This is a genomic window from Oscillospiraceae bacterium (assembly GCA_035380125.1).
Classification (GTDB): domain Bacteria; phylum Bacillota; class Clostridia; order Oscillospirales; family JAKOTC01; genus DAOPZJ01.
The window spans coordinates 1-57,671 of the sequence record DAOSWV010000004.1 but is presented as its reverse complement, the minus strand read 5'-3'; the positions used below and the strand labels follow the sequence as shown (position 1 = coordinate 57,671).

General features: G+C 50.4%; 54 protein-coding genes and 1 other annotated feature (1 of these 55 running past the window's edge). Of the genes, 23 read left to right on the top strand and 31 right to left on the bottom strand.

Annotated features, from left to right (window positions below):
* On the top strand, nucleotides 1-24 hold the 3' end of the coding sequence (locus tag PK629_02155) for a cytochrome c biogenesis protein CcdA (protein HOP10275.1). 660 nt of this gene lie to the left of the window's left edge; only the last 24 of its 684 coding nucleotides appear in the window; its start codon lies off the left edge, out of view; its stop codon occupies nucleotides 22-24.
* Between the two features lie 15 nt (nucleotides 25-39).
* The gene (locus PK629_02150) at nucleotides 40-597 is read left to right on the top strand and encodes a TlpA disulfide reductase family protein (protein ID HOP10274.1); all 558 of its coding nucleotides are present in this window, start codon (nucleotides 40-42) and stop codon (nucleotides 595-597) included.
* A 63-nt stretch (nucleotides 598-660) separates the two neighbouring features.
* Here PK629_02150 and PK629_02145 read toward each other — a convergent pair whose 3' ends face one another.
* Genes PK629_02145 through PK629_02135 form a run of 3 tightly spaced genes read right to left on the bottom strand, consistent with a single transcriptional unit; the run spans nucleotide 661 to nucleotide 2,830 of the window.
* Complete coding sequence (locus tag PK629_02145) at nucleotides 661-1,452, bottom strand: M55 family metallopeptidase (protein ID HOP10273.1); 792 nt, start codon at nucleotides 1,450-1,452, stop codon at nucleotides 661-663.
* A complete protein-coding gene (locus tag PK629_02140; protein HOP10272.1) occupies nucleotides 1,449-2,240 on the bottom strand; it encodes a M55 family metallopeptidase in 792 nt (263 codons plus the stop codon). The genes PK629_02145 and PK629_02140 overlap by 4 nt, the downstream gene beginning before the upstream one ends.
* Nucleotides 2,237-2,830 carry a hypothetical protein gene (locus PK629_02135; GenBank protein HOP10271.1) on the bottom strand — a complete coding sequence of 198 codons (594 nt, stop codon included), beginning with the start codon at nucleotides 2,828-2,830 and terminating at the stop codon, nucleotides 2,237-2,239. The genes PK629_02140 and PK629_02135 overlap by 4 nt, the downstream gene beginning before the upstream one ends.
* A 217-nt stretch (nucleotides 2,831-3,047) precedes the next feature.
* On the opposite strand from PK629_02135, the gene PK629_02130 reads away from it, so the two are divergent.
* The gene (locus PK629_02130; protein HOP10270.1) at nucleotides 3,048-4,271 is read left to right on the top strand and encodes a DUF4405 domain-containing protein; all 1,224 of its coding nucleotides are present in this window, start codon (nucleotides 3,048-3,050) and stop codon (nucleotides 4,269-4,271) included.
* 58 nt (nucleotides 4,272-4,329) lie between these two features.
* Here the strand turns inward: PK629_02130 and PK629_02125 are convergent, their stop codons facing one another.
* Nucleotides 4,330-6,315 (bottom strand): hypothetical protein, encoded by a 1,986-nt coding sequence (locus tag PK629_02125; protein ID HOP10269.1) that lies wholly within the window; start codon nucleotides 6,313-6,315, stop codon nucleotides 4,330-4,332.
* Between the two features lie 22 nt (nucleotides 6,316-6,337).
* Nucleotides 6,338-7,732, bottom strand: a complete 1,395-nt coding sequence (locus tag PK629_02120) for a hypothetical protein (protein ID HOP10268.1) — start codon at nucleotides 7,730-7,732, stop codon at nucleotides 6,338-6,340.
* Between the two features lie 168 nt (nucleotides 7,733-7,900).
* Here PK629_02120 and glpK point away from each other — a divergent pair, with 168 nt between their 5' ends.
* The 5 genes from glpK to PK629_02095 are packed head-to-tail and all read left to right on the top strand — an operon-like array spanning nucleotide 7,901 to nucleotide 13,469.
* Nucleotides 7,901-9,391 (top strand): glycerol kinase GlpK, encoded by a 1,491-nt coding sequence (gene glpK / locus PK629_02115; protein ID HOP10267.1) that lies wholly within the window; start codon nucleotides 7,901-7,903, stop codon nucleotides 9,389-9,391.
* Nucleotides 9,392-9,418: 27 nt separating this feature from the next.
* Nucleotides 9,419-10,222 (top strand): aminoglycoside 3'-phosphotransferase, encoded by an 804-nt coding sequence (locus PK629_02110; GenBank protein HOP10266.1) that lies wholly within the window; start codon nucleotides 9,419-9,421, stop codon nucleotides 10,220-10,222.
* A gap of 17 nt (nucleotides 10,223-10,239) precedes the next feature.
* Nucleotides 10,240-11,001, top strand: coding sequence for a hypothetical protein (locus PK629_02105; GenBank protein ID HOP10265.1), 762 nt, complete (start codon nucleotides 10,240-10,242; stop codon nucleotides 10,999-11,001).
* Nucleotides 10,998-11,921: a phosphotransferase gene (locus PK629_02100; GenBank protein HOP10264.1), complete on the top strand. Its 924-nt coding sequence runs from the start codon at nucleotides 10,998-11,000 to the stop codon at nucleotides 11,919-11,921. The genes PK629_02105 and PK629_02100 overlap by 4 nt, the downstream gene beginning before the upstream one ends.
* A gap of 15 nt (nucleotides 11,922-11,936) precedes the next feature.
* A complete protein-coding gene (locus tag PK629_02095; protein ID HOP10263.1) occupies nucleotides 11,937-13,469 on the top strand; it encodes a class I SAM-dependent methyltransferase in 1,533 nt (510 codons plus the stop codon).
* Here the strand turns inward: PK629_02095 and PK629_02090 are convergent.
* Nucleotides 13,466-16,132: a family 78 glycoside hydrolase catalytic domain gene (locus PK629_02090; protein HOP10262.1), complete on the bottom strand. Its 2,667-nt coding sequence runs from the start codon at nucleotides 16,130-16,132 to the stop codon at nucleotides 13,466-13,468. The genes PK629_02095 and PK629_02090 overlap by 4 nt on opposite strands.
* 157 nt (nucleotides 16,133-16,289) lie before the next feature.
* Here PK629_02090 and PK629_02085 point away from each other — a divergent pair, with 157 nt between their 5' ends.
* The 15 genes from PK629_02085 (at nucleotide 16,290) to PK629_02015 (ending at nucleotide 26,143) form a co-directional block, all read left to right on the top strand.
* Nucleotides 16,290-17,183 (top strand): YafY family protein, encoded by an 894-nt coding sequence (locus PK629_02085; GenBank protein HOP10261.1) that lies wholly within the window; start codon nucleotides 16,290-16,292, stop codon nucleotides 17,181-17,183.
* A gap of 62 nt (nucleotides 17,184-17,245) precedes the next feature.
* A complete protein-coding gene (locus PK629_02080; protein HOP10260.1) occupies nucleotides 17,246-17,902 on the top strand; it encodes a flavin reductase in 657 nt (218 codons plus the stop codon).
* A gap of 25 nt (nucleotides 17,903-17,927) precedes the next feature.
* On the top strand, nucleotides 17,928-18,206 hold the full coding sequence (locus PK629_02075; protein HOP10259.1) for a DUF3795 domain-containing protein: 279 nt from the start codon (nucleotides 17,928-17,930) through the stop codon (nucleotides 18,204-18,206).
* Between the two features lie 4 nt (nucleotides 18,207-18,210).
* Nucleotides 18,211-18,582: a VOC family protein gene (locus tag PK629_02070; GenBank protein HOP10258.1), complete on the top strand. Its 372-nt coding sequence runs from the start codon at nucleotides 18,211-18,213 to the stop codon at nucleotides 18,580-18,582.
* Between the two features lie 16 nt (nucleotides 18,583-18,598).
* Complete coding sequence (locus tag PK629_02065) at nucleotides 18,599-18,850, top strand: hypothetical protein (protein HOP10257.1); 252 nt, start codon at nucleotides 18,599-18,601, stop codon at nucleotides 18,848-18,850.
* Complete coding sequence (locus PK629_02060) at nucleotides 18,834-19,007, top strand: hypothetical protein (protein HOP10256.1); 174 nt, start codon at nucleotides 18,834-18,836, stop codon at nucleotides 19,005-19,007. Before PK629_02065 ends, PK629_02060 begins: the two co-directional genes overlap by 17 nt.
* A 79-nt stretch (nucleotides 19,008-19,086) precedes the next feature.
* Nucleotides 19,087-19,812, top strand: coding sequence for an AraC family transcriptional regulator (locus tag PK629_02055; protein HOP10255.1), 726 nt, complete (start codon nucleotides 19,087-19,089; stop codon nucleotides 19,810-19,812).
* A gap of 212 nt (nucleotides 19,813-20,024) precedes the next feature.
* Nucleotides 20,025-20,945 carry a YafY family protein gene (locus PK629_02050; GenBank protein HOP10254.1) on the top strand — a complete coding sequence of 307 codons (921 nt, stop codon included), beginning with the start codon at nucleotides 20,025-20,027 and terminating at the stop codon, nucleotides 20,943-20,945.
* Nucleotides 20,946-21,009: 64 nt separating this feature from the next.
* Nucleotides 21,010-21,456 carry a hypothetical protein gene (locus tag PK629_02045; protein ID HOP10253.1) on the top strand — a complete coding sequence of 149 codons (447 nt, stop codon included), beginning with the start codon at nucleotides 21,010-21,012 and terminating at the stop codon, nucleotides 21,454-21,456.
* Nucleotides 21,453-22,259, top strand: coding sequence for a hypothetical protein (locus tag PK629_02040; GenBank protein ID HOP10252.1), 807 nt, complete (start codon nucleotides 21,453-21,455; stop codon nucleotides 22,257-22,259). Before PK629_02045 ends, PK629_02040 begins: the two co-directional genes overlap by 4 nt.
* A 3-nt stretch (nucleotides 22,260-22,262) precedes the next feature.
* Nucleotides 22,263-23,126 (top strand): hypothetical protein, encoded by an 864-nt coding sequence (locus PK629_02035; protein HOP10251.1) that lies wholly within the window; start codon nucleotides 22,263-22,265, stop codon nucleotides 23,124-23,126.
* 162 nt (nucleotides 23,127-23,288) lie between these two features.
* Nucleotides 23,289-24,113: an endonuclease VIII gene (locus PK629_02030; protein ID HOP10250.1), complete on the top strand. Its 825-nt coding sequence runs from the start codon at nucleotides 23,289-23,291 to the stop codon at nucleotides 24,111-24,113.
* Between the two features lie 9 nt (nucleotides 24,114-24,122).
* Nucleotides 24,123-24,827, top strand: a complete 705-nt coding sequence (locus tag PK629_02025; protein ID HOP10249.1) for a DUF6434 domain-containing protein — start codon at nucleotides 24,123-24,125, stop codon at nucleotides 24,825-24,827.
* Entirely contained in the window at nucleotides 24,824-25,591 is a 768-nt protein-coding gene (locus PK629_02020) for a GNAT family N-acetyltransferase (protein HOP10248.1), read from the top strand. The genes PK629_02025 and PK629_02020 overlap by 4 nt, the downstream gene beginning before the upstream one ends.
* A 12-nt stretch (nucleotides 25,592-25,603) precedes the next feature.
* On the top strand, nucleotides 25,604-26,143 hold the full coding sequence (locus PK629_02015; GenBank protein HOP10247.1) for a DUF6144 family protein: 540 nt from the start codon (nucleotides 25,604-25,606) through the stop codon (nucleotides 26,141-26,143).
* Here PK629_02015 and PK629_02010 read toward each other — a convergent pair.
* From PK629_02010 to PK629_01890, 25 genes are all read right to left on the bottom strand, one after another.
* Nucleotides 26,127-26,528, bottom strand: a complete 402-nt coding sequence (locus tag PK629_02010; protein HOP10246.1) for a GNAT family N-acetyltransferase — start codon at nucleotides 26,526-26,528, stop codon at nucleotides 26,127-26,129. The two genes, PK629_02015 and PK629_02010, sit on opposite strands and share 17 nt — an antisense overlap.
* A 26-nt stretch (nucleotides 26,529-26,554) precedes the next feature.
* Complete coding sequence (locus PK629_02005; GenBank protein ID HOP10245.1) at nucleotides 26,555-27,574, bottom strand: glycosyltransferase family 10; 1,020 nt, start codon at nucleotides 27,572-27,574, stop codon at nucleotides 26,555-26,557.
* Nucleotides 27,574-28,584, bottom strand: a complete 1,011-nt coding sequence (locus tag PK629_02000) for a uroporphyrinogen decarboxylase family protein (GenBank protein HOP10244.1) — start codon at nucleotides 28,582-28,584, stop codon at nucleotides 27,574-27,576. The genes PK629_02005 and PK629_02000 overlap by 1 nt, the downstream gene beginning before the upstream one ends.
* Before the next feature lie 23 nt (nucleotides 28,585-28,607).
* On the bottom strand, nucleotides 28,608-30,359 hold the full coding sequence (locus PK629_01995; protein ID HOP10243.1) for a Na/Pi cotransporter family protein: 1,752 nt from the start codon (nucleotides 30,357-30,359) through the stop codon (nucleotides 28,608-28,610).
* A 1,057-nt stretch (nucleotides 30,360-31,416) separates the two neighbouring features.
* Nucleotides 31,417-32,706, bottom strand: a complete 1,290-nt coding sequence (locus tag PK629_01990; GenBank protein ID HOP10242.1) for an aminotransferase class I/II-fold pyridoxal phosphate-dependent enzyme — start codon at nucleotides 32,704-32,706, stop codon at nucleotides 31,417-31,419.
* A gap of 32 nt (nucleotides 32,707-32,738) precedes the next feature.
* Entirely contained in the window at nucleotides 32,739-34,127 is a 1,389-nt protein-coding gene (gene asnS, locus PK629_01985; protein ID HOP10241.1) for an asparagine--tRNA ligase, read from the bottom strand.
* 48 nt (nucleotides 34,128-34,175) lie between these two features.
* Nucleotides 34,176-36,539 carry a phenylalanine--tRNA ligase subunit beta gene (gene pheT / locus PK629_01980; protein HOP10240.1) on the bottom strand — a complete coding sequence of 788 codons (2,364 nt, stop codon included), beginning with the start codon at nucleotides 36,537-36,539 and terminating at the stop codon, nucleotides 34,176-34,178.
* A 92-nt stretch (nucleotides 36,540-36,631) separates the two neighbouring features.
* Nucleotides 36,632-37,660 carry a phenylalanine--tRNA ligase subunit alpha gene (pheS, locus tag PK629_01975; protein HOP10239.1) on the bottom strand — a complete coding sequence of 343 codons (1,029 nt, stop codon included), beginning with the start codon at nucleotides 37,658-37,660 and terminating at the stop codon, nucleotides 36,632-36,634.
* Nucleotides 37,661-37,700: 40 nt separating this feature from the next.
* Nucleotides 37,701-37,917 (bottom strand) — a binding site (T-box leader).
* Between the two features lie 46 nt (nucleotides 37,918-37,963).
* The gene (locus PK629_01970; protein ID HOP10238.1) at nucleotides 37,964-39,607 is read right to left on the bottom strand and encodes an ABC transporter ATP-binding protein; all 1,644 of its coding nucleotides are present in this window, start codon (nucleotides 39,605-39,607) and stop codon (nucleotides 37,964-37,966) included.
* On the bottom strand, nucleotides 39,604-41,223 hold the full coding sequence (locus PK629_01965; GenBank protein ID HOP10237.1) for an ABC transporter ATP-binding protein: 1,620 nt from the start codon (nucleotides 41,221-41,223) through the stop codon (nucleotides 39,604-39,606). Before PK629_01965 ends, PK629_01970 begins: the two co-directional genes overlap by 4 nt.
* A gap of 233 nt (nucleotides 41,224-41,456) precedes the next feature.
* Nucleotides 41,457-42,167: an SGNH/GDSL hydrolase family protein gene (locus PK629_01960; GenBank protein ID HOP10236.1), complete on the bottom strand. Its 711-nt coding sequence runs from the start codon at nucleotides 42,165-42,167 to the stop codon at nucleotides 41,457-41,459.
* 34 nt (nucleotides 42,168-42,201) lie between these two features.
* A complete protein-coding gene (locus tag PK629_01955) occupies nucleotides 42,202-44,517 on the bottom strand; it encodes an ATP-dependent Clp protease ATP-binding subunit (GenBank protein ID HOP10235.1) in 2,316 nt (771 codons plus the stop codon).
* 15 nt (nucleotides 44,518-44,532) lie between these two features.
* Entirely contained in the window at nucleotides 44,533-45,105 is a 573-nt protein-coding gene (locus tag PK629_01950) for a CDP-alcohol phosphatidyltransferase family protein (protein ID HOP10234.1), read from the bottom strand.
* 14 nt (nucleotides 45,106-45,119) lie between these two features.
* Nucleotides 45,120-46,478 (bottom strand): CvpA family protein, encoded by a 1,359-nt coding sequence (locus PK629_01945; protein ID HOP10233.1) that lies wholly within the window; start codon nucleotides 46,476-46,478, stop codon nucleotides 45,120-45,122.
* A 108-nt stretch (nucleotides 46,479-46,586) separates the two neighbouring features.
* Entirely contained in the window at nucleotides 46,587-47,747 is a 1,161-nt protein-coding gene (locus PK629_01940) for a DUF5711 family protein (protein ID HOP10232.1), read from the bottom strand.
* Nucleotides 47,734-48,513 (bottom strand): tRNA pseudouridine(38-40) synthase TruA, encoded by a 780-nt coding sequence (truA, locus tag PK629_01935; GenBank protein HOP10231.1) that lies wholly within the window; start codon nucleotides 48,511-48,513, stop codon nucleotides 47,734-47,736. The genes PK629_01940 and truA overlap by 14 nt, the downstream gene beginning before the upstream one ends.
* A gap of 2 nt (nucleotides 48,514-48,515) precedes the next feature.
* Nucleotides 48,516-49,334 carry an energy-coupling factor transporter transmembrane component T gene (locus PK629_01930; protein ID HOP10230.1) on the bottom strand — a complete coding sequence of 273 codons (819 nt, stop codon included), beginning with the start codon at nucleotides 49,332-49,334 and terminating at the stop codon, nucleotides 48,516-48,518.
* Nucleotides 49,327-50,190, bottom strand: a complete 864-nt coding sequence (locus tag PK629_01925) for an energy-coupling factor transporter ATPase (GenBank protein HOP10229.1) — start codon at nucleotides 50,188-50,190, stop codon at nucleotides 49,327-49,329. The genes PK629_01930 and PK629_01925 overlap by 8 nt, the downstream gene beginning before the upstream one ends.
* Nucleotides 50,181-51,023, bottom strand: coding sequence for an energy-coupling factor transporter ATPase (locus PK629_01920; GenBank protein ID HOP10228.1), 843 nt, complete (start codon nucleotides 51,021-51,023; stop codon nucleotides 50,181-50,183). The genes PK629_01925 and PK629_01920 overlap by 10 nt, the downstream gene beginning before the upstream one ends.
* Entirely contained in the window at nucleotides 51,020-51,886 is an 867-nt protein-coding gene (locus PK629_01915) for a class I SAM-dependent methyltransferase (GenBank protein HOP10227.1), read from the bottom strand. The genes PK629_01920 and PK629_01915 overlap by 4 nt, the downstream gene beginning before the upstream one ends.
* Nucleotides 51,883-52,926, bottom strand: a complete 1,044-nt coding sequence (gene ruvB, locus PK629_01910; GenBank protein ID HOP10226.1) for a Holliday junction branch migration DNA helicase RuvB — start codon at nucleotides 52,924-52,926, stop codon at nucleotides 51,883-51,885. The genes PK629_01915 and ruvB overlap by 4 nt, the downstream gene beginning before the upstream one ends.
* 3 nt (nucleotides 52,927-52,929) lie before the next feature.
* Complete coding sequence (gene ruvA, locus PK629_01905; protein HOP10225.1) at nucleotides 52,930-53,529, bottom strand: Holliday junction branch migration protein RuvA; 600 nt, start codon at nucleotides 53,527-53,529, stop codon at nucleotides 52,930-52,932.
* 19 nt (nucleotides 53,530-53,548) lie between these two features.
* Nucleotides 53,549-54,052, bottom strand: coding sequence for a crossover junction endodeoxyribonuclease RuvC (ruvC, locus tag PK629_01900; GenBank protein ID HOP10224.1), 504 nt, complete (start codon nucleotides 54,050-54,052; stop codon nucleotides 53,549-53,551).
* The gene (locus PK629_01895) at nucleotides 54,049-55,752 is read right to left on the bottom strand and encodes a M3 family oligoendopeptidase (GenBank protein ID HOP10223.1); all 1,704 of its coding nucleotides are present in this window, start codon (nucleotides 55,750-55,752) and stop codon (nucleotides 54,049-54,051) included. The genes ruvC and PK629_01895 overlap by 4 nt, the downstream gene beginning before the upstream one ends.
* A 424-nt stretch (nucleotides 55,753-56,176) precedes the next feature.
* Nucleotides 56,177-57,469 carry a class II aldolase/adducin family protein gene (locus PK629_01890; GenBank protein HOP10222.1) on the bottom strand — a complete coding sequence of 431 codons (1,293 nt, stop codon included), beginning with the start codon at nucleotides 57,467-57,469 and terminating at the stop codon, nucleotides 56,177-56,179.
* Between the last annotated feature and the right edge of the window lie 202 nt (nucleotides 57,470-57,671).

Below are 57,671 nucleotides of genomic sequence, written 5' to 3'. Positions count from 1 at the left end.
ATGATGACTGTACTCAATACATAAGCTAAAGGAGTATTTATGAAACAATCCGCCAAAACGATTCTCTGGATCGCGGTAATCGCCGTTGTTCTGGTCGGCGCCATTTACGCCTACCCGAAACTCACGGAGAATTATAACGAAAATCAGGCGACTTCTCAAACTTCCTCCGCAAGTTCAAACTCCGCAGACCTCGCAACCGATTTCACGGTTTTTGACGCATCGGGAAATGAAGTGGCCCTGTCCTCCAAATTCGGAAAACCCATCGTGTTGAATTTTTGGGCCAGTTGGTGCGGACCCTGCCAAAGCGAACTGCCCGATTTTAACAAGGTCTATCAGGAATTGGGCGATCAGGTAGAATTCTTTATGGTCAATCTGGACGATCCGAGCGAGGAGGAAAACGTCAAATCCTTCCTCTCCGAAAACGGATATGTCTTTCCCGTCTATTATGACACGACTTACGAAGGCGCAATGGCCTATAATATCACCGGCATTCCGGCCAGCTATTTCATCGATGCAGATGGCAACATCGTGTTTATACAGCGCGGTATGATCAGTGAATCCGCTCTGCGAACAAGAATTGATGAGATACTTGACTAAAATGAATTCAGCAATAAAAGCCCTCGTACAGCATGGCGCACGAGGGTCTTTAACAGTCAATTCTTATAACATCAGATCCGCGAAACATTCGATCTTCGTCAAAACTTTTCTGAGCGTACGGGCATCAAACCGTTCCACATGATCCTTTTTGGCCTTTTTGTCACAAAAATCAGAGCGGTAGAGTTCTAATATGATTTCCAGCGGCATGACGGGTTTGTACGGTTTGAATTCACCCGCCGAAGCCCGTTTCATCGCCGCTTCCGCCGCGTCGTGAATGCGCTGTTCAGCCAGTTCAAGCGGCTCAAGTTTCGCTTGATTGCGCCCAATACCGTATTTGACAACGGCTGTCTCGATGTTCCCCAGCAACGCTTTCGCCTCAACACAGGCGGCTTCATCCCCGGCCGCCATACAAAACGGAATGTCATATGCGCCGGCGAACAATGCTATTTGCCCGATCTCACCTATCTTGCGGCCGTTGACATAATAGTTATACCACTGATAGGCGTTCTGGGTGTGATCCAAGAAACCGTTTAGGGTCCCGGCCATCGCATGCGCGCCGACCAGCATGAAGAGATCGATTTCGCCATTATAAACCGATTCATGTCTCTTACTGCGTTCAATGGGGAGATTTGCGCGTTTGTCAACTTCATCCCAAACAAGGCCGCCGCTGCCATGTCCGTCTGAAACCCAGATTTTATCCGCACCGCCGTCAAAACAGCCTGCAATCGCCGCATTCAAATCGGCAGTCAGCCGCCTTTTGGAATAAAGATGATCCGGAGTTCCTTCCTCGGTTACCTGTTCCGCGCGGCCAACGCCGCTGGCGCCCTCAAGATCCGTAACAATAAAAACGTTCATATCAGCAGGTCCTTATGGTGAACGATCTTTGTCACGACTTTCCTGAGCGTACGGGCATCAAGGCGTTCGATGTTATCCTGTTTGGCCTTGTCGTCACAAAAATCCGAGCGATATAACTCTAATTTCACTTCCAGCGGCAGAATCGGTTTATACGGTTTAAATTCGCCCGCCGAAGCGCGCTTCATGGCCGTTTTCGCCGCGTCGTAAATCCGCTGTTCGGCCACTTCGAGCGGTTCCAGTTTGGCCTGATTGCGTCCGATACCGTATTTGACAACGGCTGTCTCGATGTTCCCCAGCAGCGCTTTCGCCTCAACACAGGCGGCCTCATCACCGGCCAGCATCACAAACGGGACGTCATAAGCGCCGCAGAAAAGTACGAGCTGTCCGGTCTCACCCATCTTGCGGCCGTTGACATAATAGTTATACCACTGGCGCGAGTTCTGCGTGTGATCCAAAAATCCGTTCAGCGTCCCGGCCATGGCGTGTGCGCCGACCTCCATGAATAAATCCACACCGCCGGCAATCACGATTTCATCCCATTTATAACGATCCTCCGGCACAAGAGCCCGTTTGTCAAGATCCGCAAAGTGAAGCCCGCCCGGGCCGTGTCCGTCCAGAACCCAGACCTTGTCGGCGCCGCCGTCGAAACACCCGGCAATCGCCGCGTTCGTATCCGCCGTCAGCCGCTTCATGGCATAAAGGTTCCCCTCCGACCCGATTTCACTGACCTGATCCATACGGTCGACGCCGCTGGCACCTTCGAGATCAGTGATGATTAAAACCGTCATAAATACTCCTCCGTTTTCTCCAGTGTTTTTATGGTCAATTCATTTATGATTTCGGTTGTGACAAATGTCGGGGGTTCGGGCGGCAATGTGTTATAATAATCATGCAGGACGTATCCGAGCGTCTGTATGGCCAATTCGGATGAAACGGTCCCGACACCCTCCGGTGTGGTTTCTTCCAACAGCGGCCTGATCGTTTCCCGCCACCATATCCCGTTCATCACCGTGCGGTCGTAACGAAAGCACTCGTCCCAGCCCGTCAGACCCGCCGCTTTGGACCTTTCCCAGACACCATGATGTAAAAATTCATCGAATGCGGCGTCGGTGATACAGTGTACACAATATCCCAATAGTAAGTCGCTATCGTATCTCTTCCGGTTTTCACCGTAGAATCTGCCGACGTTTTCATACCAGTCACGGGGGTTTTTGGCGCGTAAATGTGCCGCCCAGCGCACTTCTTTGGGTGCAAATCCGTCGGCATTGACACTATCGGGCAGAAAGCAGCCAAAATAATACTGTCCCGTTCCTTTGATCCGCCCGTCGGTTTTTGCAATCCCATCGCCAACCAAAAGATGCATCATCGTAGACGCCATTTTTTCACCTCCGTTGCTTGTCATTATAACAGTTGAACAAGGCGTTTGCAATCGAAAACATGATATTTTCTGTTCCGGAGAAAACCAAAAAGTATTTGGCGTTTCCATAAAAAATTTTTATTTTTCGAACATATTTCTGACATTATTGTCTTTTATACTGTATACCGAGGTGATTCCTATGAAGAAAACCGCTCTTAAAATAAGTATAGACATTTTTATGATAATCATCTGGATCGTCCTGATGACATACGATCTGACCGGTTCGGTCTGGCACGAAATCCTCGGTATCGGTATGTTGATTCCGTTGTTTTTCCACTTGTTTCTCAATTGGAAATGGATTATAAACGTCAGTAAAAATATCTTTAAAACCAAGCCGAACGTCAATACCGTGCGCTGGGTTTGTGACATTCTGATGCTCATCGGGTACGTCCTCACGGCTGTCTCCGGCGTTGCAATTTCAAAAGAACTATTCTGGCAGATCAGAGCAGACAATAACGAGCTGTGGTACACCATCCACGCCTGGTCGGCCTATCTCACGCTGGCGGTTCTGGGTGTCCATGTCGGACTGCACTGGAAGATGATTCTCGGCTTTTTCCGCTCCGCATTCCACATCCAAAAGCCCACACGTCTCCGCAGAACAGTCGGCGCCGTGATTTCTCTGGCTGTGATCCTCTACGGCATTAAATCAACCGTCACTTACAGCTTACCGGCATACACCGCAGCTGACGACGCGACCGTCGATTACACGACCTCACAACTCGCCTACTCCGAATACGGCAACGAGGAGGAAAGCAGTGTCAAAATCATCAACATCGGCACAAGACCCTCCACAAGCAACACGATAACCGAAACCCCGAACGTCGGTGAAACCTTGAACGAATTTTTAGGCAGATTGTTTTGTAACGGCTGCAGCAGGCACTGCTCTCTGCTATCCCCCGGCTGTTCAACGGGGCGTTCTCTCGTGACCCAAGCGAATACCATATACTCGGAATTCACCGCTACAGCTTCTTCCGCTTCAAGCGCTTCAGCAAGTTCTGCCGCAACCAGTTCTGCCTCGACAGAATCTGTCGTTTCTTCCGCCGCAGCAAGCTCTTCCCCGGCCAGTTCAACCGTAACAAGTTCTTCCTCGCCCGGTTCTGTCGTGACAAGTTCCGCCTCAACAGAATCTGTCGTTTCTTCCGCCGCAGCAAGCACTGCTGCATCATCAGCGACAACACCTTCCGAATCTGCGGAAACCGGTGTTTCGCAGACTTCAAGCGATACTCAGGTCTGGGAATCTTCCGGCACCGAACAATCCGCATCCTCGCAGGAGCAGACTCCTTCCACCGACGATGGCGAATTCTTCGAATACAGCGGTAAAGTCTTAAGCAACCTCTCAATTTTAGGAATGTATATTGCAGGAACCTATTATGTGGTCGAATTCCTCGGGAAAAAGCATTAATCATATTAACCAAAACACGGCGCTGTTGAACAGCGCCGTGTTTTGGTTTACATCAGCTTTAAACGATCTTAATCGCGCAATATCCCGCAAACGACCCTGCGGGTATTGTAAATTCCAATCGCTCGCTTTCGCTGAATGAAAGGGAAAGCGGGCTTTTGTTTTCGGGGGTATAAAGCATAACCGATTCGGCAGAACGCAATACATTGATTTTCACCTTAACCTCACCGATTTTAGGTGCACCGGATTCAAACGCCGGAATCGGGTCTTTGTGTCCGCAGTCACCGTTCTTTTTAACGGTATCGCCGATATTGACGATGTGCAGTGTACGGCAGTGTTGATTTTCGAACAGTGAGACAAACAGCTCGGATTCACTCTCAACTTCATAAACGGTCTCATCAAGTTGTTTGCGCAGCGCTTTTCCGCCGGTTTCACGCAGCTGATCCAGCGCATAGGGCTGAACATTGCCTCGATGGGTAAAGTGATCGGCGCGTGGAACGCTCAAAATATCCTGATAGACATCCGCACATTCCGATGGGTTAATCAAGATAACCTCACCTTTGCCGAGTTTTTGCGTTTTACAAAGCGCAGGGGTTTCGCGCCTGCTGCCGTCGGTTTGATAGATGCCGAAATCGCCGACGATCAGCAGCTTCCCGCCGTTTTTGACATAAGTCTCAAGATCGGACAGGGCCTTATCCGAGAGCATCGCCGCAAATACCGCCGCAATTACTTTGTGTTGACCGAACTCTTCGCCGTTATCTTCAAAAACCATATCGGTCGCAATTCCGGACATCATTGACGCCTGCATCCACTGCAGGAATTTACGCATATACCCGTCGCACCCGTCGGCATAATCGCGGGTATTCTGTGACATTAAAAACGTCAGATCGGCAAGCTTTTTGGGGTGTTCAAACAGTTCGAGGTGGTTCTCCTCAAAATGACGCAGTTTACCTTCGTCGAGATAATCATCGAGATTTTCCCCGCCGCTCTGTGTAAACAACTGACCCCATGCCATCGAAAACGCCCAACCGAAATAGAGCGCCGAATCCGAACAGGGGTAAAACATCGACATCGCCGGGACACCGCGTTTCCGACCCATGCAGAATCGATGCACCGCTTCGGCTGCAAATGACGGCCATGACTGGGAGATGATGTGGGTGCTGCAGTTCTCTTGAAAGATACAGTCCCAAATCTCGGCGCATTTTTCAAACGGCAAAGCCGTCACGTTGGTCGAAATGACGCTCGAGATATAGTTCGGACGCAGCATTTTATAACCCAAATCCTCATAATGCTTTTTGACGGCATAAGCGAAATCGAGGGTCGATTCGTCCTTCATACGCTTCCAGGCCACAAACGCCGGATCTTTGAAGTTCCAGTAAAAATCCTTCCAACCCTCGGGCTGCGGAATGTCATATCCGGTCTTCTCTTTGAGCAGACGGCGGCAGTGTTCGCAGGTGCAGGCGTTGAACGAGGCCCAGCCGGTGCCGTCGTTGCCGAAGTACTGCACGTCGTCGGTCATGATGCCGTCAACGCCCTGTGCATATACGTCTTCAAGATATTTGAAATACAACCGCCTGTAATCGGGATTGTTGAAACAAAAACCGTACCCGTGATAGGTCGTGATACCCAGCTTTCCGCTGCGGCCCGATACCTGCCGCATACTCGACAACGGCACGCCGTCGATAACCGGATCGCCATAGGCGTCGTCCCAGAAACCGGACCAGTCCTCCGGCTTTGAATTGCGCGAGAGCAAAACTTTTTCAGCCCACATTCTGTCCTCGTCGTTCTGCGGGTTGAACGTCAGATGCGAACTGTGATGCTCGACGTATTTGATGCCGTACTTATGGCAGGCCCTGACCAGTTTTCCGATGCAGGCGTTGATCTTATCCCAGTGGCGATAAAAAGACCAACGGAAATGCGTGCAGCTGAAACCGATCAGAATCGTGATGCCGACGTCGGCATACCGCTTGACCTTGGCGTCCATATCCGCCTGTGAAAAGTTGTAAATTTCATCGGAATCATACCAAATCCATCCGTACCGTGTCATATAACCACCCTTTCACCGTGACTCATTTTAAAAATTTATCTTTGCTGTTTTGCTCTCGCTTTTGTATTGAAAAGATGACAGCTGCAAGTATTACCAGAAGTGTGAATGAAATAAAGAAATGGTACAGCCGGTTGCCGATCGCAAAGCCGAACAGGTGCAGATACTTTCCTTCGGTCCACTGGACAAAGTATTTCCCGAAAAATGCCCCCGCAAACCCCGCTAAACTGACCGCCGTAGAATAAAACGCCAGACAGGACGATTTTGATTCCTCGGGCATCCGCATAAACGGCAGATTCGACATTCCGAGCGTCAGTCCGGGGCTGACAAAATTGGTGTAAATGCAGAGTATCGGGTAAATCCATACCGTCTGTTCCGTAATCAACATATTGAACAACTGCGGAAACGCGTAGAGAATCAAGGACAGCGCCAACGCATAAAACCATCCGAGTCTTTTGATCAGTTTATTCCAGACCGGAAGCATAATCAACAGAATCGGTAGCGCAAAGATGGTCATGAAGGTGTAAAAAGTATAACTCATCTTGGCTTCTTCAAGCAGATACACCACAAAATACTGCCCTTGAATCGTGACTGTGAAGTTATATGCCACACCAATCAGTACCAGCTGCAAAAAGCCCTTGTTCTTGATCGGCGCCGAAAAAATCGAGAGAAAATCGAGTTTGGGCGGTTTGGGATAAGAGACCTCCCGGATGCGGAAAAACATATTGCATTCCAATCCGATAAAAACAAGCGCCGCACCGCGTAAAACCAAAATACCGGTCAGCGCCAGCCCCTGCGCCTCGAACCGATCCAGCAAAAACGCACAGGAAACACTTGTCACCGCGTTGAGTGTGGTATAAATCATCTGCTGCATCGAAAAGAAATCCGCACGTCGGTCGGGCGTTATGTAGGTGATGTGCCAAGCTGAAATTGCCGGGCTGTTAATCGAAATCGATACCTGCATAATGACCATTAAAACGATAAATAAGGTGATCTGCGGTTTCTGTGAAAGCGGCAGCAGCGGCACGAGCGGCAATAAAATCCCATTGATACCGTAATAGATCAGGCGGGTTGTGAAAACGAATGTCTTACGCGATTTCAGCCGTTCGATCAATGCCGGCGCAAAAATCTGGGTCACACCGCAAGCCGTCTGAATACTGACGATGGTCCCCACATAGGCATTTTTGACGCTGTCACTCTCGCCTTTGAGCAAGATCAAAATCAATCCGGTGAAAAAGACGCCGTTCATCACCACCGAAGCGAGGTTGGCGAAGGCGTTTCCCCAGAATACACGGCGCAGATCCAGTGCATACCCGTCGTAATCGTTATAGAGGGCGTTGATACGGCTCTCTTTTATACCGCCGACGTAATTATAAAGAACGCTGCCGAGATGCAAAAAGAAATTCCGAAAGAACTTCATATATGTATACACACCATTATCAGATTTGTCTGAAAAAACGTCGCGGTATAGAGGATAAGGCAATCCCGCCCTCCGTTCATAATATTATATCGAACCTCGCTTGTCAATCGTTCTTGAAAATGTTTTTTTAATCATGTATAATCATGACAAACACCCGACAGGAGAACGATTATGAGCTATATCATGGCTTTGGATTCGGGCACGACAAGCGCCCGGTGCATCCTTTTTGATCACAACGGCAATATCTGCAGTATGGCGCAAAAAGACATTCGCCAATTTTATCCCAAACCCGGTTGGGTCGAACACGATCCGATGGAGATCTGGGCCACTCAAATCGGGGCGGCGCAGGAGGCCATGCAGAAAATCGGCGTCTCGGCGCACGATATCGCGGCAATCGGTATCACCAATCAACGCGAAACCACCGTGGTATGGGATAAAACCACCGGCGAGCCGGTGTATAACGCCATCGTCTGGCAATGCAGACGCACGGCGGAGTATTGCGATGAACTCAAGGCCAAAGGGCTGGCGGAAAAATTCCGGCAAAAAACCGGACTGGTGATCGACGCGTATTTTTCCGGGACCAAGCTGCGCTGGATTTTGGAGAATGTCCCCGGTGCAAGACAACGCGCCGAACGGGGTGAACTGCTGTTCGGTACGGTCGAGAGCTGGCTGATCTGGCGGCTGACCGGCGGCAAAGTCCATGTCACCGACTATTCCAATGCTTCGAGAACCTTTTTATATAACATCAACGAGCTTTGTTGGGACAAAGAAATTCTTGCGGAACTCGATATTCCCACCTGTATGCTGCCCGAGGTCAGACCGTCGTCGTGTGTGTACGGCGAGACCCTGCCCGATTTCTTCGGCTATCCGATCAAAATCGGCGGCGCGGCGGGTGACCAGCAGGCGGCGCTGTTCGGGCAAACCTGCTTTTGCCCCGGTGAGGCCAAAAACACTTACGGGACGGGCGGATTTCTGCTGATGAACACCGGTGAAAAACCCGTATTCTCCGAACACGGGTTAATCACCACCATCGCGTGGGGCGCGGATAACAAAATCGAATACGCGCTCGAAGGATCAATCTTTATCGCCGGTGCTGCCATCCAGTGGCTGCGGGATGAGCTGCATCTGGTCTACAATGCCGCGGATACCGAATATTTCGCCTCCAAAGTGCCCGACACCGCCGGATGCTATGTCGTTCCGGCTTTTGTGGGGCTTGGGGCGCCGTATTGGGACCCGTACGCACGCGGCTGCATCGTCGGATTGACCCGCGGCGTCACCCGCGAACACATCATCCGCGCCACGCTCGAATCCATCGCCTATCAGACCGGCGACGTCATTTCCGCAATGGCGCAGGACTGCGGCCAAAAACTGCGCTCCCTGCGCGTGGACGGCGGCGCTTCGGCGAATAATTTTCTGATGCAGTTCCAAGCCGACATCACAGGCTCCCCCGTCCAACGCCCCGCCTGCATCGAGACCACCGCAATGGGGGCTGCCTATCTCGCGGGACTCGCAGTCGGCTATTGGCAGGACAAAGACGAGATCGAAAAGAACTGGCAGCGCGAGCACACTTTCGAACCCAGAATGTCTGCTGACCATCGTCAGGAACTTTTGGCAGGCTGGAAAAAAGCCGTCGACTGCTCCCGCGGCTGGGCTAAGTAAAATACCGGAGGAATTATCATCTTTAACATGGAAACACTGCCGGAGGCCATCCGGCGGCATATCGAGGGAAAACCCTATCGGGCGGACGACATCGGCTGTTCGAAGGCCAGCGTCCTGCTCTTTGACCATATGGTCTTGAAGATCGCAAAATCCGATTCGAACAAGGAGCGAAAAATTCTCACCTGGCTCGAAGGAAAACTGCCCGCGCCGCGCTTGATTGCCTTTGAACAACAGAACGGATTCAATTACCTGCTGATGTCGAAAATCCCGGGCGAGATGGCCTGCTCGGAGAAAAACATGCAAAATCCCGAACCGGCAATTCGGGCGCTTGCCGACGGTCTGAAAGCGCTTTGGGCGGTCGATACCACGGGCTGCCCGAACAGCAATACGCTTGAAGTCACGCTTGCAAGTGCCCGTTTTAATCTCGAAAACGTTTTGATTGACCCAAAGGAAATCGACGAAGACCGGATATGCACAAATGGATTTAGGGACATGAACGACTTGTTTTCTTTCCTTGACCATAACCGCCCGGATGAGGAGATTGTCTTTTCGCACAATGACTATTGCCTGCCGAATGTCTTTTTGGAAAACGGCGTATTCAGCGGCTTGGTCGATCTCGGCGACGCGGGGATCGGGGATAAATGGCAGGATATCGCTCTCTGCGTGCGTTCGCTCGAGTACAATTTAGTCAGGCTTTCGAAGCACAGCTGCAGCGAGTACGAGCGATATAAAGCCCTGCTGTTTGACGAACTCGGATTTGCCGAGGACGAAGACATCATCAAATATTACATTTTGCTCGACAACTTTTTCTATGTGTACAACCGAACTTAAAGAATTGAGGAATTTTAATGATAACGAGAAAACAGATCATAAACCATTTGACCGAAAAGCTGAAACCCCTGCCCTGGTGTTACGCATTCTGGCTTGAAGGTGCCGACGCTAACGGCACACTCGACAAATATTCCGATATCGATTTCTGGTTGGACGTCGAGGACGCAAACGAGGAAGACGCTTATCAAGCGGTCGAAAACGCGCTTTCCGAACTCTCTGAGATTGATTATAAATACATAATGAGACACGGCCATCCGAAAATCCGGCAGCGTATCTATCACCTCAAAGACAGCAGCGAATACCTGATGATCGACTTCTGCTGGCAGCTGCACAGCCGCAATCCCGATGAATGCAAATACCTCAAAGGCAGTAAGGTCGAATCAGCGAAAGCGCTTTTCGACAAGGTCGGGTTGATTCAATTTGTCGAACCCGATCTGACCTTGTATCAAAAGCAAAATGAATCTCGTATTGCTGAAGCTGAATACCGTTATACCCAACATACGCGGGTCGAAAAATACATTCGCAGAGAGCAGTTCCTTGAGGCCTGGGCCTATTACAACCGCTATGTGCTCGAGCCGCTGATTGATCTGCTGCGCGTAATTTACACACCTGCAAATACCGATTATTATTTGGTTCACATTTCGCACCATATCCCAAAAGATAAGCTGGAAAAGCTCAAATATTTCGCGCAAAATGCGACCCTCGAGGCCATGGACAAGAAAATCCCGGAGGCCGAGGCGTGGTTTGCCGAGTTGTTGAAAGAATTGGATGGGCAATGAACCAAGTTCAAATTATTAATTTTTTAAAAGAATATTATTCTATTAAAGCCGACACACTCGAACTTATCCGGGAGGCCGGAAGCAGCGCATATGTCGTCACAGAAAATAATAACAAATATTTTCTTCGTATCGTCAAGCCCGCATTCTTCGATACTGCGGTAACTGCCGCCGATATTCAATATTTCCTGCAAAAACAAGACTTCCCGGTTCCGAAGATTCATCCCGCCAAAGATGGTTCGCCCTGCGTGGAATGGCGTACATCAGATGAAAAACATCTTTTTGTGCTGTATGAATATATCGAAGGAAAAGAATCCGAACCCAATCAAGATGCAGAGGCGATCGGCGAGCTGATCGGCAAGCTGCACAAGATTATGAAAAGCTATCCCGGTCCGCTCGTAAAGCACGACAAACCGTTTTTCATCGGGCGGTACATCAATATTCTGCGCCGCAAGCAATATCCTAAAACCGACGAATTCGTCGCATACGGCGACGCGGTCTGGAACAGGGTAAGAGGTTTGCCGCGCGGCTATTGTCATGGCGACATGTATTCCGGAAACATTCATAAAGCGGCGAATGGAAAGCTCTATGTTCTGGACTTTGATACCTCGTGCGAGGCCTTTCCTGTTTATGACCCGGTGTTGATCTGCAACCGAACACATTATTTTGAATTCGACCCTGACGGATATGAAAAATCCAAAGCGGTCTTTACGCGTTTTCTGCCGTCGTATTTGAAACACAGTCCGCTCAGCCAAGCCGAGATTGACGCCTTTTTCGATTTAATCGCCGTTTATCATTTTCAGGTTCAGGCGACAGTTATCGAGATCAACGGCCTCGACTGCGTGGACGCGGCTTTTCTCGACCGGCAGTACGACTGGCTCTGCCGCTGGCGGGAGCAGTGTGAAATCAAATTGTTGAGATAAAACAGGAGGCAATCAATGTCTGTTGAACTATTTGTTAATTCCCTTTTATTTGCCGCATATACAGGTCTGGTGGCTTCCGGGTTTGATATGACGGATCCGGAGGATGCCGCCCTTCAAATTCTTTGCGAAAATATTCGCAAACTACCCATCGACACGCAGACCCGCGCTTGGTTTGCGAATGCACACGGTGAAAACAAAATAAATCCGTATTACCCAAAAGGTTCGGACATCTCCGTGGCCTGCTTTTTCATCAACCCCAATACATTTTGCTGGGATACTTTTGAAATGTTTTTGGAATTTATCAACAGCTGCGGCGGTGAAGAACGAGACGAGCAATACTGCCAATGGATATCTCAATTACCCGAGATGCTCGCCCGGGTGAGTTCTGCGCCGAGATATGAAGATTTACTTGAACAATACAATGAAATCTTACAAGAACGCACACCCGGGTTTAACGGAGAACGCGAAAAAGCGTCTCGGGCGACGGCACGTTTTTCCCGCTTACCCGCCGATATCCGTTTTGCCCCAAACCTTTTGCAATCGCCTTACTGCTGTGATTTTGTTAAAAAGGCAGATACCACCTTTGTTATCTCGACAAGCCCGAGTATAAACGGAATTTTGCATGAATTTTTGCACCCATTTGTCGCAAAGTACCGAGCGTTGATTATACAACTCATGAAAGACCGCCCCGAAGGTGTCGCCGACCCGGAGCGGATGAAGTATTACGGCTACATGTGGGATGATTCGATTGAATCGTATACCCATGCCGCTGAGGACTGCATTGTCAGAGGTTTGTCGCTGGCACTGTCTGATTTGAGTCAATCCGAACTGGAAAGCGCATACCGCAATAGTACAGACAGCGGTTTTTTATTGGTTAAACCCGCCACGGAATATGCGCTTGTCCATTTGACGGACGAGACGACCCTCAGTGAAATGATTGAGGCTATTTTGCCGAATCCGGTCGTACAACACTACAACACATTGATCGAAGAAAACAACGACCCCGTACACGATCCCGCCCTGCTGCGCACCTATATGGACAAATGGGATGGCACGCCGTTTTTAAACGCATTGGGATTATCTCCGGAGAAAACCGTACTCGAAATCGGGGTCGGAACCGGGCGGCTGGCTGTTAAAATCGCTCCGAAATGCAAATCCTTCTGCGGAATTGATCTCTCGCCCAAGACGATAGAACGCGCAAAAGAAAACCTTGCTGCATTTCAAAATATCGTTTTAATATGCGGTGACTTTCTGACGCATACATTTACGGAATACTTTGACATGATCTATTCCTCGCTGACGTTTATGCACATTGAAGATAAATCCGCTGCCATTAAAAAAGCCGCCGATCTTTTAAACTTTGGCGGGAAACTGGTGATTTCCATTGATAAAAATCAATCCGACCGTTTGGAATGCAACGGCCGGATGTTAAAGATTTATCCCGATAATCCCGAACAATTATGCGCCTTTACCAAAGCGGCGGGACTTTCGTGTTGTCAGGTAATTGAAACCGAATTTGCGTATATCATCACTGCGATTAAGGTTTAAAGTTTCCCTTCGATCCGATAACTGCCGCATACCAGTTCTAATACCGGTTGATTGTTCTCCATGTTCACTTGAACACCCTCGGCGTCTTCAACCGGAACGCCGCTCTCGGTCAGTTCCACGCTGCCTACAGGCAAGTATAATGTTGCATGACAAGAGGACGGAATGTCCAGCTCAACGGTAAATTCGCCGTTCGCAATGAACCAGCGGCAGCCGACCGGGCCGCGTACCGTCGAGACCTCGCAGCGTGCGCCCGAAAGCCCTGAAGTCAGCGCGGGTCTGGCGATGATATGCGCATACCCCGGTTCGTCTTCGTCGGCACTGATTCCGGCGATGTATTTATAGAAAAACGCTGATAAATCGCTGAACATATGGTGGTTATGCGAACCGCCGCCGTTCCAGGTCTCCCAGAGGGTGTTAGCATTTAGCTCAACCCAACGCCGCACGCTCGGGAAATCCGGCTGAAGCAGCATCTTAATGCCGACCTCACCCAATCCCGCCGCGCCGAGTGACTGCATCACCGCCTTATTACCGAGAACGCCGAAGTCGAGATGCCAGTTTTGCTCGTCGATCTGCGTTAGCAGGCGGGCATACAAGCCGGGAAGTTCCTCCGGTTCGGCAAAGCCGTGGTAAATCATTACGCCGGTGGAGGTCTGGCAATTCCCTTTGACAATATCGTTTACTGCGTCGAAAAAGGCGTTTCGGAAGGCGTTTTTAATCTCTTTTTCCCGTCTTTGATAGTGCATTCCATCGCGCTTTTTACCTAAAATCTCGGCCATCTGCGCTAACCGCTTTGCCGCCGTATGGTAATAGGCCGTATCGGTGACCTCGGTGGGACACTTGAATTTGCTCATGTTGACCGTAACGGCCTCACCCTCGAACGGCGGACACCAGTCGCCGAGTCCGTAATGGACAATGTCGCCCACTGCCATGCGCTCCATAAAGGCAAAATGTTTTTGAATGGCCTCGTAATTTTCTTCAAGAACCTGTTTGTCGCCGGTCGCAACGTAAAGATTCCACGGAACATCGACGATGGCGGAAGACCAGTCGGGACCGTTCATGCTGTTATAACCCCATCCGGCGGTCGGGGCAATGCACGGAATTGCACCGTCGATGCGCTGTGCGCGTCGGATGTCACCCAGCCATTTGCCCAAAAACGATTTGACACCGAAATTAATCGTCAGCTGTTCGGACGAAAGCGAACCGTCCCCCGTCCAAGCGCTTTTTTCACGGTGGGTGTCGCTTGAGAAAATCCCCATCATGCATGACGTAGACGACCAGCGGCACATGTGCTGCACTTTGTTGAGCACTTCGTCGGAACAGCTGAAAACACTGTCTCCCGCCACATCATTATGCAGTGTCAGCGCCGTCACATCGGAGAGTTGGGGTGTATAATCGATGCCTGAAATTTCGATATATTGGAATCCGTGATAAGTGAAAATCGGATGCCAAATCTCCTCGTCATCAGTCCTCTTAATGTATTTGTCGGTCTGGAAGCAGTAATTCTTGATAAAAACGTCGAGTTCTTTATGGGTCAGACGTCGTTCGGGCGTCAGCAAATCGGAATAGCGAATCGTAATCTCCGTACCCGCCTTGCCCCTGAAGACAAACGCACCGATCCCGCCTTGGTTCTGCCCGACGTCAAAGACCCAGCCGTCGGGTGTCTGCCATAGATCAACCGCAGTAAACCGGTCACAGATGCGGATCGGTTCCATCTCCATAGCCTTTAAAACGCCGCCGGGACTTCTCATCAGCCGTGACGGATGCCAGTTCGAATCGTCAAAATCCGTGGTATTCCAGCCGGGTTGTTCGGCGCGAGCGTCATAATGTTCCCCGTGGCGGATGCCGTTAAAATAAATCGGTCCCTTGTCCGATTTCCAGCTCCCGTCGGTCGAAATTACGGTTTTTGTGTCGTCCGAATAGGTGATATGCAATTCCGCTATCATCCGGGGCCAACCGCGCCAGGGCGCGTGGCTGGAATTCCACGGGTCATCGGTGAAGCAGTTGTAAAAACCATTTCCCAAAACCGCCGCAAGGGCATTGTCGCCGGTTTTCAACTGTTTGGTCACGTCGAAAACACGATACAAAGAGGTGATGTCGTATTGGGTGGGCGGTGTTGAGAGAAAATCGTCCCCCACTTTATCGCCGTTCAGGTATGCCTCGAAATATCCGAGACCGCAGATGACCAGCCGCGCCGTTTTAATCGGCTTTTTGACCGAAAAAACCTTTCGCAGATAGGGTGCGGCCAATGCATCCTGCTCTTTTTGCACAGATTTAGGTGCTTTATCAATAAAATCGGCGGTAATCCACTTGGCTTTCCAGGGCGAATCCAGTTTTCCGGTTTCAAAAAAAGCGATGTCAGACCAGATTTCTCTGCGACCCTTCCCCCAACTGCCAACCCGCCAATAATATCGTGTGAGCGGCTTCAATTTTTCGCCCGTATACGTGATATACAGGGATTCTCCTGAGTGAATCCAATCCGTGTCCCACAACCCGCCCCTGCCGTTTTCGATCTCGTTATAATCAGCAGACAGAACGATTCGATAATGTGTCTGGCTTTCCCCACGCAGGGTTGAACGCACCTTCCATGAAAAGCGGGGCGGTGTATCAAAACCGACATGATCCTTTAAATCGTTAACTGTTAAATCGTATATTTTAAGTGACATAAAAACCTCCGAACGAGTTTTTAACATTGTACCAATAATTACACTTTAAGACAACCTTGTTTCAACTTTTTTATAGTTTAAAAAATCAAAAAGTTCTGATATAATGGAAAACATGAAATTCCTGTAAATCCTATTTTGAAATATGAGGACAACCTTCATGAAAATCGACCGTCTCATCGGCATATTGGCCGTCTTACAGCAACAGAAAAAAGTCACCGCGCCGTATTTGGCGGAGAAATTCGAGGTCTCGCGGCGCACGATCAACCGCGACATCGAGCACATTTGCCAAGCTGGGATTCCGCTTGTGACAACGCAGGGGCAAAACGGCGGCATTTCGCTGATGGACGGCTTTAACCTCGATACCACCGTCTTTACCGAGGAAGAGCTGCAATCCATTTTTGTCGGATTGAAAACCCTAGACAGCGTATCGAATAATCCCAAATCGGCGCTTTTGGCGCAAAAATTCAATGCGCCCACTTCCGATTCCATGCGTATCGACCTCTCGTCATTTTATAAGGAGAGCTTTTCGGCAAAAATCGAATTGTTGAGAACCGCCATCAAAGAACACCGATTGATTCAATTCCACTATTACTACGCCAAAGGCGAGGAAGATAAGCTTATCGAACCGTACCAGATCGCCTATCAATGGGCTGACTGGTATGTATTCGGTTGGTGCACCGAGCGAAAGGATTTTCGCCTGTATAAGCTCCGGCGGCTTTGGGAACTCCAACTTGGCGAAGAGACATTCATCCCGCGCGAAATCCCGGAAGAAAAAAAGCAATTCGGAACCAATTTCACCGATGATTATTTTATCACCGCAATTTTCGATCCATCTTTGAAATATCGGCTGGTCGAAGAACGGGGGACGGATTCATTTACCGTTTTACCGGACGGACTCTTGAAAATGCGATGGGGCTTTACAGACCCCGACGCCGCCGCACTATGGTTTTTGGGCTTCGGTGATCTGGTTGAAATTGTCGACCCGCCCGAAATGCGGGACAAGTTAAAAGCAACAGTAAAAAGGATTTATAAAAAATATTCCGAATCATGACACACTTCTGTCGTGTTCGATGGATTATCCTCTCACTATAACGAATGGGAGGTAAAACGATCATGAAAATCGAAATCGGAGAAAAGAGACCTGAAAATTTTAAGGAGTACTGGCCGGGACAGTATGACATTTTCAGCCACTTCGAGTATGCATGCGGGATTCCGAGCGTGCTGTATGCCATCACAACCCGCAAAGAAAATGGCAAACCAAATGTTAATTTCAACGGCTGGAGCAGTTTTTCGAGCGAAGGAAAAGGGTTTTACGCTGTCATGCCGAGTATGCTGCACCACACCCACACCTATAAAAATATTCTGCTTACCGGCGAATTCATTATCAACTTCATCGGCAAAGATTATTACGATGCCTGCATCGCCACCATCAATGACAACGATGATGATTCCGACGAGATCGCGGCTGGCGGCTTCACCGAAGAAAAGGCTGTAACAATGGATTGTCCGCGGCTCAAAGAGGCGTTTTTATCGCTCGAATGCAGATTTGAAAAAGAAGTCAAGCTCTGTGACGACAGTATGACTTCCGTAATCATCGGAAAAGTCATTCATATCGCAGTGGATGAAAACTACGCCGCAGGTTTGGATGAAAAATACGGAGAAAACGGTTTTATGCTCTACATCCACGCGCCGAAAAACCTGAAAACCGGTGCGGGCAAGCCCAGTGCAGTGTCAGTTTGCAAGATCACACGGGTGAATGAGGATGGTTAATGATACAGAGAGGAGAAATATTAAAATGAACGAACATAAAATCGATTCGCGGTGCGGGCTGCATTGCACCGACTGCGGATTTAAAGAATCTCACGGTTGCGGCGGTTGTATTGAGACCAAGGGAAACCCGTTTCACGGAAAATGCCCCGTGGCTGTCTGCTGTCAGGATAATGGTTATGACCACTGCGGGCAGTGCCCCGACATCTCCTGCGAACTTCTGACGCAATATTCCTGCGACCCCGTACACGGCGACACACCCCACGGCGCGCGCATCGAACAATGCAAACGTTGGGCGAAAGGATAAAGCCATGAATTTATGTTTTTTTATTCTCAAGGTGACCGATATCGAGATGATGAAGGCATGGTATCGTGATATCGTCGGATTAAAACTGGTTTCCGAATCTGAAGGGTATAAAGAATTCGTCACCGAAAGCGGGTTTTCGTTTAACCTCTGCAAAAGAAATGCGGACGAAATTCCGCCGGAAAAATCGATCAATCAAATGATGAACATCGGTTTTGACTTCCCGACTTTTCAAGAGCTGGACGCCGCATACGATCGTCTGATCCAAGCCGGAGCAATACCCATGTCCCCACCGGTCACCGCCCCGTGGGGAGACCGGATCGCCTGGCTTGCCGACCCCGAGGGAAATATCCTCTGTTTGAACGCGATGAAAGAATGACATCGGAGGAATGACTATGCTGATTCCGCACCTGCACTTTAACGGCACATGCAAACAGGCCATTGCCTTATACGAAACCGCATTCGGTACAAAAGCCGAGAGCGTAGTTTACAGTCACCAATATGATCCCTCTCAACCCGTGAGCGACCGAATCGCCCATGCCGTGATGAAAATCCACGGGCAAACGGTGTTTTTAAACGACCGTTTCGGCAACAAAAGACCGAACCACCGACTGCGCCGTCCATCTGATTGTGATGTTCGAGAGTAAAGATGCTTTATTATCGTGTTACGACATTTTGAAAGCGGACAGCATCACGGTTGACCCGATGCAGGAGCTGGCCTACAGCCTGCTCGTCGTTCAGTTCATCGATCGTTTCGGGGTGCTTTGGGGCTTTATGGTCGAGGGAGAACGGGATATAAAATAACGCGGCTTAACCTGACAGTAAAAAGTCGGGTAAACGGCTCTCATTTGCATTACAATTTTCACGGAAAGGGGGCAGAACCATGGAAACACCTGCGGTACTCAAACAACTCAACGGGGCGATGGATTATCTGGAAGCGCATCTTAGCGATGAAATCAATTTAAACGACTTGACACGCGTCGCCTGTGTCGCACCGGACAGTTTTTTGCGTTTTTTCAGCTACATGACCGGGATGTCGCTGAGGAATTATATCCGCCGCAGAAAACTGACCCGCGCGGCGTACGAATTGCAAAATTCGAACGTAAAAGTGATCGACGTCGCCGTTCAATACGGCTACAACAACGCCGACGCGTTTTCAAGGGCGTTTTTCAGGCAGCACGGGATCACGCCGACGCAGGCCAGAGATCCGAGCCGGCCGCTGAAAGTGTTTCCGCCGGCCTCCTTTCACATTGTGATGAACGGAGCAAAGGAAATGGAATTCAAAATCATTCAAACCGACGAAATTAAACTGCGGGGCCTTTCGAAGCAATTCCATGGAGCTGCTGCCGACCGGTTCGAGCAGGAGCACATTATGTGGGCTGATCACCACGAGGATGTACAAAACAAGATCAATACGAACATTCCGGGCACATGGTACGGCATCTGGGATGCGGGAAAATACTCAATCGCAAGAGCGGAACAGGATGTCACCGGTAAAAACCTTGACGAAATCACGGTTCCCGCCGGAACTTACGCGGTTTTCAACACCGGATTCGGCGGTTTTGCGGGCAATGAGCTGCCTAAACTGCGCTTTTCAACGCATGGCTAGCTGACTCGAGTTATATTCAAACAGCTGATTACGAAGTCGAGGTCTATCATCTGTTCCCGAAAACCGAAAAGCAGAAACGCCATTATGAGCTTTGGATGCCGGTAAAAAAGAAATAATCTTCTTTCCCGTTCATTAAGAGCGGGAAAATTTTATTTGAAACCTGACATTGCATTGTCAAGAATTGATGCTATAATGTTTTCAGAGGTGAGAACATGAAACTGGAACGCTTGGTGGAAATCATCACGATTCTGCTCAATAAGAAAACCGTAACCGCTTCGGAACTCGCCGACCGCTTCGGCGTCTCGGTACGCACAATCTACCGCGATGTCGACGCGCTCTCGGCGGCGGGCATTCCGGTTTGCACCACGCAAGGGCAAAACGGCGGCATTTCGGTCATGGAAGGTTACGCGCTCAATAAAACGTTACTCTCCGATTCCGATAAAGACAGCATCTTATTCGCGCTGCATTCGCTGCAGGCGGCAAAATATCCGGAGATTGACGCAGTGCTCGAAAAACTCGGAGGTATTTTTAAAAACAGCGCCGCCGACTGGATCTCGGTGGATTTTTCACCTTGGGGTTCCAATCCGAACGCCCATCATAAATTCACCGATCTCAAGACCGCGATTTTAAAATGCCATGTCGTTGAGATCGACTATCTCAATGCTCAAAATCAAAAATCCACCCGTTATATCGAGCCGCTCCGGCTTGATTTCAAATATCAGGCGTGGTATCTGTGGGGCTGGTGCCGAAACCGAGAGGATTACCGAATGTTTCGCATTTCGCGTGTCAAGCGGGTGCATATCACCGACGAGACCTTTGACCGCTTCCGCAAGCGAGAACCGAAACCGCAGAAAGGCAGCGACGGCGAGACCGGTTATAAACCCAACATCCATTGCGTACTTCAGTTCACCGAAGATGCTTTATACCGCCTTTACGACGATTATGACGACGAGTGGATTCACGATAACAGCGACGGCACTTATACCCTTGAATTCGATTTTCCCGAAGACGCCTGGGTCTATGGTTACATTCTTTCTTTTGGAACCGCCGTTAAAGTGCTCTCCCCGCCCCGTTTACAGCAGATCATCAAAGAAAAAAGCAAAATGATTTCCGAATATTATTCTGATAGTTGACAATCAGTTGTCAGGTTTGTTTGATTAGAATGGTACCATCACTCATCATGAAAGGGTTTTGAAGATGGAACCGAAACTAATTAAAAAGAAGAAAATGACCCTCGCGGGAATGTGGGGAGACGGACGGATGACCGCCGGGTTGTGGCAGGACTTCGAGGAAAAAGCCGAAAAGGCCGGATTTGAAGCCGCCGACAACTGCGGGTGGGAGATTCGCACAGACGGAGAAACCGGACGCGATTGTTTTGTCGGGTTTTCAGCCGAAGAGCAAACCAAAAGCGGTTTTGACACCATCGAACTGCCCGCCTCGGAATATGCGGTTTTCGATGTGATCGTGGCCAACGGTTACACCAGCGAAAACGCCAATATAGAATCATGGCTCAGGATTCACAAAGACAAATATGCGCAAACAAACCTCAACGGCAAAAAATTCGTCTTGGAATGTTATAACGGGCGTTTTCAGCAGGGCATCGTCGAGGTCTGGATTCCGTTGATGAAGGTTGATAAAACATGACAACCTACGAACTCATGGTCAAAACCAACCACTACCTGATCAAAGGAGGCGAACTGACAGGCGCGCAGAAAGCGAACGTCGTCCGTCAGTTGTCGGCTGCGAAAAGCACGCCCGAACAAGCGACGCGCTTTTATGCCGGGGTGCGTTTCCCGGGAAATACCGACGCGAACGGGCGCAGAATGTACCCGGTGTTTTTTATCCCACCCTACAACGGCGGCAAAAAGTACAAGACCATACTCAACCAGACACCCAAAACCCATATCTTATCGGCGAATCTCTATGAACTTGAGATCCTGCGGCTTTTGCATCTGTTTGTGCATAACGACCCGGAGATCAAGTACATGGTCGAAAAGACGCTTGTGCGTCTCAAAACCACCTGCTTCGGCAACGAGGACGACGGCGTCGGCGAGTGCTTTGACACCAATCTGATCGTGATCCGCTTTCTTGCGGCCGTCTCCCCGAATGAGACGCAGTGGATCAAAGACCGGATCGCGGTTTTCAATCGCCATTACGAAGATAAAAAGCGCCCGTGGTTTTGCAAATGGTATTTTTGGCTCTGTCTGTCGGAGCTGCCGTTTGAGATTGTAAAACCAGAAGTCGATCAATACAAGTGCGAGATGGCAAATTGGCTCGAACACAAGAGCTGCGTGATGAACAGCGAACATGATAAAACCATCCACCCGGTGCTGCTGTGCATCCTACGCAACAATCTGGCGCGATGCCCCGAATACGCACACATCAAAGACCGTCAGCCCTTTGTGAATGACAAAGACGGTAGGTTGTATTTTAATACGGAGGTTTAATTTATGTTTGATGAAAAGGTCATCAACTGGCTGCTTGAAGACGACAATCCCGCCGTCGCATACCGCACAAAAACGGAACTGCTCGGGCAATCCGCTTCGAAATCGGCAGTATTAGATTGGATTAAAAACTTTATTCCGACTGATTGGCACACTGTTTCCGGCTTATGGTATGTTTATTACATCACCGCATTTGCCGAGTGCGGCTTGACATCACAAGACATTGAGCGTGAACAGATCGAAAAGGCCTTTTCGGTTTTGCAACATCAGTTTGACTGCGGTTGCGGCGACTTTATGCTGCTGCGCGCCCTTGTGAAGCTGGGTTTTGCAGATGAACCCGTTGTTGCAGACATTATAAATAACTTTAAGGTTCATATGTTGCCCGACGGCGGTTTTTTATGCCTGCACAGATTGAGTAAATTGAACTATACACCGAAAAGCTGCTATAAAGCTAATCTGCATGCGCTGTTTTTCCTTGCAGAGTGCCGTAAAAAAGGTATTCGTATCGAGGGTTCCGAGCGCTTGATCGATTACTTCCTCAACAGAGACCTTTTTTATAGGAGTGACGAACACCGTCTTGTATTGGACAGCCGCGAGGGTTGGCGCACCATTGATACGTTTTATCCCTTCGAGGTCATGCGGGTCGGACTTCAAAATGTGCTGGAGGCCTTTTGTGCTTTAGGATATGGCGATGATGAGCGATTAAATGAAGCATGGGATTTATTAAAAACGCAGCAGGACGAGACCGGAAAATTTATTTTAAAGGGCACGCTGACAAAATCGTACCTGCCCAAAGAACACGTCGGAAAACCGAGTAAATGGGTCACGTTTTATGCGTTATTAGCACAAAAGGAAGCGGGATGTTTGTAGAAAATGGTCTTGACCATTCCGAAAGCGGCGATGTTTGAAAGTGTTTACTGTCGTCATTTCATAACGATTGTAAACGGAACAGTCAAGACAGTTCCCTACACGATTCATTACTAATTTCCAATTCCTGTTTTCTAAACACTATTTTGAAAGGCGGCTAACTTTATGATCGAACTGCCGGAGGCCTATGTGCTTGCAAACCAGCTCAACCAAGCTTTTTTAGGGAAAACCATTGTCAGCGCAGCGGCAAACACCTCGCCACACAGTTTCGCCTGGTATTCCGGAGACCCTGCACTTTATAACGAAAAACTCGCCGGAAAGAAAATCACCGGAACAGCCGCTTACGGCGGGCGGCCCGAAATGTACGCGGACGATATGGTCATCTCATTTTCCGACGGCGTTCGGGCACTCCGTTTGACCGCGGAAGAAAAACGCCCCGATAAGCATCAACTTCTGCTTGAATTTGACGACGGTTCCGCTCTGTGCTGCACCGTTCAAATGTACGGCGGCATGATGGCATTTCCAAACGAGCCGAACAATGATTTTTACTACAATGTTGCCAAGGAAAAACCGTCCCCGTTTTCGGAAGCATTCGACATGGCCTATTTTGACGGGTTATTTGAGGGAATTAAAACATCCCTCAGCGTCAAAGCGCTGCTCGCCACCGAGCAGCGCATCCCCGGCCTCGGAAACGGCGTGCTGCAGGATATTCTGTTCAATGCCCGCATCCACCCCAAACGCAAAGCCCAATCCCTGTCCGATGATGAACGGGATGTGCTATACAACGCGGTGGTATCCACGCTGAAGGAAATGCGGGACGGCGGCGGTCGCGATACCGAACGCGATCTGTTCGGCAAACCGGGCGGCTACAACACCATCCTTTCAAACAAGACAGTTGCGTACCCCTGTCGCGTCTGCGGAAGCGGGTTGAAGCGCGAGGCCTATATGGGCGGCAACATCTATTACTGCCCGGGATGTCAAAAAATATAGGGGGATATTATGCCTGTTAGACTCACGGAAAACACCGTTATCGATGAATCGTTCATTTCACCGGACAGATACCGCGCTTTTTTCAGAAAGGCCATTGAGGGTTTTTCACCGGAAATATATTGCGGTACTTTTCAATATTGGCTGAAACAAAACAACGGGAAAACAATCAAGGAAGCAATTGAATCTTATTATCTGATGAAAACGCCAAAAATTATGGAGGACAGGCTAAAAGAGGAAAGATTTCATTTGATTTCCGAAGCTGATAAATCCTTCATTCTGGCATTCAACAGAGAAATTACGGAGTTGGGATATGATTTCGGCGGGAATATCGGTTGGGGAGCCTGTTGGGGTTTGTATATGATTATCTACTCTAAGGTCGGCGCAAAATCAAAGCAGGTTGCCGCCCGGATATTTATCCGCGAAAATCGCATTATTCTGCGCTTGTTTTTCAATAATGTCGATAAACACACGCAATACATCGAAAACGCACCGGAGCATATTAAAAGTGTTTTCATCGGCACACACGGAGATTGCAGTTGTAACCCCAAAAAAGAGAATTGCAGAATGAGAAAAACCTATATCCTCGACGGTAAAACGATTGAGAAGTGTTCCGGCGTCGTTTTTGAGTTTCATCAACCTGATCTGGCGAAGCTGCCGGATTATATGGGGTTGCTCAGAGAATTTTACGAAAAGAAAGCGAATGCGGCGATATGACGAATCATGAAATCCTGAAACACATCGACGACGGCGCGAACTTTTACCTGTGTCTGTTTGGAAACGCCGAACATATGGAGACGATTGACACCGGTTATTATACTTTTGTCGCACCGAAACCGAGTCAGCCCGGCATTACGTTTGTCTTTGATATCCGCCTGGAACATCTGCCGGTTGAGACACAGCGGGAAAAAGCTGCCGAGATCAGAGCGCTCAAAATGCCGATCTGGCTGGATTTACTGGCCTCCGATGAACTGTACAAATTAATCAATGGCAGAGAAAAAGTTCACAAGCAAACGATAGACGACAACGACGAGGTCTATATGGCGCTGCTGTCAAAGGAACAACTGCCATCTTCGAAGATTTCGGATGACATCAAGATCGTCAAGGTTCGGACGGCAGAGGAATTTGCGCAATGGGCCGATCTGACCAACCGGCTTCTCAACGGCGGTTATCCCGATATGCACCCGATTTTTCATTATCCGCTCTGCCAAAAGGGTTTGATGCGCTGCTATATTCTTTATAAACAAGAAAAACCTGCCGCTGTTGCCGCAATCATGGACAACAAGGGCGTAGATTCGCTCGAATTCGTGGCTACCGTTCCCGAACTGCGCCGCATGGGACTGGCAAAAACGGTATGCACACAAGCGATTTCCGATGCGTTTCAAAATAACGCCCAAATCATCACCGTGCGTGCTATCAATGCCGCTGCGCGGGATTTATATGCTTCTCTCAATTTCAAAATTTACAATTCTTATATCTGAGGTGGATTTAAAATGACCGGTATGCAGGGAATTAAAATACAAAACGCCATTGAAAAACGGCTTGGTAAGACGGCGGCTAAAGACTTTGCAGCCAAGTTTCCGTTATCCAAATCCGCCGATTATCTCCGAAAGTTTAAGTGGGCGAAGGATGTCTGTGACTATTTAAACAGTACATATACACCGGAGGAAGTCAAAGCCGTCCGATTTGCCTGCTCTTGCACACCGCCGGAGGACAAAATCGAAAAGATCAAACGACTTTATGAAAATGCAAAAGACCTCGACGCTTTCGCCGAGGCCTTTGAAAACGAATATCACGGAACCAATCTGCTGTGGCACGAGGGCGAGACCCTCTTTTTCGGCTACCCGGCCTGTTACTGCTCCTGTGTTAAGCGGGTCAACAAAATGCTGCCTAAAACCTGGTGCCTGTGCACGGTGGGTTATACAAAAAAGATATTTGACACAGTGCTTGGCTGCGAAACCGAAGTCGAACTGATTGAGAGCATCAAGACCGGCAGCAGCCGCTGCGTGATGAAAATCACCCGTCCTCTTTGAGCGCCATGCCTTCGGCAAATTTATAAAAGCCCCGTTTTTCATAAAACGGTACAAGCTCATCCTCACAAAAAAACTGAATATGCAGATTGTTCTCTTGGCAATGTGCTGCCAGCATCTCAATGATACGGGTGGCAATACCCCGATGCCGGTATTCGCTGCGCACACCCAATCCGCATAGATAAGCGTTGATAACACCGTCTGAGATAACTCTCCCCGTGGCAACCAACTGATGATCGGCATAGGCATATACGGAATAATAAGAATTCTGCATCGCCTGTAAAAGCTGCTGTGCGTTCAAAGACAAAAATTCATTCCAGCCAAGATGGCCGTAGAGTTCGAATAATTCTTCTTTTTCGGGCAATTCCGTGCGATAGCTGATTTCCATACCGTCTCCTTCCTTTTCGGACCGATTCAACGATACTGTGAAATCAAACGCAATCTTTTTAATATCTTTTTAAAGAATGCCTTGGTTTTATGGATCGGTGTCGCCGTTCGGGCGGCGATTTCCAATCGCGTCTCTTTAAACCATGCAAACCCGTATCGCGGTCTGCGATATGCTTTTTCCAGCGGCTGCTCGATAATATGTTTTAAAAACTCTTCCATTTCCTGATAGACTTGATCCGCTATATCCGTAGATACCAAGGCGGGTTGTGACAGCATGTTCAGATAAGCCTCGTCGTTGTTGTCAAGATATTTAATCTTTTCAATTGCAGCATCGACACCCTCCGGTCCGCCGATATAGATAAAAGCTTCCGGGTTAAAGTATTTCACAACCTCTTGACAGCCCCAATAAATCGGAATCGTGTGTGCCGAAAACCCCTCGAGGATTTTTTCGGTTACATAGCCGTCAACCTTGGAATTTTCAAATGTAATTGAAAATTTACGCTCTGAAGTAAAAGCCAGCTTATCCTGAATGCCGTCTTTTGTACCGATGTTGTTTTTATAATATCCGCCCGAATCAACTTTTTTATAAGCGCATAATTTTTCAAAAAATGCATCGCGTATCGGGTCAGCTTGGGCGTTGGAAACCACAAAAGAACAAAAACCCGTCTTTTTAGCAAGATCTTCTTTTGCTGACAGATGCTTATTTTTAGCCAATGCAATGTTCATTTCATGATCTTTATGGTCAAAACAATATGGATGTGTCAGATTGCGATCCCCGTATTGAAGAGGATAGCAAGTTACCGTATAATCATATAAATCAAAATCGGGCCAGAGATTTTCAGAAGAAACAAAAATCCTGACCGCCTTTTTATATTTCAAAACACCGGTGTTAAATAAGCCGAAACTCGATGAAAAAACATAATCCGGGTCGTCGCTGAGTTCGATCTCATAATTCTTTTCAAGGAAATGCACCAGGAGCGATTTTTTTAACTGTTCAGCTGTTCTCCAAAAATCAACGAAGGCAACCTTAATTTTTCTTTTCTCCATTAATAAACCTCAAGTGTAAATCGTTTTTGCGCCTCTGCGATCATCGCGCAAGCGTTTTCATACGGCACGTCGGATTGAATGCTTTGTGCCGGTGCGAGGATATATCCCCCGCCCTGTCCCAATATCTCAACCACCTGTGAAACTTCGGCTTTGACCTGATCCGGTGTACCGTACGGCAGCGTCTGCTGGGTGCTGACACCACCCCAAAAAGTCAGTTTATCGCCGTGAAGGCGTTTGATTTTCGCTAAGTCCATGCACTCAGGCTGCACGGGGTTTAATACATCGACACCCATTTTAACCAAATCGCCCATAATGGCTTCGACATTTCCGCACGAATGCACCCAGACGTCTTTGCCGGCTGAATGAATCAAATCGTATTCAACCTGCTCGCCGGGCGCGATCATCTCGTGCCAAACATCGGGTGACATCAGTAACGATTTCTGTGAACCCCAGTCACTGCCGAGTAAAATACCGTCAATCTCGGGGATGTTGACGATGTTTTCGAGCATCACCATATTTTTGCGGATAATCATATTGAGCAGTGCTTTTGCGTATTCGGGCTCTCCGGCCATATCGGCCAGAAAATTCTCGATTCCCCGCGCAAAATAGGCCTTCTCAAAATGACTGCCCCAAATCGTGACCAGCATATAGCAGCCGGTGGCTTCTTTGATTGCCTTGATGCGGTCGGCAAAGCCGACATAACTGCCGCGCCCCATGGTCTTCGGCAGTGCTTTCGGCGCGTCATAATCGGTATAGGTCTCGGGCAGATCATACCAGTCCCACCACGGACAGCCGAATGCAAACACACTGTTGCCGATGCCGAGACTAATGGCCTCTTCCCTTTCAAGCCGTCCTTTTTCGTATTCGGTTTTTGCCCATCCGGAGACGAAATCGGCAAGCAGTCGGTCGCCGTATAAATCCAAAGCGTCCCGCGCAAACATAATGGCATAAGGCAAAGCAGCGCATTGCCGATGAGCAATCGCCGCTTTTACCACTTCTCGTTTATCCATTATCGACACCTCTAAATCGGCGATTATTGCGCCAATTTATATTTATTTCGGTATTGGTTGAAGTTTTCAGTGAATTCCGGCTGTCCGCCGTTCTTGATCTCATTGAGATAGACGTGTGTGTTCATCGCCGAAAAGGCGATCTGAATCATGCAGACCGCAATATTGGAACAGTGGTCCGATACACGCTCGTAATTGGTCAACAGATCGGACAGGATGAAACCCATTTGAATCGTACAGTCGCCGCGCTGCAAACGCTCGATATGCCGGTTTTTAATCTCGTCCTTAAGGTCGTCAATCACCTGTTCCAACGGTTCGACTTTACTTGCTAATTTGACGTCATCATGCATAAACGCAGTCGTGGTCAGCCCTAAAATCTCTGTCAGCGCATCGGTGATGACTTTCAAATCGGAAACCGCTTCATCCGAAAATGAGACATTTTTATCGTGCATCTCCTGCGCCGCTTCACAGACATTCAACGCATGGTCGCCGATTCGTTCGAAATCCCCGATCATATGCAGCAGTTCCGAGACCGCCCGGCTGTCCTGTTCGGAAATTTCACGGCTTGAAATTTGCACCAGATAAGTCCCCAGCCTGTCTTCATACAGGTCAATCATGTTTTCGACTTCATTGATTTGGGTGACCATCTTGGGGTCATAATTGTTCATCATATCAATTGCCGCAAGCATGTTATGTTCGGCCAAAGCCGCCATCTTGTAAGCGGCATTTTTGGCTTGTTCAATAGCGAATGAAGGAGCCGCGAAAAAGCGTTCGTCCAGAATCGGGATATCCTCTTCTTTTTTGCCGTCTTTGATCGTAGCTTTTGCCAGTTTGACAAGGAGATTGGAGAACGGCAGCAATACAAATGTCGTTACAATATTAAACGCGGAATGCACGATAGCGATATCGGCCGCGTTCATAGCCGAATTAATGAATGCGAATTTGAAGATTGCATTTGCTCCGTAAAACGCTCCCAAAAACAGGAACGTTCCGATAATGTTGAAATATAAATGAACCATCGCGGCGCGTTTGGCGTTTTTCCCTGCACCCACACAGGAAATCAAAGCTGTTACGCAGGTGCCGATGTTCTGGCCCATGATAATCGGAATAGCCGCGGAATAGGTGATGGAACCGGTTGTTGTCAACGCCTGTAAAATACCGACCGAGGCGGACGAACTCTGGATGATACCGGTCAGAAGCGCGCCTGCCAAAACGCCCAGAATCGGGTTAGAAAAAGCAGTCAGAATGCCGGTGAAAGTCGGATCGTTTGCCAGCGGCTTGACCGCGCTGCTCATCGTAGCCATACCGAACATCAACACGGCAAAACCGATCAGAATCGTGCCGATGTCATGCTTCTTTCCTTTTTTGCAGGCCATGATTAAAATCACGCCGATTACCGCAAAAATCGGAGAAAAATGGGCCGGCTTTAACAACTGAATAACGACATTTTCGCTTTCGATTCCGGTTAAAGACAAAATCCAAGCGGTCACCGTCGTGCCGATATTGGCACCCATAATAACGCCGACCGCCTGAGTGAGTTTCATGATTCCCGAATTGACAAAGCCCACCACCATAACTGTGGTGGCCGAAGAACTCTGGATGACCGCTGTGACGCCTGCGCCGAGCAAAACACCCTTAAGCTTACTGTTTGTCAATTTTTCGAGTGTATGTTCCAATCTTCCGCCAGCTGTTTTCTCAAGTCCGGAACCCATGATATTCATTCCGAAAAGAAACAGTGCCAAACCTCCGAACAGCGATAAAATTCCGAAAATATCCAAAAGCCCACACACCCCCTTATACCATTTAATTTTACAATAATTTTACCGAATACGCAACCCCTAATATACTTGCTTTCAGCAGTTATATTAAAACAAAAGTGCGGACTTTTGTCCTGTTCCCTGGCAACCAAAGAATACACCGGATATTTAATGATTCTGTGTAGAATGCGTAAATTTTATGTAAAAACTCTGTCGAAAATTATTACCGTCTTTATTTTATCTCATTTATGGTAATCTTTACAAAAGAAAGGCGGAGAAATATGAAAAACGGAAGAGCTGTCATTTTTTTAGGCTGTGTTCTGATAAGTTTAATTTTATTTTCCACTCTGATCGCACCCACTCTTAGTGCAACACATACCGAAACTTCCGTGACAACCACGACATACAGTTATACATATACATATGATTTAAACCTTCCAAGCACACACACCGGTTCAAAATCCACCCCCAGTATGATTATGGTTTCCGGAACAGTAAGCAGCCCGGCTTCATACGTTACATCTCATGGTTCGCTCCCATACTGCATCGAAAGTATTATCTATAGCACAGAAATTGTTTTCGGACGTCCCGTCACTTCAATTGTGAGTATTATTTATAGATCCGGTTACTATGTTCCCACGTCGTCGATGCCCGCTTCCTCTGTACCCTGGTGGATGACCGGGCCTTATTCCTCGAAAGAAACCTCGACAAGCGTCTTATCTTCAGCTCCGGAATCGATAGAAATCGTTGAAAAATCCTCTGTACAATCCGCCTCAAAAGCTTAAGTACGGTGTCTGTATCCTCGCAATCTTCCGTTATCTCAGTGATCTCTCCCAAAATCGATTCCGTGATACCCTCTGTTGAAAATCTCACGGCTTCCAATGCTGTTGCAGAGTCGAGTTCAACCGGACGGAACCTGCTTTCATACTGGTGGACTCCGGTGATCGCCGTCATGTTGATTTTCGGTACGGTTTTAATTTTTCGTAAAAAGCCGAATCAAGAGTAATCCTCATTAGTTCATAAACAACCACGGCGAACGGGTTCTCCCGTTCGCCGTGGTTGTTTATTTAACCGTATTTTATTTTTCCTGCTGAAGCAGCTTTTCGACCGCCGCGAGTTTGACGGAAGCGCAGAAAACATCCATCGCTTCGGCCAATTGCTCAATGTGCGGGAAACTCGGGGAAATCCTGATGTTTGAATCGTTGGGATCCATCCCGTACGGGAAAGTCGCGCCTGCCGGAGTCAAAATCAATCCCGCGTCTTTACAAAGCGTCACCGTGCGCTTGGCACAGCCGGGTAAAAGATCCACGCTGATGAAAAAGCCGCCTTTCGGTTCGGTCCACTCGGCGACACCGGTCGCACTCAAACCCTCTTTAAGCTTGGCGCAGACCGTCTCAAACTTCGGAACAAGCAATGTCATATATTTTTCCATGTGTGCCGCAACGCCGTTTACATCTTTAAAATAACGCGCATGCCGCAGCTGGTTGAGTTTATCATGGCCGATCGTCTGATAGGAGAGCAATTTTTTATAAAACGCCAAATTCTCTTCACCCGAAGCGATCGCCGAGACGCCGCCGCCCGCAAAGCTGACCTTACTGGTCGAAGTGAATATATAAACCATGCTGCCGCTGCCGCGTTTTTGTGCTTCAGTCAGCAGATTTGTGGCCTTTACCTTTGTCGCACCGGCAAACGTGTGCATCACATAAGCGTTGTCGCAGTAAATTCTGAAATCGCGCGATGCGGGTTTTAAAGCCGCCAGCCGCTCAATGACCTTGTGCGAATACACCGTTCCGGTCGGATTGGAATAGACCGGCACACACCAGATACCCTTGATATCCGGATCGTCGGAGACCAACTGCTCGACCAGATCCATGTCTGGCCCATCCTCGTGCATCGGAATGTTGATCATTTCAAATCCGAACTTGTCGGTAATTGCAAAATGGCGGTCATATCCCGGCACCGGGCACAGCCACTTGCGATTTTGGCATTCATACAGCGGCACGCCGCCGGCAAACACGCCGAAAATCATCGCCCGTGCCAAGGTATCGTACATCAAATTTAAGCTCGAATTGCCGTAGACGATCAGGTTTTCTGCCGGAACGCTTAAAATCTCGGAAAACAGCCGTTTGGCCTCCGGGATTCCGTCGAGTCCGCCGTAGTTGCGCGCATCCATGCCGTCCTCGGACTGCAGATTGGAGTCCGGCCCCAACACCGAGAGAATCGGATTGGAAAGCGAGAGCATCTCGGGTGCGGGTTTGCCGCGCGAGATGTCCAATTTAAGCCCTTTTACCTTGTAGTCGTTATAGATGCCCTGCAAAAGGGCTTTTTGAATCAATAACTGCTCACGGGAGAGTTTCGTATAATTCATATCGTCACCATCGATTCCAAATTAAAATCAAATTACCCAAGGGTCTTGGGGGTGCGCGGGAACAACAGCACGTCGCGGATGTTGCCGACGCAGGTCAGATACAACAGCAGGCGTTCGAGTCCCAGACCGAAACCGGCGTGTTTGGTACCGCCGTAACGGCGCAGGTCGAGATACCAGCCGTAGTCGTTTTTATCGAGCCCGCACTCAGCCATGCGGCTTTCGAGAACGTCAATGCGCTCTTCTCTCTGGCTGCCGCCGATGATTTCGCCGACGCCCGGCACCAATAAATCCATCGCGGCGACCGTCTTGCCGTCATCGTTGAGGCGCATATAGAATGCCTTGATTTCCTTGGGATAGTTAATCAAAAACACCGGCGCTTTGAAATAGGTCTCGGTCAGCCAGCGTTCATGTTCTTTCTGAAGATCACAGCCCCAATAGACAGGATATTCAAATTCAACCCCGCTGTTGCAAAGCAGATCGATGGCCTCGGTGTATTCGCAGACCTTGAAATCGGCGTTGACCAGTGCATTCAGACGGTCGAGCAGCCCGTTATCATAGTGTTCGTTGAAAAACGCCAGTTCATCCGGGCATTGTTCCATCGTATACTTGACCACGGAAACCAACATATCTTTGGCCAGCTGCATATCGTCGGACAGATCGGCAAATGCGATTTCCGGCTCGATCATCCAAAACTCCGACGCGTGGATCGGGGTGTTGGAATTCTCGGCGCGGAAGGTCGGCCCGAAGTTATAGACCTTGCCGTAACAAAGCGCAAACGCCTCGGCTTCAAGCTGCCCCGAAACCGTCATCGAAGCGGGTTTTCCGAAAAAGTCCTTGGAAAAATCGACCTCGCCGGATTCTGTCAGCGGCGGATCCTTTGCGTCCAATGTGGTCACGCGGAACATCTCCCCGGCGCCTTCGCAGTCGCTTCCGGTGATGATCGGCGAATGGGTATAGATAAATCCGTTTTCGGTGAAAAACTTGTGGATGGCGTAGCTCACGACCGAGCGCAGCCGATAGACCGCGCCGAGGGTGTTCGTGCGCGGACGCAGATGCGGCATTGTGCGCAGAAACTCCAGCGAATGGCGTTTTTTCTGCAGCGGATAATCCGGCGAGGAGGTTCCCTCCACCGCGATATTCGTCGCTTTCAGCTCAAAGGGCTGTTTGCTGTCCGGGGTCGCGACCAAAACGCCTTCGACGACCAAAGCGCACCCGTTGTTTTGACGGGTCACCTCGGCATAGCCGGGCAACTTCTCTTCGGCCACGACCTGTAAATTTCGAAAGCAGCTCCCGTCGTTGAGTTCGACGAACGAGATGCCCTTGGACGCGCGCAGGGTTTTTGCCCAGCCGCATACCGTGAGATTCTTTCCGATGAATTGGTCAGGTGTAGCAAAGAGTTTGGCGATTTCGACGCGTTTCATAAAAATTCACTGCCCTTTCTAAAAGGTATGGGCAGTATTTTACCACATTCAGGCCTTTAATGCAATCCCTTTTGCGGCCAAATCCGCAATAACTGCCTGGGTATGCGCGTCGATTTCTTCGCGAGAGAGGGTCTTTTCCATCGAAGCGTAACTCAGGCGAACGGTGATGCTCTTTGTCTCACCCTCATAAAGGTCGATTACCTTGACACCGGTCAGAGTTGCGCAGGGGTTTTTCGCAAGCACCTGCTCGATCTGCGCATATTTGAATCCGCCGCCGATCACAAAGGTCAGGTCGACGTCGATGCCCGGAAACTTGGACGGTTCGGCGTATTTTAAAATCTGTGCAGGAACCGACGAGAAAATGTCCATATCGATTTCGGCGAATACGACCGCCGCGGTTTTATCCAGTTTTTCGTTCACAGTCGGATGGATCGCCGAGACAAAACCGATCTGTTTTCCGCCGAGGGTGATTGACGCGGTGTTGCGCGGGTGCTGCCAGTCATGCTTAGGCGCAACATTGGCAAAGACCGGTTTTTGGCGTTTCAATTCGCCGCACAGGTCGCCGACCATTGCAAGCAGTTCATAAAACAGCGCTTTTTCGGTTCCCTCGCGGTCATACAAAGCAATGCCCAACGTTCTGCGCTCATTGCAGTAGCCGTTTTCCTTGGTGCCGTCAAATGTGCGTCCGAGTTCAAAAACGCCGAATTTCGGGGTATAGTTGCGGTTTTCATTGACAAAGCACAGCAGCGACGGCGTCATCGCATTGCGCAGCGTGCCGAGTTCCGGCGTCGGGATGTTGAGAATGCGGACGTTTTCCTCAACCGGAATCCCGAGTTTTTTATACTTCTTCCCGTCACACCAGATATATGAATGCACCTCATGCAGCAGATATTTATCGACGAGCAGTGTTTTGGTATTGTTTTCATCGGTCTTTTCAACGGTTTTGGCCACCGGATGCAGCGCGCTCTTGGTCGTGACGGCATTAAAGTTGTCATAGCCGTAGATGCGCGTGATTTCCTCGATGATGTCAGCCGCAATGGTCACGTCCTTGGTCGCACGCCAACTCGGGACATTCACCTTGAAGTTGTTGTCGAAATACTCCGCCTTGAAGCCCAGTGCGCGCAAAGTGGTCAGAATCTGATTGTTTGAAATCTCGATGCCGGTGTAGCGGTCGACGTAGTGTTTATCAAATGTGATCGCAATCGACGGATATTTTTTAACATAGCGGTCAGTGAATTTTGAAATCACTTTCACACCCGGGTCGGTGTCGGCGAGCAGCTTCAAAAGCCGACCGAGCGCAAGCATGGTCAGTTCGGGGTCGAGGGTCTTCTCGTAGCGCATGCTCGAATCGGTCCGCAGCCCCAGCCGCTGGGACGATTTGCGGGTGCTGACCGCGTCGAAATTGGCGGATTCCAGCAGCAGCGAATTTGTGTCGTCGGTGATCTCGGAATCCAGACCGCCCATGACGCCGGCGACCGCGACGGGCTGCCCGTTCGAGCAGATCATCAGGGTGTTTTCGTCGATGTCGCGTTCGATGCCGTCGAGGGTCTTGAACTTGAACGGCGTATCGAAATTTTTCACCTGAACGTTGTTAACCTTTTTCAGATTAAACGCGTGCATCGGCTGGCTGAGTTCGAGCATGACATAGTTGGTCAGGTCGGCTAACAAATTGATAGCCCGCAGCCCGCAGTAAAACAGCCGGATGCGCATGTTGACCGGACTGACCCTGACGCCGATATTCTCAACCTTGACCGAAGAATACCGGTAGCATAAGTCCTTATTGGCAATCTCGACCGGAACTTCGGGCAGGTTTTCATACGGCGTGCCGTCCACGATTTCGGGCTTTTTCAGTTCCCTGCCGGTCAGCGCGGCGAATTCGCGTGCGATGCCGTAATGGCCCCAGAGGTCGGGACGGTTGGTCAGGGATTTATTATCCACTTCGAAAATGATATCGTCCATCTCGTAAATGGCTTTAATATCGGTGCCGAGTGCGCAGTCCTCGAAAATTTCCATCAGACCGGAATGGTCGGCGGAGATGCCGAGTTCGAATTCGGAGCAGCACATACCCTCGGACGGATAACCCGCGATGGTCGCGGTGCCGATCGGGTTGCCGCAGACGCTGCCGCCCGCACAGGCGAACGCCACTTTCATACCCTCGCGGACATTCGGTGCGCCGCAGACACAGTCGACAACTTTATCGCCGCGGTCCACTTTTAAAAGATGCAGCTTTTTGGAGTTAGGGTGCGCCTCGACCGACAGCACCTTGCCGACGACGACGTTTTTGGTGTCGGCGCCTTTTACATAGATGTCCTCAACTTCTGCGGTCGAGAGGGTGAAACGGTGGATGAGCTGTTCGATGTCCAGCCCGTCGAGATTGACAAAATCCCGAATCCAATTCATTGATACCAACATATATTGATCTATCCCTTCATTACTCCAACATATTAATAAATACACCTGAATGATTATATCGGAACGGTCAAGACCGTTCCCTACAGTGTGGTTTATTTCTGCGCGAACTGCGACAGTGCTTTCAGGTTTCCGCTGTTCAAAATCCGGATGTCCTTGATGCCGTAGCGCATCATCGCAAGCCGTGTCAAGCCGAGTCCGAAAGCAAATCCGGTATATTTCTCACTGTCGATCCCGCCGTATTTCAAGACGTTCGGGTGAATCATGCCGCAGGGGCAGAGTTCGACCCAGCCGCTGTTTTTGCAGGTCGGGCAGCCGGTTCCGCCGCAGATCAGGCAGTTGATGTCAAGTTCAAACCCCGGTTCGACGAACGGGAAGAATCCCGGACGCAGCCGCACTTTGACGTCGCGCTTGAAAACCTCGGACAGCATCGTCTTCATAAAGTAGATGAGGTTCGAGATCGAGATGTCGGTGTCGATCATGATGCCTTCCATCTGGAAAAAGGTGTTTTCATGGCTGGCGTCGGTGGCCTCGTTGCGGAAGCACCGGCTCGGGAACACCGCGCGCAGCGGTGCGCCGTATTTGCGCATAATCGTGTTCTGAGCGGCTGAAGTGTGGGTCTTTAAAAGCTGCCCGTTCGAGAGATAAAACGTGTCCTGCATATCGCGTGCGGGATGATGTTTCGGGATATTGAGCGCCTCGAAGCAGTTGTAGTCGTCGGTGACTTCGGCATAGTCCTCAATCGTGAAGCCCATACTCGCAAAAATCTCCTCGACCTCTTTTTGAATCAATGCGATCGGGTGATACGACCCAAGCTCGGCCTGTGCCGGCAGGGTCACGTCGTATTGCTCCGCATTGTCGATCAGTAGTTGCTGTTCAGCTGCGGCGACGTCAACCTGCGCCTTTTCAATGTCGGCTTCGGCCTGTTTTTTCAGCGCGTTGATGCTCTGGCCGAGTTCGCGCTTGGCATCGCCTTTTACGTCCTTGAGATTTTTTAAAAGCTCCGTGATCTGGCCTTTTTTGCCTAAAAACTCCACGCGGATCTGCTCGACTTCCGCCGAATTTTTAGCCGCTTCCAGCCGCTTTTTCAGCTGTTCGGATACTTGTTTGATATTTGCTTCCATCTGATTCACCCCTATAAAATATAAAAGCGCGCTCATCCCAAAATAGGACGAAGCGCGCTCCGCGGTACCACCTAAATTCCCCGAAAATTCGGGGCTCTCATTCCCGGTAACGGCGGAAAGCCGTCGCATCTTACTATCATTTCAGATGCACTGCTCGGGAGTGAACTTCGCCGGTTATATTCGCGAGCGCCTTTCAGCCGCCGAGCGCTCTCTCTGTCGCGTTTTTCACCGGGTACTCTCTCCGTCTGCGCATTTACACCGTTATTATATCATCAAAACGCAAAAAGTCAACAAAAATCCGAATCACATCCTGTATATGGTGTCGGCAAATCGTTCTGCCCCCGGTTTATGGGTGATAAACACCACCGCGTGATCTTTCGACAGCGCTTTGACCGTCTCTAAGATATGCGCCTCGGTTTCTACGTCGAGCGCGGAGGTGATCTCGTCGAGCAGTAGAATCGGCGCGGTTTTGACCAACGCCCTCGCGATGGCGATACGCTGTTTTTGACCGCCCGAGAGATTCCCGCCGTCATCCGTGAGATGGGTCTCATATCCCGATGGCATTCGGGTGATAAAATCATCCGCCCCGGCTGAAATTGCCGCTTTGACCGCATCTTCCGGCGTCGCGTCCGGGTTGCCGAACAGGATGTTTTCCAAGACGCTGCTGCGAAACAATATCGGCTCCTGCGGCACATAAGCGGTTTTTCGCCGAATGGACTCTGTTGAATTTGGATCCGTTCCCGAAAAGATGAGTTCGCCCTTTTGCGGCGAATACAACCCCAATATCAATTTCATCACTGTGCTTTTGCCCGAACCGCTCTCCCCTTTTAAGACCGTCAGTTGGTTTGCGCCGACCGTCATATTAAAATCTTCCAGAACCGGTTTGTCCGTATAAGAAAACGACACCGACTCCAAAGTCACGGGCGCGTGATCGGGCATGAACGAGACATGCGGCAGGGTTTCCTCTTCCGTGGGGGCTTCCAAAAGCGTAAACACCCGCCTGATGCCCGCGACACAGTTCTGCGTCCCCGCCATAAACTCGCCGAATTCCACAAACAACATATCCGTGGTGATTTTCAGTCCCATCAGCGCGACAACCGTCCCCCAGTCGGACCACTTGAAATACACAAACACCGCACCCGCAACCAAAATGGCGATATACGACAGCGCGTTGATTGCCGTCACGGCAACTTTCATGCGGGACGTGATTGCGCCGTTTTCGATCTTCGTCTCTGCTTCTTTCGCCGTGCTGCCCGCGATTTTTTTGGTGAAATGCGATTGGAGTTTTAACAGCCGGATTGACTTGGCTCCTTTGACTAATTCATATGCATCCGAAGCGGAAGCCGCAAGGTTCTTTTGAAGCATCTCGCCGTTTTCCTCCAGCTTTTTATTGAAACGAGAAGCGATTAAAACGGAGAGTGTTCCGAGTACAAACACCACCGTTCCAAACCGCCAGTCCAGCGAGAACATAATCACAACCCCCGCGAGGCCGCCGAGTGAGGTTCGGCAAATTTGAAAGAAATACCAGTCGTATAAATGCGATAGGCTACTAATATCATTGGTCAGTGCGGACAACAATTCCCCTTTGGGCCGTTTGTCCAATTCGACCATCGGCATTCGGATCATTTGCTCAAACAAATCTGTTTTCAAGCGCTGAACCGTTCTTTTCGAAGCTGCCGCGCAGTTGTAACTCGCAATCGGTGCCCAAATCCACCACAGCAAGGAAGCCGAGAGTATCAACAGCACATTTCTCCCGAATATCCCCCAATCCGTGCCACCGAGTGCATCAATCGCCCCGCGAATCCCGGTTGTGTAGAGAATGCTGCCCACAATTTCGACCGCGCAGAAAACAAGGGTACAGACCAAAAATAAAATTTCCTGTCTGCCCATGAGTTTCAACGCGTTCTTTATAATCGGCAGATTGTATTTGCTCTTTATTTTATTCACAGAGTTTCACCTCCGCACATATCAAGGTCAAGCACAACGTCCGCCATCTCGATCAAAGACGCCCTGTGCGCACTGACGAGAATCAGACGGCGTTTACGTTCCCGTTCCAGCGTATCAAGGATGACCCGCTCGGTATCGGCATCCAGCGCAGAAGTCGGTTCGTCGAGCAGCCAAACAGGCGCATCTGAAAGTAATGTCCTCGCCAATGATACCCGCTGCCGCTGACCGCCTGAGAGTTCGCAGCCCCCGTCGCCGACCGAAAGACCGCCGTCTAAGCAATCAATTCCCGCGCCTTTCACAGCCGCCGTAACTTCGTCCTCCGAAGCCCCCTGCCTGCCAAGCAGAACGTTTTGAAAAACCGTATCGGAAAACAAAAAGCTGTTTTGCGACAAAACCCCAATTTCGCCGCTCACCTCGATTGTGCCTTGATCGGGTGTCAGCAACCCCGAGATCAAATCCAACAGCGTCGTTTTCCCGCTTCCGGACTTTCCTTTTACAGCGATAAAGCCGACGCCCTTGTGAGAAAACGAAAGATCGGAAATGACGTTTTTATCCGGTTCATAACCAAAAGACAATTGTTTCATAACAAGCGCGGGTTCGCCGTTGAGCTTTGATTTTATGCGTACTGCCTGCGCACGGGGGAGCGATTCAAGGCGCTTGATTCGATTGATCGACGCAACCGAACGATTCAAGCTGTTCAGCATAAACGGGAAATACACCGACGGCCCGACAATGAAATTGAGCAAATCGAAGATTGCGATGAACGCCCCGAGTGTCATTTCGCCGCGCATGACCAACGCGCCTGCAAACAAAAAGTATAAGATGCGCGGAACACTGGACGTCGATGCGCAGGCGGGTTGTAAAAACGCATCCGGAAGCGCGATTGCCATCTCAGTATCCAATACCATATTGCAGCTTTGCGAGACCTTTTGCCGCAATTGTTTTTCCATCAAAAACGACTTAATCACGGGAATCTGCAATAACGCCTGTTCCGTTACGGACAAGGCCTGCCCGGCTCTGTCGGCACGAACCGGATAAAGTTTTTGCATTTTTTTATTGAGATTCAACGTGAAAAACATCCCGATCGGTGTATAGGCGAATGTCACCGCAAACAGCAGCGGGTTGATGAACAGCAGATATCCCACCGCCGCGAGCAGCATGACCGCCTGCGAAAACAACCCGATTAAATCGCCGCCCAAAAAGTCCGAGACATTTTTGGTGTCGCTGTTGACGGTCGAAAAGGTGTCTCCGGCCTGCAAAACGGTGATTTCTTTATAATCGGCGTCAAGCAGCGCCGCAGCCACATTCCGTTTCATATCCCGTGAAGCGCCTGCGGAAAGTTTCGATATGCTGACGCCGCTGATTCTCGTAACGGCGTAATTCACCGCAATAATCAACAGGAGTAAAACGGCATTTTGAATAACGGCATTTAATTTTCCCGCCTGTGTGCTGTCGATCAGCCATTGGGTCACTTTTGCGTTCAAAATCCCCACGGCAGCCGAGACAAAAGCCAATCCGGAGGCAACAAAATACAGCTTCCGGTGCGGTTTGATCAATGACGCTATGTACTGGATTGCGTGAATATAGAAGTGTTCCTTGTTTTTATTTTTAGGCATAAAAATACCTTCCTTTCTGCAATCGGACAAAACGTTTCAAAAGAAACGCTTGCCTGACACCTCGGAATACACAATATGGCCCTGCTTTTACACAGGACGGAACGGACGTTCAGCCCGCTATCTTGCGCGTATTCTGTTGGTGCCGCAGCGGAAGGTATTGAACATTTTAGCAGATTCTCCCTTAATGGATTGAGAGAATTATATTACATGATGGGTAAATTTGCAAGCCCCGTTTACGCAAACGCGCTTGCGGGGGCGGTGGCCAAAGCCGACTCGATGGCGTTGGAAATCAGGCGGTGACCCTCCTCGTTGGGATGGATGCCGTCCTCGCACAGCAGCCGTTCGTAATTCTTCTCCAGCAAAAAGACACTGCGAATATCGATGAACAGCACGTCCAGTTTTTTGGCGAGGTTGGCGACCTGAAGATTGTACATCTCGTGCCAGCGGTAGATGTATTCCTCACTGCCGCCCAGCCATTTCAGGATATTTTCTTTGCTGACACCGCGGCTGATCCAAGAAAAGTACTTTTTGGCGTCCAGCGGGGGCAGCGACAGCACCACCGGCTTGCTGCCGAGGGCCTTGACTGTTTCGATGATGTTCGTATACCCCGCGATGAACCGATCCATCGGGGTATTGGGCAGGTGTTCGTCATCCGGTGCCTCTGCGATCTTTTTCCACTCAAAGTCGGAATCGTTGCCGCCGATTTCAAGCACGCAGAATTCGGTTTTTGCGATCTTCTCGGCGTTCTTTTCGACAATTCGTTCCGCAGCCTCGACCGTACAGCCGAATTTGGCAAAGTTTTCGACCTCAATGCCCGTCTCTGCACCGATGATGTTGGCAAAACAGTTCTTTAAAAAGACATATTTCCCGCGCACCGCGTCGAAAATCACGCCTCGGGCGACCGAGTCGCCCACCAAAGAGACCTTTTTCAGAATTTGATTCATATACAAAAACCTCCCCTCGGAAAGTCAAATTGAGTTATTCACATAAAACGGTGATCTCGTCGTTTTCAACGTCTAATTTGATAAACACCGGCATATGCGCGCTCTCGTGCATCACCGCGTCGCCGATCTTATCTTCGACCTGCTTGCGGAGATTTTTACGCAGTTCACGCGCACCGAATTTGCTGTTTGCCGATATGCGCGCCAGTTTCTCGCTGACCGCTTTCGTCCACTCAAACTCGGTGCCCTGTGCCGCAAGGCCCTTTTTAATGTCGGACAGCATCAGATCGGCGATCTTGACCAATGTCTCTTCGGACAACGGTGAGAATACAATCACCTCATCCACACGGCCCAAAAATTCGGGTCGCAGGAATTCGGAAAGCGCTTTCTGCACCTTTTCGGCCGCCAGCTGATTCGTTGTCTTGGCAAATCCCATGCCGCTTCCCATCGTATCGGAACCTGCGTTGGTCGTCATGACGATGACGGTATTGGAGAAATCGACGTTTCGCCCCTGCGCGTCGGTGATTCGGCCGTCGTCGAGAATTTGCAAAAGGATGTGCATGATGTCAGGGTGCGCTTTTTCGATCTCGTCGAACAGCACGACACTGTAGGGCTTTCTGCGTACTTTTTCGGTCAGCTGCCCGGCTTCGTCGTAGCCGACATAGCCCGGAGGCGAGCCGACCAGACGCGAGACCGCGTGCTTTTCCATATACTCCGACATATCAATGCGGATCATGTTATCGGGTGTGTCGAACAGCGCCGCCGACAGCACCTTGACCAGTTCGGTCTTGCCGACGCCGGTCGGACCCGCGAAGATGAAGGAGACCGGACGATTTTTCTCATACAGGCGGATGCGGCCTCTGCGCATGGCTCTGGACAATGCCTCGACGGCCTCGTCCTGTCCGATGACCCGTTCTTTCAGACGGGCTTCCAAGCCGGAGAGTTTTTGAATATCGCTCTCTTCGATTTTCCCCGCATCAATGCCGGTCCAAAGTTCGATAACTTTTGTCAGGTCGGCAAGCGTCACCTTAGCTTGTTCGGCCTGTGTCTTTAAGCCGTCTACCGTCGCCGTTGTCTGCAGTAACTGTGACTGCAGGCGCGCCGTCTTTTCGTAACGTGTCATGTCCTCTTGGGTTTCGCCCTCGGCCGGCTGCTCGTTTTTCAATTCGGCCAATTGTTTTTCAAGGTCAGCCTGCTGCTTGACAGCGGCGCGGTATTGCTGCAGAACGGGGTCGCGCAGAGATGCGCAAGCGGCGGCCTCATCGAGCAAATCGATGGCCTTGTCCGGCAGAAACCGGTCGTTGATATAGCGCTCAGACAGTTCGACGGCGGTGCGGATCAGGGATTCGTCCACCGTGACGCCGTGGTATTTTTCGTAATAACCTTTCAGTCCCGACAGCACATGCACCGTCTCGTCGACCGACGGCTCGTCGATCACGACCGGCTGGAAACGGCGTTCGAGCGCCGCGTCTTTTTCGATGTGCTTGCGGTATTCCTTGAATGTAGTTGCCCCGATCACTTGAATCTCGCCGCGCGACAGTGCCGGCTTCATCAGGTTTGCGGCGTTCATCGCGCCGTCGGCGGTGTCGCCCGCGCCCGCGAGATTATGCACCTCGTCAATGAAGAGGATGATGTTGCCGTCGGCTTTGACCTCGTCGAGCAGTGCTTTTACCCGCGCCTCAAATTGGCCGCGGAACTGCGTTCCGGCCACCAAAGCGGTCAGATCAAGCAAATACACGTCTTTTTCTTTCAGCACAAAAGGCACATCGCCTTCGACGATGCGCTGCGCAAGCCCCTCGACAATCGCAGTCTTGCCCACGCCGGGTTCGCCGATCAAACAGGGATTGTTCTTCGTACGGCGGGACAAAATCTGAATCATACGCCCGATTTCACGGTCGCGACCGATAATATTATCGAAGCCGCCGTCTTTGGCCTGCTTGGTAAAATTCGTGCAGTAAGTATTCAAGAACTTGCGTTTGGCAGCCGGATCCTGTGGTGCGGCTTTGGGCTGACCTTTTGCAGCACCGGTTTTGGGGTCGGGTTGTTTGCCCGGCTCCAAGCCCTTGTTATTGTTCATCATTCCGCGTAAAAAAGCGGGGAATGTCGCAGAACCGCCGGCGGAGGCGCCGTCCGCCGACTCCTCTTCCTGCGGACCCATCATTTCGCCCAGCTGCTCCGACATCTCCTCGAGATCGTCGTCGGAAATTCCCATTTTGTTGATAATATCGTTGACCTGCGGGATGCCGAGTTCTTTGGCGCAAACCAAACAAAGCCCCTCGTTGGTCTTTTTCTCGCCCTCGATTTTACTGATAAAAACGACGGCGGGTCTCTTCTTACATCTGCTGCAAAGCATGGATTAATCCTTTCATCAATAGGTTTCTTCCGCTATTTCCTTCAAGTCTCTGCCGGTCAGCGAGGATTTTGCGAATACGCCGACCAATACCTCCGCATAGCCCCACATCGAGAAGGCCAGCATCGCCAGCAGCAGAGCGGATATTGCAAGTATCGCGGTTTTCGGCAGCCCCGGGAAGAAAGTGAACGCCGCCACCGCGCAATATATCAAAAACGTCGTGACCTTGCCCCACCATTTGGAGGTCACCACGAAGCCCTTTTTCAAAACACCGTATCCCACCGCCAGCATCAGCAGCTCTTTATAGACGATAAAGCAAAACAGCGGCAGAAGATATTTGAATTTAAAATACAGACAGACAAATACGGCCACCTGTGTCAGCTTGTCGGCCAGCGGATCCAACACCTTGCCCAGTTCGCTGATCTGATTATACTTGCGAGCGATTGCTCCGTCAAACAAATCGGTCAGGCCGGAGACGACCAATACGATGCCCGCAATCAACGCACCGCTTTTATAGTCCGAAAAATAGAGCCACGCATAGATCGGGATTAAAACCATTCTGAATAGAGACAGTATGTTTGGTATGGTCAATGCAGGTTCCCCTTTCAGCCCGCGCTGGATAATGTGCCGGACTCCAAGCTGTCTTCGCTGAAATCAAAGTCCTCTTCGCTGAAGTCGAAATCCTCTTCGCTAAAATCGAAATCGTCCTCATTGAAAGAATCGTCTTCGTTGCCGGAATCCCCGACTGTGACGGCGTCGTCGCTGCTGCCGTCACCGTAAATCAGCTTTGTAGCAGTGCGGCAGGCCAACGAATTGTCGATCGCACGGACATAATTGTCGTTTGTGATAAGCGGCGAGACGCTGACCACACCGACGACAAGCACCGCCGAGACAATCAATCCTCCCGCAATACCGAGTATCCCGCCCAGCAGCTTGTTGATACCGCTGACAACCGGTATCTTATCTATTATACCGCTTAACAGCTTTGCAAACAACATCAAAATTAACCGTACCAATAAAAACAATATCACAAACACCAGGCAGCTGACCAACTTAACTGCGATTTTTCGCGCGGCCTGTTTGGCAGTCGCAAGAATGTCCTGCGTGAACCCATCCATCGTCTCTGTAATGATGTCGGTCGCAGAGGTGACTTCGGTTGTGGTTACAGACGATATTTTAGACGACGTCTTTGAGGAGGTTGTTGAGGCTTTTGAGGTTGTGGAAGTGCTGCTCTTTGAACCGGATGAGGAAGACGTCGATTTTGATGAGGATTTTGAGGATGCTTTAGACGAGGCGGCTTTTGCCGCTACAGCGGCAGCCGAAGCTGCTTCCGCGTTCTTTTTCTGAACGTTTAAAATCGGATTTTTCACATCGATTTTCATCTCCAGCATACTGAGGGCAGCAGGGATTTTGGTACTGCTGCTCACACCCGCAGCTGCGAGAATCGGTGTGACGTCAATCTTTGTGCCGTACTTTTTATTATACGCACTCACGCAGGACGAAATCGTTTTATTGGCACATACCGATGAACACAGGAAATTGACCAACTTCTGCATCTCACTCGCATCCATACTTGCCACAAGATCCGGATCAAGGTTTGAGATCATCCCCTCGATATTGTTCAGTTTCGAAATATCAATCGACGAAGCGACAACTCTGGGGGCGATAAACAAATTTGTTCCGCCCAAAAACAGCATCCGGCTGGTCTCGGAACCGGCTTCAACAGAAGTTGCGGTTTCGAGTTCCTCCTCTGTGCCAAGATCAAAGCCCAATGCTGCCGACAATTTCTCCTCGAGATAATTGTCATATACCTTTTCGGAAATCGGTGCCGCAAACGTATATGCAATGATAAATGCCAGTACCAGACTGACAAGTCCGACCAGCGTTTTGACAAATCCGCGTTTGAACCCGATGATCACACTGATAATCACGATCAGTACAATGACAAGGTCTACAACTGACATTTTCTCACCTCTCTATGGAAAATCACAGATAAATTGTACCGGCGCGGTGAGTTTCTCAACTTCTCCCGTATATAGCATTTTATACCATGGTACGTAATTTTGCAAGTGTCAAGCGACGTTCATATCCGACAATAAAATGCGTGAAATCTTGTCTTTCCCGACTAAAACGACAAATTTATCGCCCAAAGCAGTACTGTATGTATCCAGGGAACATTCTGCCGTTCCGGCGCTCTTCCCACTCTCATCCAACAGTAAAACCTGTCCGCCGGCCAGATAAACCGCTTTTCCGTCCCGAACCGACAGTCCCTTGGCCTGTCCCGAAATCTGTGCCGACCACAATTCTCCCTGTTCACCGCAAACTTTAAGCGTACAGCCGATGCCCTCCGAATCGTCGAGCAACAGTCCGACGGTACCGTCGTTTGAAGTCGCATAAGCGGCAAGGCCATCGAAGTCAACCCGCCAGGAAAGCTCATATTTGGTGTTATAACGAACGGCGGCACGATCAAAGACGATTACCAGGTCGCCGTCTTCGCAGTATTGCATATCTAATGCGAGCAGTCCGGCAAAAGTCTGGGTGTACACCGGATCCTGCAGGCCGGTATCATAGACGGATAATTGACTGCAAAGCTGCCCGTCGATTGTCTCAAGAACAATCACCGCGCAATATTTTGCGGAGCTGTTCAGAGCAATCCGCGTCAGGTTCGGCGTTTGAAAAAACTGTGAAAACAACTCCGTGTGGGTATTCGAATAAATCGTCAGTTTGGACGAGTACTCACTGGGTGCGGTCAAAAGCGCATAACTGCCGTTTTTGGCGACCGCCATGCGCAGAATTTGTTCGGCGTTTTCGTATTCAAACACCCTGCCCTCGGTGTTGAAATATTGGAACTTCGTACCGCCCTTTTCATAGACCAGCGCAGCTTTGTCGCCGATAACCGCGGTCGTCGAGGCCAGCGCGTATTGATAATAGGTCGTACTGTCGGAGCGCAGCAAATAACAGCCCGAGTCAGCTGCAAGAATACCGCCGCTGCCGAATCCGGAGATACCTGCAACCTCTTTACCTGCGATATCTACAGGATACTCCGTTACCACACCCGCGCCGCTCTTAGCCGCCTGAACGCGCTGCAAAATCGCCACCGGTGAAAGCCACTCCCAGTTGCAGGCGATAAAGACAATCACCAAAGCGGTGACAAACAAGATCAGCCAGCGTTTCGCCCTGATCTTTCTGCGTTTTTTACTGTCGCGTACCTGTCTACCCTCATTCTCCGCCATGGTCTCCGGCTCCTTTTTCATGCGAAATCGTATCATAAAAAACTCTGTCTAAATAAAGCCCGTGCGGCGGGAGCGTCTTGCCCGCGCGTTCCCGGTCGCCCGAGGCGATAATATCGGGAATCGAATCGGCTTCGAGTTTGCCCGCCGAGACATACAGCAACGTGCCCGCCATGATTCGCACCATATTATATAAAAACCCGTTTCCGGCCACGTAATACCGTACGATGTCGCCGTCGCGAACCACGTCGGAGCGAAAAATCGTGCGGTCGCTGGTCACATTCTGCGCACCCGAGGCGCAAAAGGCCGAAAAATCATGGTGTCCGAGGAAATGTTTTGCCGCCTTATCCATCAGTTTATCGTCCATCGGATATTCGTAGTGCAGCGCGTAGCGGTCTAAAAACGGATTGCGGCTGACGGTGTTGCTGAACTGGTAGATATACTGCTTCGCCACCGCCGAAAACTGTGCCGAAAAATCGAGAGCGACCTCTTTAACCTCGAGCACCGCGATATCGTCGGGCAGCGTGATGTGCAATGCACGAAACAGCCCATTTTCGGGGATATTGCTCTCAGTCTTGAAGTTATACACATAATTGTTGGCATGTACGCCCGAATCGGTTCTGCCGCAGCCGGTCACTTTATGACGGGTCTTCAGTATCTTTTTTAATGAGTCCTGTACCGCCTGTTGAACCGTATAACTGTTTTTCTGAATCTGCCAGCCGCCGTAATTACCGCCGTCAAAGGCGATGGTGACTTTAAAATTTTTCATGCTCATCTCGTTATGATCGGCGGCAGAATCGCATTCAGCCAGATCACGCCCGTAGTGACCGCCGCCGTAATCAACACGGCAAAACCGTCGCGCGGGGCGGCTTTCATCTGCTTTAAACGCGTACGGCCTTTTCCTCCGGTATAGCAGCGGCACTCCATCGCGAGCGCAAGTTCGTCGGCCCGTTTGAACGCCGAGACAAACAGCGGCACCAAAATCGGAATCAATGCTTTCGCCCGTTTGAGCGGACCGCCGCTCTCCAAGTCTGCACCGCGCGCTTTTTGGGCGTTCATAATCTTTTCGGTCTCATCGATCAAAGTCGGAATAAAGCGTAAAGCAATCGTCATCATCATGGCGATGTCGTGCACCGGTACCTTGATCCACGAAAGCGGCTTCATCAACCGTTCGAGCGCATCGGTCAGTACAATCGGAGAAGTCGTAAACGTGAGCAAAGAACCGCCCAGCAGCATAAAGATGATGCGCAAAGCCATCATCGCACTGAGCAAAAGCCCCTCTTTGGTGATTTTCAACACCCAAAACTGCCACAAGATCTGCCCGTCGACATAAAACATATTTAAAATTACCGTAAAGAGAATGAACGGCAGCAGCGGCTTAAAACTGCGGATCAGCATTTTTGCCGGAATGCGCGAAGCCGCCGAAGCGCCGACCAGCAACACCGCCACCAATCCGATCGAAGCGAAATTTTTCGACACGAAAACCAATACCGTGAAAGCGATAATCAATACGGTTTTAAAGCGCGCGTCGAGTTTGTGGATGAACGACTGCCCGGGGACGAATTGGCCGAGGGTGATATCTCTAAGCACGGCAATCACCACCGATCAAGCGCAAAACCTCGTCGCGGGCAGCATCAAGCGTATAGGCGGAACAATCCGCGTCATAGCCCATCTCGCGCAGTTTTAACAGCACTTTTGTGATTTCGGGGATGTCGAGGCCGGTGTCGCGCAGTAAATCGGCGCGGGCAAACACGGCTTTGGTGCTGTCGTGTAAAAGCACTTTGCCCTTTTCGAGCACCAGCACCTTTTCGCAGTATTTTGCGATCTCCTCCATCGAATGGCTGACTAACACCACCGTCGAACCGGTCTGTTCGCGGTAGTTTTTGATTTGTCCGAGAATCTTTTCTCTGCCGCCGGGGTCGAGACCGGCCGCGGGTTCGTCCAAAATCAACACTTTCGGCTCCATCGCGATCACGCCGGCAATCGCCGCGCGGCGTTTTTGACCGCCGGATAACTCAAACGGCGAGCGCTCGAGCAGTTCTTCCCGCAGGCCGCAGAACTGCGCCGCTCTGCGCACTCTCCGGTCGATTTCGTCGGGTTTGAGCCCCATATTTTTCGGGCCGAACGCGATGTCTTTATAGACGGTTTCCTCAAACAGCTGATATTCGGGATATTGAAAGACCATGCCGACCGAAAACCGCAGTTCGTGCAGGTTGTAGCCCTTGGCCTGGATGTTTTCGCCGTTAAAATCGATCTCGCCGCTTGTCGGCTTCAAAAGGCCGTTCAACATCTGCATCAGCGTCGATTTTCCGCTGCCGGTGTGTCCGATCACGCCCAGAAACTCGCCTTTTTCCACGTCAAAGCTGACCCCGTCGAGTGCCGTTTGCGCAAACGGCGTCCCGGGGCTGTAGACATGCCTGAGGTCTTTGACGCTGATTATCGGCATTTTTGGCCTCCAATGAGGGATGCGATTTCCTCGGCGCATTCGGTCGCATTCAATACCGTTTTTTGAATCGGCAGGCCGGACTTTTTCAGTTCTTCCGCGAGCTTTGCCGACGGCGGGATATCGAGACCCAGCCCGCGCAAAAATTCGACTTCGGCAAACAGCGTTCTCGGCGGACAGTCGCGCACCAAAACGCCTCTGTCCATCACCAAAACCCGGTTGGCTTTGGCGGCTTCATCCATATAATGCGTCACGAACACCACCGTGATGCCCGAGGCATTGAGACGCTTAATCGTCGTCATAACCTCTTTACGGCCTTTCGGGTCAAGCATAGCGGTCGGCTCGTCGAGAATCAAAATTTTCGGCTGCATCGCCAAAATTCCCGCGATGGCCACCCGCTGTTTCTGACCTCCGGAGAGCTTATAAGGTGGCCTGTCGGCGAATTCGCGCATGCCGACTTCGTCAAGCGCGGTATCCACCCGCTTGCGGATTTCAGGAGGCGGCACGCCGAGGTTTTCAGGCGCAAAAGCGGTATCTTCCTCGACGCTTGTCGCCACGATCTGATTGTCGGGGTTTTGAAACACCATACCCGCATTTTTGCGGATGTCGTTGGTCAGCGCCTCGTCGGCGGTGTCCATGCCGAACACAGTCACTTTACCGCATGCGGGAATTAAAATAGCATTAATGAGTTTTGCAAGCGTCGACTTGCCGCTGCCGTTGTGTCCCAAAACCGCGACAAATTCCCCCTCGCAGATGGTCAGCGAGAGGTCGCGGATTACCGGTTCGTTCGGGTCATATTCAAAATCGACGTGGTCAAATACAATTGCTTCGTTCATTTTGCCGTCCAAATTGCCGTGCCCCCGCAGGGCAGAATCAATCCCGCACTCTGCACGGGCAGTCCGATCTCGTCGGCGGAAACGTTCCCGCCGCGCTTTTTCTCAATCTCCACACCGAGCAGATAGGCCACCGCGGATGGGGCAAGCCCGGTCGTATAGGAGTTTATCATAACAAATTCCGCGTCGTCTGCCAAGAGGTTTGCGCAAGCGGCGACAAATTCATGAATTTTCGACTCCAACTGCCAGACCTCGCCGTTCGGACCGCGTCCGTAGGACGGCGGGTCCATGATGATGCCCCGATATTTGTTTCCGCGCCGGATTTCACGTTCAATAAACTTGAAACAATCGTCTACAAGCCAGCGGCATTTGGCGTTTGCAAGCCCCGAAATTTCGGCGTTTTCCCTGCCCCAGGCCACCATGCCTTTGGACGCGTCGACATGCACAACTTCCGCACCCTCGGCTAGGCACGCCAGCGTCGCTCCGCCGGTGTAGGCGAATAAATTCAATACCGGAAACGGCTTGTCCGCTTTGGCGATGATCTTTCGGGTCAAATCCCAGTTGACCGCCTGTTCGGGGAAAACCCCCGTATGCTTAAAGCCCATCGGCTTGAGATTGAATTTTAAGTCCTTATAGCGCATCTGCCACACGTCGGGAACTTTTTGGCGCATCTCCCACGCGCCGCCGCCGGTATTGGAGCGCACGTAGCGCGCCGCCGCCGTTTTCCAGCGCGGATCGGTTTTCGGCGTGTTCCAAAGCACCTGCGGATCGGGGCGAATTAAAATAACCCCGTTCCAGTCCTCGAGGCGTTCACCACCCGACGCGTCGAGCAGTTTGTATTCGGTGTGTCCGTTTGCAACTCTCATAATAACGTTTGTTGGCCGGGCATTTGAATGCCGAGATGGCGGCATGCCGACGGTGTGATGCATCTGCCGCGCGGGGTGCGCGACAAAAATCCGATCTGCATCAGGTACGGTTCGTAGACGTCTTCAAGCGTGATCGCTTCTTCGCCGACCGCCGCTGCCAGCGTCTCCAACCCGACCGGGCCGCCGCCGTAGGAGGTGACGATCATCTTTAACATTCTGCGGTCGATGGCATCGAGGCCGAGTTCGTCGATCTCAAGCCGTGAAAGCGCCATGTCCGCGAGTTTTTTGTCGATCACACCCTCACCCGCCACTTCCGCAAAATCGCGCAGGCGCTTTAACAGGCGGTTTGCGATACGCGGCGTACCCCTGCTTCTTCCGGCGATCTCAACGGCTCCGCTGCGGTCGCAGGGAATGCCCAAAATCCCGGCGCTGCGGGTGACGATTGCGCAGAGTTCGTCTTTCGTGTAGAGTTCAAGGCGCAGGTTGATGCCGAAACGGTCGCGCAGCGGCGAAGTCAGCTGACCCGCCCGGGTCGTCGCGCCGATCAATGTGAATTTTTGCAGATCGACCCGGATAGAACGCGCCGCCGGTCCTTTGCCGATGATGATATCAAGCCCGTAGTCCTCCATTGCGGGGTATAAAACCTCCTCGACGCTGCGGGACAGACGGTGGATCTCGTCTATAAACAGCACGTCGCCCGCCGCAAGATTGGTCAGCAGTGCCGCCAGATCGCCGGGCCGCTCAATCGCGGGACCCGAGGTCACGCGGATGTTGACCCCTAATTCGTTGGCGATAATGCAGGCCAGTGTCGTCTTGCCGAGACCCGGAGGGCCGTATAACAAGCAGTGATCAAGCGGTTCACCGCGCTTGCGGGCGGCCTCGATAAAGACCGCGAGGTTTTCTTTTGCGGTGGTCTGGCCGATGTATTCCAAAAGCGACTTGGGGCGCAATTTGTTGTCGTTGTCGACTTCCTCGCCTTGACTCACCGGACTGACGAACCGGTCTTCATATTCACTTTCAAAATGGTCATTGAAGGGCATGGATTAATACCTCCCGGAGAGTTCTTTCAGGCCGTGCCGGATCATGTCCTCAACCGACATCGACCGATCGAGTTTAGCCACGGCCGCCGCTGCGTCGGTTCTGCCGTAACCGAGCGACACCAACGCCGCGATGGCTTCTTCCATGGCGTTTCCTGTCTCGGCGGTGATGGCCTCAATCAAATCCGCGTTTCCGCCGCCGACCCCGCCGACCTTGTCTTTGAGTTCCAATACGATGCGTTGGGCGGCTTTCGGGCCGATGCCCTGCGCTTTCTGCAGACGTTTGTAATCGCCCGCCGCGACGCACAGTGCGAACTTATCACTGTCGAGTTCGGATAAAACCGCCAGAGCCGATTTAGCCCCGACGCCCGAAACACCGATCAGCAGTTTGAAGCAGTCCAGTTCTGCCTGATCGGCAAAGCCGTACAATTCCAACGCGTCTTCTTTTACACACAAATAGGTAAACAAAAAGGCGTTTTCATCGATCTTGGGCAGCTTTTTAGCGGTACTGAGAGAACAATGGCATAAAAACCCCACGCCGCCGCAGTCGATGACAGCGCTTGCAGTGTCTTTATGAATCAGGGTTCCGTTGAGGCTGTAAAACATCTGTTTTGACCCCCAGTAGTTACTTATGGTTGCGATAAATGGCGGCGATGGCAGACCCGGACGAATGGGCGTGACAGACGGCCAGTGCCAGCGCATCGGCAGCGTCGTCGGGCTTTGCGACTTTCTCCATCCCGAGGATCACCCGCGTCATCTCCATGACCTGCGCTTTTTCGGCTTTTCCGTAGCCGGTGACCGACGATTTGACTTGTAACGGCGTATATTCAAACAGCGGCGTTCCGCTTTTTTGAAGCGCCAGTAAAACAATGCCTCTGGCCTGCGCCACGGCGATTCCTGTCTTGGAATTGTTGGTAAAAAAGAGCTCCTCGACAGCGGCGCAGTCGGGCTGATATTTTTCGATCAGCGCCGTTAGTTCGTCGTAGATCATCTCCAGCCGACGCGGCATTGGAATACCCGGCTGCGTCAGGACCGCACCGTAGCCGACCAAGCAAAATTTCGGATTGCAGTAGTCCACGATACCGGTGCCGACGGTCGCATAGCCCGGATCGATGCCCAAAATTCTCATTTTGCGTATTGCTGTTCGGCCTTATCGATTTCGGTCATCACCGTTTCGACGATTTTCTGAACCGTGCCTTCCTCAAAGGGATTGGAAAGTCCGGCCAGTTTCAACAGTTCGAAATAGCCCTTGCTGCCGCCGGCTTTGCACAAATTGAGATAGCCCTCCCAGGCGGCTTTGCGGTCAACAAGCATCTTTTGATAAAACTCAAACGCGCCCATCGCAGCCAGCGAATAGTCGATATAATAAAACGGATAGAGGAAGATGTGCTGCTTCTGCATCCAGAAACCGCCCTCTTCGAGGAAATCAAACCCGTCGTAATCGCGCCACGGCAGATACTTTTGCTCGAGTTCGTGCCAGATTTTACGGCGGCTCCCGGCATCGGTCTTTTCGGCTTCGAAGACCTTATGCTGGAATTCGTCGACGCAGACGATGTACGGAATTACCAATAACGCCTGTGTGAGATGGGCAAACCGGTATTTGTCGGCGTTCTCGCCGAAGAAGCTCTCCATCCACGGATAAGTGAAGTGCTCCATCGACATCGAGTGAATCTCGTTAATCTCGCTCGTCGAGATGTAGTAAGCCGGAATCGGCTGGCGGCGCGAGGCGAGATATCCCTCGAATGCGTGTCCGGCCTCGTGGGTCAGCACGTCGACGTCCGCCGAGGTACCGTTGAAATTCGAGAAGATGAAAGGCGCTTTATATTTCGAAAGCGACGTGCAGTAACCGCCCAAGTGCTTACCGGGCCGGGTTTCGAGGTCAAACAGCTCATATTCGGCCATAAAGTCGAAGAACTCTCCGCTCTCGGGACTGAGTTCGCGGTACATCTGCTGTGCTTTTCCGACCAGTTCCTTGACACTGCCGACCGGGTTCGGGTTGCCGTCGGGGAAGAAAAAGGTCTCGTCGTAATATTTCAGTTTGTCCACGCCGATGCGTTCCGCTTGCTTTTTGCGCAGTTGTTCGCAGGCCGGTACGAGGTATTTAACCACCTGCTCACGGAATTTTGCCACGTCGTCGCGGGTATAGTCCACCCGGTGCTTGCCGAGATAGGCCATCTCGATATAGTCGTTCAGCTTAAGCTTTTTGGCCATCTTTTTGCGCAGTTTCACCAGTTTATCGTAAATCTTGTCCAATTTCGGAGCGGTTTCTTTGTATAAATTGCCCCAGGCCAAAAACGCCTCTCTGCGCTCTTCTCGGTCTGCTGCCTCCATGTGCTTTAAAAGTCCGTAGAAATTGCATTTTTCACCGCGAAAATCGACGCTGCACGCCGCCGCGGTCTTTTTATAGTCGTCGCATAAAAAATTCTCGCGCATCATGTTCAGCATGATCTTTTTGTCCGCGAGTTTCAAATCGATCTCGGGAATGGCGAACATATGCGCGCCGAATTCTTTTTCGAAATCCGCGCGGAATTTCGTGCCGACCAGCGCGGTCAGCATCTTTTTCTCCAGCGGAATCAACGTAGGCGCGGCCCGGTTGAGAAATTTCATCTCACCGTCATAAAATTCGTCGGCCATGTTCATCGTGTTGCGCACACTGGCGATGACGAACATCGTGGACAATTCGGCGTCGAGTTCGCCGATTTTCATATAGGCGGATTTTGCGGCTTCGTAATCGGCAGCCGCTTTAAAATCTTTCAGTAACGCGGCATAGTTTTTCTTGGTCTCCTTGATCGAAGGACGCTTGTATTCCAGCTCGCTGAACTTTTGCATCGACGCCACTCGCCTTTCCGAATATATTTTAATAATTATACCATATTTCACCCGTTATGTAAAGGCGGACAGTGTCCGCTCACATACGCGTTAAAGCTTCTGCAATTCCATAATTTGATAGCGCGCGCTTCCTACCTCGGTTATATTTCGTGTAGGGAACGGTCTTGACCGTTCCGGCGGGCAGTGCCCGCTGACAACAAACGCGCCGGTATGATGCCGGTTACAAACGCGAAGCGAAATCTGCTGATTTTCTAACTTCGTAGCCGCGTTGCCGTCCTCGCTGCTATTTGGCAACATCAATCGCTTGGACGATGTTATGAAAAATCACTGGTGTAGATAAATGTTCCCGGGGCGTTATTTCTAACGCCCCGGGAATCGGAACGGTCAAGACCGTTCCCTACAATTTGAACAATTCATTCTTAATTTAGTCATGCAGATGGAATGCCGTTTTGAGATCGTCGATCTCTTTTTCGGTGATATGGACGATTTTGCCGATCTCCTTGGAGCCGATGATTGAAGCCGCGGTGGCTTCGGCGACCTCAAGTCGGTCAAAGGCCTGCAGAAGCGTTCCGCCGGTCACAACAACACTGTCGTTTTGGAAAATCAATGCCGGTACGCGGTTGCTAAATTTCTTCGAGGCCTCTTCAGGCATGCCGAAAATGCTCTCATAAGGTTCCTTGGTAATCTCGCGCAGCAAAATGTAACTCTCGGGAATCGTACGCGGGTCGAATTTTGCGTCTGTCACGGCGAAAGCCATCACATGCATCGGATGAGCCAGCAGGACGGCGTTGATATCCGGGTTATTGTGATAGATCATTTCATGGAATCTGACCGCTCTGGACGGGATTTTTCCCTGCTCCTTCATGCCGTTCTTGATACGTACAAGGTCTTCTTCCTGCAGATATGCCCGGTCACGTCCGAACGGCGTGATAATGAACGAACCGTCCGAGAGCCGCACCGAATAGGTGCCGTGTGTGGCATTGAATAAGCCCTGTTGATAAGAGCGGTGAATCAGCGTAATCATATCCCGGCGCGCAGCTTGTTCCTCGGGGGAATGGCTGTGCGGAATAAAATCATCCATGACTCTGTGATAATCGGTATCGGTAATTGCGATATCCTCGGGTGTGAGCGACTGGGGCTTGCCGACCTTATTGGCCAAAATCTCAAGATTTGCACTGTATTCCAGCGTTTCGAATTTCATAAACGCCGCGAACAGATCCTCTGCGCCGATGCAGACGCCGTGATTTTCCAGCAGCACAATGTCAGTGCCGTCCACGAATTCTTTTGCGATGTTCTCGCCCAGTTCACTGCTGCCCGGCAGTGCGTATTTTGCCATTGCAATCCTACCGCAGGCCTTGCTGACTGACGGAATCAGATACATATCCGGCAATTTGCGTGCGATCGAAAAAGCGACCAGCGCCGGAGGATGTGCGTGCAGTACCGCGTTGAGGTCGGGACGTTTTTTATAAACGGATGTGTGAAAAGGCAGTTCGGACGACGGCTTATGAGGACCGATGCAGGTGCCGTCCGGTTTGACACAGATGATATCGGCACGGGTCAGTGTACCCTTGTCGATACCGGCGGGCGTGATCCAGATGTCGTTGTTTTCATCGCGAATCGACAGGTTGCCGCCCGAAGTCGTCGTCAGGCCGCGTTCATAAATGCGGCTCATGAACATCACAAGCTGATCCGCCGGATGCATATATTCAATCTTCATAAAAAAACACTCCTTTACCAAAAAGACAACCGGAAGATAAACTCTTCCTACTCTTTATTATACCGCTGAACCGCTCTTTTTACAATCGTAAGAAGTGACGAAATATCTCCCGTGACCATGTTGAAATATGGCTATTTTTTATTATCACACCCTTGAATTTTAACCGTTCGCGCTGAAAATTCGACCTCTCGTGAAGCATTTT

Bases quoted from the DNA above. Each gene is read 5' to 3' on its own strand.
- PK629_02150 (HOP10274.1), top strand. From the start codon at position 40: ATGAAACAATCCGCCAAAACGATTCTCTGGATCGCGGTAATCGCCGTT.
- PK629_02145 (HOP10273.1), bottom strand. From the start codon at position 1,452: ATGAACGTTTTTATTGTTACGGATCTTGAGGGCGCCAGCGGCGTTGGC.
- PK629_02140 (HOP10272.1), bottom strand. From the start codon at position 2,240: ATGACGGTTTTAATCATCACTGATCTCGAAGGTGCCAGCGGCGTCGAC.
- PK629_02135 (HOP10271.1), bottom strand. From the start codon at position 2,830: ATGGCGTCTACGATGATGCATCTTTTGGTTGGCGATGGGATTGCAAAA.
- PK629_02130 (HOP10270.1), top strand. From the start codon at position 3,048: ATGATAATCATCTGGATCGTCCTGATGACATACGATCTGACCGGTTCG.
- PK629_02125 (HOP10269.1), bottom strand. From the start codon at position 6,315: ATGACACGGTACGGATGGATTTGGTATGATTCCGATGAAATTTACAAC.
- PK629_02120 (HOP10268.1), bottom strand. From the start codon at position 7,732: ATGAAGTTCTTTCGGAATTTCTTTTTGCATCTCGGCAGCGTTCTTTAT.
- PK629_02110 (HOP10266.1), top strand. From the start codon at position 9,419: ATGGAAACACTGCCGGAGGCCATCCGGCGGCATATCGAGGGAAAACCC.
- PK629_02105 (HOP10265.1), top strand. From the start codon at position 10,240: ATGATAACGAGAAAACAGATCATAAACCATTTGACCGAAAAGCTGAAA.
- PK629_02100 (HOP10264.1), top strand. From the start codon at position 10,998: ATGAACCAAGTTCAAATTATTAATTTTTTAAAAGAATATTATTCTATT.
- PK629_02095 (HOP10263.1), top strand. From the start codon at position 11,937: ATGTCTGTTGAACTATTTGTTAATTCCCTTTTATTTGCCGCATATACA.
- PK629_02090 (HOP10262.1), bottom strand. From the start codon at position 16,132: ATGTCACTTAAAATATACGATTTAACAGTTAACGATTTAAAGGATCAT.
- PK629_02085 (HOP10261.1), top strand. From the start codon at position 16,290: ATGAAAATCGACCGTCTCATCGGCATATTGGCCGTCTTACAGCAACAG.
- PK629_02080 (HOP10260.1), top strand. From the start codon at position 17,246: ATGAAAATCGAAATCGGAGAAAAGAGACCTGAAAATTTTAAGGAGTAC.
- PK629_02075 (HOP10259.1), top strand. From the start codon at position 17,928: ATGAACGAACATAAAATCGATTCGCGGTGCGGGCTGCATTGCACCGAC.
- PK629_02070 (HOP10258.1), top strand. From the start codon at position 18,211: ATGAATTTATGTTTTTTTATTCTCAAGGTGACCGATATCGAGATGATG.
- PK629_02065 (HOP10257.1), top strand. From the start codon at position 18,599: ATGCTGATTCCGCACCTGCACTTTAACGGCACATGCAAACAGGCCATT.
- PK629_02055 (HOP10255.1), top strand. From the start codon at position 19,087: ATGGAAACACCTGCGGTACTCAAACAACTCAACGGGGCGATGGATTAT.
- PK629_02050 (HOP10254.1), top strand. From the start codon at position 20,025: ATGAAACTGGAACGCTTGGTGGAAATCATCACGATTCTGCTCAATAAG.
- PK629_02045 (HOP10253.1), top strand. From the start codon at position 21,010: ATGGAACCGAAACTAATTAAAAAGAAGAAAATGACCCTCGCGGGAATG.
- PK629_02040 (HOP10252.1), top strand. From the start codon at position 21,453: ATGACAACCTACGAACTCATGGTCAAAACCAACCACTACCTGATCAAA.
- PK629_02035 (HOP10251.1), top strand. From the start codon at position 22,263: ATGTTTGATGAAAAGGTCATCAACTGGCTGCTTGAAGACGACAATCCC.
- PK629_02030 (HOP10250.1), top strand. From the start codon at position 23,289: ATGATCGAACTGCCGGAGGCCTATGTGCTTGCAAACCAGCTCAACCAA.
- PK629_02025 (HOP10249.1), top strand. From the start codon at position 24,123: ATGCCTGTTAGACTCACGGAAAACACCGTTATCGATGAATCGTTCATT.
- PK629_02020 (HOP10248.1), top strand. From the start codon at position 24,824: ATGACGAATCATGAAATCCTGAAACACATCGACGACGGCGCGAACTTT.
- PK629_02015 (HOP10247.1), top strand. From the start codon at position 25,604: ATGACCGGTATGCAGGGAATTAAAATACAAAACGCCATTGAAAAACGG.
- PK629_02010 (HOP10246.1), bottom strand. From the start codon at position 26,528: ATGGAAATCAGCTATCGCACGGAATTGCCCGAAAAAGAAGAATTATTC.
- PK629_02005 (HOP10245.1), bottom strand. From the start codon at position 27,574: ATGGAGAAAAGAAAAATTAAGGTTGCCTTCGTTGATTTTTGGAGAACA.
- PK629_02000 (HOP10244.1), bottom strand. From the start codon at position 28,584: ATGGATAAACGAGAAGTGGTAAAAGCGGCGATTGCTCATCGGCAATGC.
- PK629_01990 (HOP10242.1), bottom strand. From the start codon at position 32,706: ATGAATTATACGAAACTCTCCCGTGAGCAGTTATTGATTCAAAAAGCC.
- asnS (HOP10241.1), bottom strand. From the start codon at position 34,127: ATGAAACGCGTCGAAATCGCCAAACTCTTTGCTACACCTGACCAATTC.
- pheT (HOP10240.1), bottom strand. From the start codon at position 36,539: ATGTTGGTATCAATGAATTGGATTCGGGATTTTGTCAATCTCGACGGG.
- pheS (HOP10239.1), bottom strand. From the start codon at position 37,660: ATGGAAGCAAATATCAAACAAGTATCCGAACAGCTGAAAAAGCGGCTG.
- PK629_01965 (HOP10237.1), bottom strand. From the start codon at position 41,223: ATGCCTAAAAATAAAAACAAGGAACACTTCTATATTCACGCAATCCAG.
- PK629_01960 (HOP10236.1), bottom strand. From the start codon at position 42,167: ATGAATCAAATTCTGAAAAAGGTCTCTTTGGTGGGCGACTCGGTCGCC.
- PK629_01955 (HOP10235.1), bottom strand. From the start codon at position 44,517: ATGCTTTGCAGCAGATGTAAGAAGAGACCCGCCGTCGTTTTTATCAGT.
- PK629_01945 (HOP10233.1), bottom strand. From the start codon at position 46,478: ATGTCAGTTGTAGACCTTGTCATTGTACTGATCGTGATTATCAGTGTG.
- PK629_01940 (HOP10232.1), bottom strand. From the start codon at position 47,747: ATGGCGGAGAATGAGGGTAGACAGGTACGCGACAGTAAAAAACGCAGA.
- truA (HOP10231.1), bottom strand. From the start codon at position 48,513: ATGAAAAATTTTAAAGTCACCATCGCCTTTGACGGCGGTAATTACGGC.
- PK629_01925 (HOP10229.1), bottom strand. From the start codon at position 50,190: ATGCCGATAATCAGCGTCAAAGACCTCAGGCATGTCTACAGCCCCGGG.
- PK629_01920 (HOP10228.1), bottom strand. From the start codon at position 51,023: ATGAACGAAGCAATTGTATTTGACCACGTCGATTTTGAATATGACCCG.
- PK629_01915 (HOP10227.1), bottom strand. From the start codon at position 51,886: ATGAGAGTTGCAAACGGACACACCGAATACAAACTGCTCGACGCGTCG.
- ruvB (HOP10226.1), bottom strand. From the start codon at position 52,926: ATGCCCTTCAATGACCATTTTGAAAGTGAATATGAAGACCGGTTCGTC.
- ruvA (HOP10225.1), bottom strand. From the start codon at position 53,529: ATGTTTTACAGCCTCAACGGAACCCTGATTCATAAAGACACTGCAAGC.
- ruvC (HOP10224.1), bottom strand. From the start codon at position 54,052: ATGAGAATTTTGGGCATCGATCCGGGCTATGCGACCGTCGGCACCGGT.
- PK629_01895 (HOP10223.1), bottom strand. From the start codon at position 55,752: ATGCAAAAGTTCAGCGAGCTGGAATACAAGCGTCCTTCGATCAAGGAG.
- PK629_01890 (HOP10222.1), bottom strand. From the start codon at position 57,469: ATGAAGATTGAATATATGCATCCGGCGGATCAGCTTGTGATGTTCATG.